Raw genomic sequence first — 57412 nt, 5'->3', positions numbered from 1 at the left:
CAACAAGCACGAATACCCCTGGGACTTCGTGAAAGCCTTCGCCGCGGGCGGCTGGCTCGGCGCGATGATCCCCGAGGAGTACGGCGGCATCGGCCTCGGTCTGAAGGAGACCGCCGTCATGCTCGGTGAGATCTCGGCCTCCGGCGCCGGGATGAGCGGCGGCTCGGCGATCCACTTCTACGCCTTCCCGCCCGCGCCGATCGTGAAGTACGGCTCGGAGGAGATGAAGCGCGAGTACCTGCCCAAGCTCGCCTCCGGCGATCTGCTGATGGCCTTCGGCGTCACCGAACCCACCGCGGGTGTCGACACGTCGCGCATCAAGACCAAGGCGACCAAGGTCGACGGCGGCTGGGTGATCAACGGGCAGAAGGTGTTCATCACCAACGCCCAGAACGCGCACAAGATCCTGCTGCTGGCCCGCACCTCGCCGCGGCGCGAGGACAAGCCGCTGTGGGGCATGTCGCTGTTCCTGGCCGACATGGACCGCTCCAAGGTCACCGTGCGCGAGATCGACAAGCTCGGCCGCGCCGCGATCGACACCAACGAGCTGTTCATCGACAACCTCGAGGTGGCCGACGACCGCCTCGTCGGTGAGGTCGACAAGGGCTTCTACTACCTGCTCGACGGTCTGAACCCCGAGCGCATCGTGGTCGGTATGGAAGGCGTCGGCCTCGGCCGCGCCGCGCTCGAGATCGGCGCCGAGTACGCCAAGAACCGGGTGGTCTTCGACCGTCCGATCGGCCAGAACCAGGCCGTGGCGCATCCGCTGGCCGATTCCTGGATCCGGCTGGAAGCCGCCGAGGGCATGATCATGCGCGCGGCCGAACTGTTCGACGCGGGTCTGCCGTGTGGTCCCGAGGCGGCCGCGGCCAAGTACCTCGGCGCCGAAGCCGGTTTCGAGGCGTGCGATCGCGCCTTCTCCACGCTCGGCGGGTATGCCTACGCGAAGGAGTACCACATCGAGCGACTGTGGCGGGAGGTGCGTCTGCTGCGTAACGCCCCGTTCTCCCAGGAGATGGTGCGCAACTACATCTCCCAGCAGGTGCTCGGCCTACCGCGTTCCTACTAGGAGGGGAAATACCGATGACGGGACCGTTGGCGGGAGTGCGTGTCGTCGTGCTGGCAGGCATGGGGCCGGTGCCCTATGTGTCGATGCTGCTGGCCGACATGGGCGCCGATGTCGTCCGGGTGGTGCGGCCGCCGCACCGCTCGGCGCGTGAGTTGAGCCAGACCGTCAGCCTGACCGAGGAGACCGATGTGGTCAACCGAGGTGTCGGGTCGGTCGCGGTGGATCTGAAGGACCCCGAGGGGCGTGAAGCTGTTCTGCGCCTTGCCGATTCGGCCGATGTGTTCATCGAGGGCTATCGCCCCGGTGTCACCGAGCGGCTGGGGCTCGGACCCGAGGTGGCCACCGCGCGCAACCCCCGCCTGGTCTACGTCCGGCTCACCGGATACGGCCAGACCGGTCCCCGTGCCAAGGACGCCGGACACGACATCAACTATGTCGCCCAGTCCGGCGCCCTGCACGCTCTCGCCTCCGAAGGCGGTGCGCCGCGACCGCCGATCAACCTGCTCGGCGACTACGCCGGTGGCGGGGCGATCGGCGCGTTCGGCATCGCCTGCGCGCTGGTGGAGGCCGCGCGCACCGGCCGAGGCCAGGTCATCGACGCGGCGATGGTCGACGGCGTCGCCGTGCTGACCGCCAAGTTGCAGGGCCTGCGCGCCGCCGGACTGTACTCCGACGAGCCGGGAACCAACTTCCTCGACTCCGGCGCCCCGTTCTACGACACCTACCGGTGCGCCGACGGCCGATACCTGGCGGTCGGCGCGCTCGAACCCGACTTCTACCGCGAGTTCGTGAGCAGGCTCGACGTCGACACCACCGACTGGCCGGGCCAGGACGACCGCGAACAGTGGTCGCGACTGCGTGAACTCATCGCCGAGGCGGTGGCGAAACGAACCCGCGACGAGTGGTGGCAGATCTACCAGGGCACCGATGCCTGCGTCTCCCCGGTTCTCACCTTCGACGAGGCCGCCGAGGACCCCCACAATGTGGAACGCGGAGTGTTCCACCGTGTTTCGGGCGTACTGCACCCCGCGCCCGCGCCGCGCTTCGACCGCACCCCGGCTCGGACCCCGTCGTGCCCGCCCACCGGACTCGGCGATCCCGACGACATTCTGGCGCGGTGGGCGACCGCCGCCGCCCCCACCGGCGCCGACGCGGTGTCGATCAGCGAATGAAAGGACAACAAGTGCCCGGTTACGAGGAGTTCTCGTCGTTGACGATCGACCGCCCCGCCGACGGCGTGCTGCGGATCGTGCTCGACGGGCCGAACCTGAATTCGGTCGGCGCCGAGGCGCACCGGCACCTCGCCGACATCTGGCCCGTGATCGCGCTCGACGAATCGGTGCGTGCCGTCGTCATCCGCGGCGCGGGGGAGCGGGCCTTCTCCGCCGGTGGCAGCTTCGAGCTGGTCGAGGACATGATCGGTGACTACACCTCCCGCACCCGGGTGATGCGCGAGGCGCGCGACCTGGTGCGCAACATCATCGAGGTGCCCCAGCCGATCATCTCCGCGATCAACGGCCCCGCCGCAGGCGCCGGTCTGGTCGCGGCGCTGCTCGCCGACATCTCGGTGGCGGGCCGACGCGCCAAGATCGTCGACGGGCATGTGCGCCTCGGCGTCGCCGCGGGCGATCACGCCGCGATCTGCTGGCCGCTGCTCACCTCGATGGCCAAGGCCAAGTACCACCTGCTCACCAACGAGGTGCTCACCGGCGAGGAAGCCGAGCGCATCGGCATGGTGTCGCTGTGCGTCGACGACGACCAGGTCCAGGACCGCGCGATGGAGATCGCGCGCAAGCTGGCCGCCGGTTCGCGGGCGGGCGTCCAGGGCACCAAGATGGCGCTCAACGGCTGGTACCGCCAGGCGATGCCGATCTTCGACGCCTCGCTCGGCCTCGAGTTCTATCACTTCGGCGGCCCCGATGTCGTCGAGGGCGTCGGCTCCCACCGCGAGAAGCGGGAGCCCAAGTTCTCATGAGCACCGAACCCACGCGTGCTCCGCTGGCCGGGGTGACGGTGATCGGCCTGGAACAGGCCATCGCCGCCCCGCTGTGCACCCGCCACCTCGCCGACCTCGGCGCGCGGGTGATCAAGGTCGAGCAGCCCGGATACGGCGACTCGACCAGGCACTACGACACGGTGGTCGGTGGCCTGTCGGCGCATTTCACCTGGCTCAACCACGGCAAGGAGTCGGCGGCTCTGGACCTGCGCGCCGCCGATGACCTGGCCGTTCTCGAAGGGATGCTGGCCGGGGCCGATGTGCTGGTTAGCAATCTCGGTCCCGGCGCGCTCGATCGCCTCGGCCTCGGCGTCGACGAACTGACGCGCCGGTTTCCCCGGCTGATCATCGTCGACATCTCCGGCTACGGCCGCGGCGGTCCGCTCGACCACAAACGCGCCTACGACCTGCTGATTCAGGCCGAGGCGGGTTCGTGCGCGATCACCGGCGTCCCGGGGCATCCGGCCAAGCCCGGTATCCCCGTGGCCGACATCGGCACCGCGCTGTACTCGTACTCGGCGGTGCTGGCCGCGCTCTACGACCGCGAGCGCACCGGACGTGGCGCGGTCGTTCCGGTCGCCATGCTCGACGTGGTGTCGGAGATGATGGGCTTCGCGCTCAACCAGGTGCTGCACGCGGGCACCGAGCCGGTGCCGGTCGGCATGGGTTCGCCGATGATCGCCCCGTACGGCGCGTATCCGACCTCGGACGGGCAGACGGCGGTGCTCGGCACCACCAGCGACCGGGAGTGGCGGCGGATGACCGAACTCATGGGTTGCCCCGAACTGGCCGACGACGCGCGCTATCTGCACAACGACGACCGCGTCGCCCGCCGCGACGAGGTCGACGCGATCGTCGAGAAGTGGTGCGCCACAAGAACTCTCGCCGAAGTCCAGGAAGCCGCCGACAACGCGGGTATCGGTAACGCGCGGCTCAACGGCGTGCGTGAACTCGCCGAGCATCCCCAGCTGCGCGAACGCGGCCGATGGCGCGAGATCGGCACCCCCTCCGGCCCCGTACCGGCCTTGCTGCCGCCGGGGACGGCACGGGACTGGCCGGTGACCAACGGATCGGTGCCCGCGCTCGGCGCGCACACCGACGCGATCCGGGCCGAGTTCGCGCCGCGGGTCGCCCAGCCGAGCGAGACCTGATGGACCTGCCGCGCGTCGCCCCGCCGACCAGTCTGAAAACCGCTGCCGTACAGGAGATCCGGCGGCGGATCTTCGCGGGTGAGCTGCGGCCCGGCGACAAGATCGACCAGGACGAGATCGCGGATTCGCTCGGCATCAGCAAGCTGCCGGTGCGCGAGGCGCTGATCGCTCTCGAACTGGAGAGCATCGTCGACATGCCGCCTCGGCGTGGGGCTTTCGTCGCCCCGATGACGCGCGACGACGTGCGCGACCACTACTGGCTGCTCGGCGTGGTCTCGGGGCTGGCCGCCGCCCGCGCGGCCACCCGGATTCCCGAGTCCGCGCTCGACGCGCTCGGCCGGATCCTGGACCGGATGGGAACGGCGTCGAGCCGCGACCGCGAGACGCTGAACTTCGAATTCCATCGAATGATCAACCGCGCCAGTGGGTCCCGACGGCTGCTCACCGAGCTCAAAGTGCTGGGCAGCGCGGGCCCGCACGGGTTCTACGAGACTCACGACGACTGGTCCGAGACCGCCGACCGCGATCACCGCGAGATCCTCGCGGCGCTGCGGGCCCGGGACGTGGCCACGGCGCGAGCCGTCACCGAGGAGCACTTCCTGCACGGCGGCGACCGGGCGGTGCACATGCTCGAATCGCGCGGTTTCTGGAAATGATATAATATTTTATGCGTGAACTAGGGAAGGGTAGGCATGAGCCTCACAGCCGATGAGCAGCAGATGGTCGATCTGGTCGCCGACTTCGTCGACCAGCGGGTAAAGAACCGCGTGCGCGAGTTCGAGGAAGACGATGTCTACCCCGAGGAGTTCATCGAGGAGATGAAGAAGCTCGGCTTCTTCGGTCTGCTCGCGCCCGCCGAATTCGGTGGTGTCGACGTGAGCACCGCGTGCTTCGCCGGTGTCACCGAACAACTCGCGCGCGGTTGGATGAGCCTGGCGGGCGCCATCGGCGGCCACTCGGTGATCACCTACCTGATCAAGACCTTCGGCACGCCAGAGCAGAAGTCGAAGTACCTGCCGAAGATGGCCGAGGGCGCGATCCGCGCCACGATGGCGCTGACCGAGCCCGCGGGCGGCAGCGACCTGCAGGCCATGCGCACCGTCGCCGTGCGCGACGGCGACCAGTGGTCGATCACCGGCTCCAAGACGTGGATCTCCAACGCCGCGCACTCGGGGCTGATCGGTCTGCTGTGTATCACCGACCGTGACGCCAAGCCCGCCCACAAGGGCATGAGCGTGATCCTGGTCGAGCCCGGTGACGGGATGGTCATCTCCAAGAAGCTGCCCAAGCTCGGCTACCGCGGTGTGGAGGCCTGCGAGCTGGTGTTCGACGGCCGCAAGGTCGGCGACGACGCCATCCTCGGCGGCGTGCCGAACCTGGGCTGGAGCCACATGATGCGCGGCCTCGAGGTCGGGCGCATCCAGGTCGCCTCACGTGCGCTCGGTGTCGGCCAGGCCGCCCTCGACGCCGCGGTGCGCTACGCGCAGGAACGCGAGTCCTTCGGCAAGCCGATCTGGAAGCACCAGTCCGTCGGCAACCTGCTCGCCGACATGGCGACCAAGCAGCGCGCCGCTCGTCTGCTGACCCTCGACGCGGCCCAGAAGCTGGACGCGGGCGTGCGCGCCGACATGGAAGCGGGCATGGCCAAGCTGTTCGCCTCCGAGACCGCGATGCAGATCGCGCTCGACGCGATCCGCGTGCACGGCGGCTACGGCTACTCCAAGGAGTACGACGTGGAGCGCTACTTCCGCGACGCGCCGCTGATGATCGTCGGTGAGGGCACCAACGAGATCCAGCGCAATGTCATTGCCGCACAGCTCATCGCGCGCAACGCGATCTGATCGGAGACACTGATGTCCACTCTGCGCCGGGCCGCGATCGTCGCGCCCACCCGCACCCCCGTCGGCACCTTCGGCGGTTCCCTGCGTGACGTTCCGGTCGAGGACCTGGGCGCCACCGTGGTGAACGCGGTGATCGAGCGCTCCGGGATCGACCCCGAACGCATCGACGATGTCGTGTTCGCCCAGTCCTACGCCAACTCCGAAGTGCCGTGCGTCGGTCGCTGGCTGGCGCTGCACGCCGGACTGCCGATCACCGTGCCGGGCATGCAGCTCGACCGGCGCTGCGGCGGCGGCCTGCAGGCCCTCGCCACCTCGGCGATGATGGTGCAGACCGGCGCCGCCGATGTGGTGCTCGCCGGTGGGGTCGAGTCGATGAGCCGCATCGAGTACTACTCGACCAGCACCCGCTGGGGCGCCCGCGCGGGCACCGTGCAGCTGTTCGACCGGCTCGACCGCGGCCGCGAACGCTCCCAGCCGGTTGCCCGGTTCGGCAAGATCTCCGGGATGATCGAGACCGCCGAGAACCTGGCGCAGGACTACGGTCTGCTGCGCGAGGAGGCCGACTCCTTCGCCGCGCGCAGCCACCAGAAGGCGGCCGCGGCCTGGGCGGAAGGGCGTTTCGCCGACGAGGTGGTTCCGGTGACCGTGCCGCAGCGCAAGGGCGACCCGGTCGTCTTCGCCGCCGACGAGGGGATCCGCGCGGACTCCACCGCCCAGACCCTGTCGAAGTTGCGCACAATCATGCCCGACGGCACCGTCACCGCGGGCAACTCGAGCCAGCAGAACGACGCCGCCGCGGGACTGCTCGTCGTCGCCGAGGACCAGCTCGACGCGCTCGGCCTCGAACCGATCGGCTACCTGACCGGTTGGGCCGCCGCGGGCTGCGAGCCGTCGCGGATGGGTATCGGCCCGGTCCCCGCGGTCGCCAAACTCGCCGCACGCCAGGGCACCGACACCGTCTCGCTGCTCGATTCGATGGATCTCGTCGAGGTCAACGAGGCGTTCGCAGTCCAGGTCCTCGCGGTCCTGGAGGGTTGGGGCTGGCGCGATCACGACCGGCTCAACGTCAACGGGTCCGGCATCTCGCTTGGCCATCCGATCGGCGCCACGGGCGTGCGCATGGTCACCACCCTGCTGCACGAACTGCGCCGCCGTGGCGGTGGCCGAGGCCTCGCCACCATGTGCATCGGTGGCGGCCAAGGTATGGCCGCCACCTTCGAGACCGCCTGATCACCGTTCAGGCACCGATTGTGCCCCGGCGTACCGAACAGGCCCGCCGGGGCACAGTCATTCCGGAACGACAAGAACCAAGCAAGTCGGTACCTCGATGAAAACTGTCAAGCGATCACCCCGCCCACAAGAACCCGATGTCCGTTTGATGGTCCAATTCGCCACCATCCGAATGGAATTCGTGGCCTGTCTGACCGCCGCGCTGGTCTTCGTCCAGGATGTGGCGGGCCGTCATCTCTGTGACGTCACAGTCGCGGCCGCGCATTACACCGACCTGCCCCGACTGCCGAACGAACGCCTGTACCTGATGCCCTGAACACCGAAAAGCCTGGCCGGACTTGGTGATTACCAAGTCCGGCCAGGCTTTTTCGTCGGGTCAGACGCGCAGCAGCGCGGCGAAGTCGGTGACCGGGGTTGCGGGATCCCCGGCGTTGATCGCCGTCAGCAGGGCCTCGCTGCGATCGGCGCCGAGGTCGGCGACGGTGAGGTCGCGGAACTTGGCGTCCAGGTCGGTCTGCGTCATCGGGTTCTCCGCGGTGCCGCGCGGGTTGTCGACGAAGACGTGCTGGGTGGAGCCGTCGCGGTAGGTGACCGTGATGTCGGCGATCCAGCGACCCGGGTATTCGGCGTCGAGCTCGGGATCGACCTCGATCTTCACCCGACGCGCCATCTCCGCGACCTCGCTGCCCTCGCTGAGGTCCAGGTGCCCGGCCATGTAGTCGTGGTGAGCGCGGAAACCGTTGCCGCGGCCAAGGATCGCCAAGGCGAACTGGAACGGCAGGCTGTACTGCAGGTGCTCGATGATCTGCGGGGCGTAGGCGTTGGCGTTCTGGTTGCCGATGATCACGTCGCCGCCGGACTGGATGCCGAGCCGAACGGACTCGACCTCGCCCGCCCGCGCGGTCAACTGCTGGGCGCCGTCGATGTAGGCGTGGTTGATGCCGCAGCAGCAATACGGCTTGATCCACACTCGGGTGATCTCGAAAGATGCTGTGGGGGAGAACAATTCGACGGCATTCTCGGCGACCGGTCGGCCGACGAAGGTGCGGTAGAAGCCCTTGCCGCCGCTGAGGAACGTGGTCGGGCCGGTGATACCGGCGGCGGCCATCTCCGCGGCGCGAATCCCGTTGCGGGTACCGATGCCCGAGTGCAGCCGCTTCACCGAGCCGCCGGTGGAGGTGTACTCGGTGGTGCCGGAGCTGTGGCTCATCGCGATCGACAGCGCGTGGATGGTCCGCTCGGTGTCGAACCCGCGCATCTTCGCGACCACGGCCGCGGCGCCGAACGCCGACAGCACACCGTGCGGGTGGAACCCGCGCTCGAGCAACTGCGGCGCGGCCAGGATGCCGATCCGGGTGTAGACCTCGTACCCGGCGACGATGCCGGTGATGACCTCCGCCATCGAGGAACCGAGTTCCTCACCGACGGCGACGGCCGCGGAGACCACCGCGCTGCCGGGGTGGCTAGAGCTGGAGCGGTGGGCGTCGTCGTATTCGAAACCGTGCCCGTAGGTCGCGTTGACGAAAGCCGCGTCGGCGGCGCTCATTTCGTCACCCGAGGCGGTGACGTGGGCCGAACCAGGGGCGTGCGAGGCCTTGGTCAGCTCGAGCACCGCCCGGCTCCACGACAGCGACGCGCAGCCGATCTGCACGGCCAGCTGGTCCTGCATGAGCCGACGCGCGCCTGCCAGCGCGTCGGCCGGGATCGAGTCGTACTCGAGGTCGGTGACCAGCCGGGCGACGGCGGCTTCCAACGGGGGTAGGGAAGGCATGGAGAACCTTTCGGAAAGTGGGAGCGTCAGGCCAGCGTGTCGAGCAGGGGCTGCGGCAGGCCGTAGGACTTGCATTCGATGTAGGCGTCGAAACCCTCGAGCCCGGCCTCACGGCCGATGCCACTGTTCTTGAAACCGCCGAGCGGAGCGAAGAAACCGGCGGGGGTGCCGTTGACTTCCACGGTCCCGGTGCGGATGTGGCGAGCCACCGCCAGCGCGTGCGCGGGATCGGCGGCGAAGACCGACCCGTTGAGGCCGTAGTCGGAGTTGTTGGCGATCGCGATCGCCTCGGCTTCGGTGTCGAAGGTGTGCACGGTCAGCACCGGACCGAACACCTCCTCCTGCGCGATCTTGGCATTGGGGTCGACATCGGCGAAGATCGTCGGCTCCACGTACCAGCCGCGGTCCAGACCCTCGGGCCTGCCACCGCCGACGAGCAGCTCGGTGCCCTCGGATCGAGCCTGCGCGATGTAGCCCTCGACGCGTTCGCGCTGTGCCTTGGTGACCAGCGGACCCACCTCGGTCACCGGATCGAGCGGGTCGCCGATCGGCATCGAGCCGACCATGTCACGCAACCGGTCGTAGAGATCGTCGCGCAGCGAACGGGCGACCACGATGCGGGTCTTGTTGCTGCACACCTGACCGGTGTTGCGCAGTGACAGCGCCCGGATCACCGGCACCACGGCGTCGAGGTCGGCGTCGTCGAGCAGCACCGCGGCCGACTTCCCACCCAGCTCGAGGGTGACCCGGCGCAGGTCCTGCCCGCAGATGGCGGCGATCCGGCGGCCCGCCGCCGTCGAGCCGGTGAACGAGACCTTGTCGACACCCGGATGCCGGACCAGGTGCTCACTGACCTCGCGGCCCGCGACGACGATGTTCACCACGCCCTCGGGCAGACCGGCCTGGGCGAAGATCTCGGCGAGCAGATACGCCGACATCGCGGTCTCCGGCGACGGCTTGAGGATCGCGGTGCACCCGGCCAGCAGCGCGGGCGCCAACTTGATGATGGCGATCTGCAGCGGCGCGTTCCACGGCACGATCGCCGCGACGACGCCGACGGGCTCGCGCGTGACGAGCGCGTTGCCGGTGACCGAGCGGCGGATATCGGACCACTGGTACTGCGGGGCGAGCTCGATGAACGCGTCGAGCAACATGCGGGTGCCCATCGACTGCATCCGGGTCGACAGTGTGATCGGGCAACCCATCTCGGCGGTGATCAGGCGGGCGACCTCGTCCCGCCGCTCAACGAGGATCTCACTCACCCGAGTGAGCACGGCGATCCGTTCCGCGAGTTCCATCCGGGGCCACGGGCCACGATCGAACGCGGCGCGGGCGGCGGCCACCGCGGCGTCGATATCGGCCTCGCTGCCCTCGGCGATGCTGGCAAGGGGTTCCTCGGTGGCGGGGGAGACGACCTCGAACGTGCGTTGCGTTGCCGGATTCACCCACTCGCCGCCGATGAACAGCTTGTCGAACTGTCCCTGCCACAACTCTGTCTGAATACTCATGGGGTAGACCTATCGTCCTCGTCGGCGATTGTGTCCGGGTGGGAATTCTCTGGTCAGAGAGGGTTTCGCGCGCAACGCCCTTCGATGCCATGTGACCCGGCTCATGTAAAATATATGATATAACGTAGTCCACAGGCGAGGGTCGCTGCGCTCGCGGTCACTGTGCCTATTCCGTCGGTTGCCTCTCACGCGCCGATCAACCTTCGCCGGATGTGACCCGCGGCACCGCCTTGCGGAGATAATATATATAATATGAGCACACGAATAGAGGGAGACAGGCTATGCAGCACAGGCCGCTCGACGGAATTCGGATCCTGGAGGTCGGGGGTTACATCTCGCTCCCGTTCGCCACCTCGATGTTGTGCGCCCTCGGTGCCGAAGTCGTGAAGGTGGAGCGCCCGATCGTCGGCGAGGACTTCCGTCGCCACCAGAACGACGCCAGCCCGTACTTCCGTCAGTACAACACCGGCAAGCGCAGCCTGGCCGTCGACCTGAAGCAGCCCGAGGGCATCGCCCTGGTGAAGGCGCTGATCCCGCGCTTCGACGTGGTCCTCGAGAACATGCGCCCCGGCAAGGTGGCCGCGATGGGTCTGGGCCCCGAGGTCTGTCGCGAACTGCGGCCCGACATCGTCTACGGCTCGGTGACCGGCTTCGGCGCGGGCGGCCCCCTGGCCGCCCGACCCGCCTACGACACCATCGGACAAGCCTTCGGCGGCCTGTACTCCCTGCTCGGCGACGAGGGTCAGCCCCAGCTCACCGGTGGCCTCAGCGCCGACCTGGTCACCGGACTCAGCACCGCCGCCGGTGTGCTCGCCGCGCTGGTCGGCCGGTACCGCACCGGGGAACCGCAGCACGTGGAGACCTCGATCATGGAGGCCGTCAGCGTGCTGGTCACCGACGGCATCACCCAGGCCTTCGAACTGGGCGCCGACCCGACCCGGCGCAGCAGGCACCCACAGGCGCAGAACTTCTGCGCGCCGACCGCCTCGGGCGAGTACATCGCCGTGCACCTGTCGTCGTCGCAGAAGTTCTGGCAGTCGCTGTGCCGGGCGATGGATCGCGCCGATCTCGCCGTCGACCCGCGCTTCGCCGAATACCGGCCGCGCGAGGCGAACTATTTCGAGCTCGTCGAGATCGTCGAGGCCGAATTCGTACAGCGCTCGTTCGCGGAGTGGGAGAAGCGGCTCACCGCCGAGGACGTGCCCTTCGCGCCGGTGCTGTCGATGACCGGTTACGTCGAGCACGAACAGGTCGACTGGCTGCGCATGATCGAGCCGCAGGACGACGGGCTCGCGCTGGTGCGCCCGCCGTGGCGTTTCGGCGGCGAGCGGCCCGAACGCCCCGGTGTCGCGCCGCGCGTCGGCTCCGACACCCGCGCTGTCGCCGGGGAAGTGTACCCGGCCGAGAAGATCGATGAACTCGTGGCCGCGGGCGTGCTCTCGGCGGACGACTGACCGTGACCGGTTCTCGTGTGACAGAACACACCGCGGCACCGGACAAGTCGGCAGCGTTGGCCGAACTGCTCACCAGCCGGTGGAGCTGCCGGGCGTTCGAATCCCGCGAGGTGCCACGGCCGGTGATCGAGCGGCTGCTCAGCCTCGCGCAGCGGTCCGCGTCGTGGTGCAACACCCAACCGTGGCAGGTGATCGTCACAACCGGCCAGGGCACCGAGCGATTCCGCACCTCGCTGGCGGAGTACGCCGCCAGCGAGGGCGGTGAGCTCGGCGACGAGTTCGATTTCGCACCACCGGCCGAATACCGCGGCGTGTATCGCGAGCGCCGTCGCGAGACGGGCTGGCAGCTGTACGAGGCGGTCGGCGTCGAACGCGGGGATCGCGCGGCGTCGGCCAGGCAGGCCTTCGAGAACTTCCGGCTCTTCGGGGCGCCGCACGTCGCCATCGTCACCACGGCCGCCGATCAGGGGGTGTACGGGGCCGTGGACTGCGGCCTCTACCTCGGCACCTTTCTGCTCGCCGCGACGAGCCTCGGCATCGCCACGGTGCCGCAGGCGGCGCTGGCGGGCCGTTCGGCCTTCGTCCGGGAGTACTTCGACATCCCCGAGGACCGGAAGATCCTGGCGGGTGTCTCTTTCGGCTACCCGGCCGCCGATCACCCCGCCAACAGTTACCGCACCACGCGCGCGCCGCTGGCCGAAGTGGTGACCTGGCGTAGCGACTGATTCTCGCGGCTCGCGCCGGTCGGTGAGGGGCGGCGCGGAGCGCGAGAATTCGGGCCGGTGTGCGAAGACAATGTCGTCTTCGCACACCGGCCCGAATTCATTTGTCTGAAAAAATCAGGGCCACAAAGTTATTCGGCGGTCCCCAGGATTCCCGCCGAGCGCAGTTTTCCGATTTCGTTGTCGCTGAGACCGAGAACTTCGGCGAACACCTGATCGGTATCGGCACCGAGCGCGGCGGCCGGGCGCACCGGTCCGTACTCGCTGTCCTCGCGGATCGGGCTGTGCGCCGAGATGACCGGTCCGATGCCGGGCTGGTCGAGTTCGGTCAGCACCCGGCTGCCCGCACCCGCCTCGAAATCGGCCACCACATCACTCATCTGGCGGTAGCGGCTCCACAGCACGCCCGCCTCGGTGAGCGCCGCGCCGACCGCGTCGATCGGCAGCCCGGCGAACCAGGGACGCATCACCGCCGCGATGGTCTCGCGGTGGACGTACCGGTGTGCCTCGTCGACGAAGTCCACCCCGAGGGTCTGCTCGAGCGAGGCGATCACCTTCGCCGTGCCGGTGGCCGTGCACAACGCCTGCCACTGGCGCGGGGTGAGCGCGACGACCATGACGCGTCCCTCGTCGGCGGTGACGAAGTCGGCGCCGAACGAGCCGTACATGTAGTTGCCGTGGCGCGGTCGATCACCGCGTTCCCGAACCTCGCTGAGCCAGCCCAGATTCGCGACACCCGCCAACGCGACATCGGCGAGCGCGATCTGCAGATGCGCGCCCTCGCCGGACCGTTCGCGGCGATGCAGGGCGGACAGCAACGCGGTGGTCGCGGTCATCCCCGCGATCAGGTCCCACGCGGGCAGCACATGATTCACCGGGGTGCGCGAATCGGCGGGCCCGGTGAGGTCGGTGACGCCGACCTCGGTGTTCACCGTGTAGTCCACCGCGGGACCGCCACCGGCCTGGCCGCCGATGTGCACCTTGATCACATCGGCGCGCCGGGCCGCGAGCGCCTCGTAGGAGAACCACGGCCGCCCGACGGCGTTGTCGACGACGATGCCCGCGTCCTCGCCGGGCGCGGTCGCCAGGGCCAGCACCAGTTCCCGGCCCTGCTCGCTGCGCACGTCCACCGCGATCGACTGCTTGCCGCGGTTGAGCGAGTTCCAGTACAGGCTCTCGCCATTGCTCTGGGCCACCGGCCACCGCCGGTAGTCGGGTCCGCCGCCGAGCGGGTCGACGCGAATGACCTGCGCGCCGAGCTGGGCGAGGGTCATGCCCGCGGACGGTCCCGCCACGAAACTGGCGAACTCGACGACGCGCAGACCCGTCAAGGGCTGCCCGCTCACGCGTGCACCACCGGGGAAAGATCGACCTGGCCTGGCATCTGCATCGCGCTACTCCTTCGTCCGCGGCGGACCGCTCCTCCTGTGTGAAATATAATATATCTCAGCCTGGGTCAGGGCGTGAGCACCATGATCGGGCCGTCGCCGAGCACGGTGCCGGTGTCGACCGAGGCCGACAGTGCCAGGGTCCCGTTGGGCCGCACGTCGTAGGTGTGCACCCGGGTGGTGATTGCGGTGGTCAGCACGTCGGCGGCGTAGACGTGCCGCTCGTCGTGGCTGAGCAGCACCGTGCCGGGGCCGGAGCCGGGCGGGGCAGGAAAGGGCGAACCGGGCAGGGCCGTGAGCGCGCCGTCGGCCCCGAGCGAATACCCGGCCACGCCGCCACCGGCGACCACGGGCACATAGACCCGTTTGCCGTCGGCGGTGCCCTCGGCCCCGTGCGGCATCAACCCGCTGGCATACGGTGAGCCGGGTGTGGGAGTGAGGTGGCCGTCCCGCCCGATCGAGTAGCCGGAGATATTGCCGCCCAGTTCATTGCTCACGTAGACGAATCGGCTGTCCGGGGTGTAGCCCGGATTCACCGGCAGCGCGCCACCGGACACCGGAGCGCCGATCGAGGTGAGTTCACCGCCGGTTCCGATCGCGAAACTGGAGATCTGGCTGTCGAAGGGGCTGACGAAGCGCAGGAATCGACCGTCCGGATCGATCCGGATCATCGGGATGGTGCTGAACCCGGGCACGGTGATCGAGGACGTCTGCGTCAGCGCGCCGGACGCGTCGACCGCGTAGGTCCTGATGTGGCCGGGCACGCCGCCGACGGCGACGAACAGCAGGCTGCCGTCCGCGGACAGGGTCGAGGTGACCGGGACACCGCCGCCGACCTCGACCGTCCCGCCCGGAATCGGGCGCAGCGCTCCCGCGTTGTCGATGCGATCGCCGCTCACCCGCTGTTCGGCGGCCTGGCTGACATAGACATGCCGTCCGTTCGGCGCGAGGGCCAGCGAGAGGATGCCGAGCCCGACCGGTGTCCGGCCCACCTTCGTCAGCCCGCCGCCCGCTTCCACGCGCAGCACCGTCACGTCACCGCTGACCGTGCCGCCCACGAGGAGGAACTGGGGATCGTCGAGGGGTGCAGCCGTTGCCGGGGATAGCGCCCCCGCGATCGACAGGAAAGTCGCGACCGCGACTGCCGTCTTCTTGCTCCGTACGGCAAAACCTGTGGTCCGTGTGGTGGATGTCGTCATCGACGTTCCGTCCGGCGCGCAAGCGCTGTTCCCGACTGGCCGCGTGCCTACGCGGCACCCGGGGTTCGACGCCCCGGGTCGTCTGAATGTAGGAAGGTTCGGTCGCGGTGAGTGTCCAGGAATTCGGACACGGTTCAGGGCGAGCCCGTCATCCTGTGCATGGCGACGGGCGCGCGCCAGCCGCAGGGCAGGCCGCAGGTGGCTACCACCTCGTGCTCGATCGAGCCGTCGGCGAAATGCTGGATCACCCGCGATGCCGAGGCCGGATAGCCGCAGGCGCCGCATCGTCCGAAGTAGTCGAGCAGTTCGTGGATGGTGACACTGACAGGGGCAGGCACGGTGTGCTCCGAGGGCATATCCGGGTGCGGATCGGCACGGCCGTCCTCCGGGGGATGATTACGCATAATATATTTAACCCTCGTCGAGAGTGGGTCGCGCGCCGGAGAACCGAACTCGGCTCGTCCGAATGGGGGTCAGTTCGGGCGTTCGGCCGTCTCGCGGTCGGCGACCGGCGCCGACCAGGACGAGAGGATGCGCAGCTTCTCGTGCGAGGTCGTCCCCGGATCGGCCGACCAGAGCACCAGTTGCTGTTCGGAATCGCCCGACGAGCTGAAAGTGTCCCAATTCAGGGTCATCTCGCCGACCTCGGGGTGGTGGAGCGTCTTCGAACCGAACTCCTGCCTGGCCACATTCCGTGCCGCCCACCACTGCCGGAACTGCTCGTCGGCGATCGACAGCTCGCCCACCAGGGCCGTGAGCTGCGGGTCGGTCGGATTGGCCGCCGCGTCCATGCGGAGGATGGCGACGCAGGTGCGCGCGACACCTTCCCAGTCGTCGTACAGGGTGCGCATCGCCGGATCGGTGAAGACCATCCGCACATAGTTGCGCTGCCGGGGCGTCATCGCGTCGAAGTCGTTGATCAAAGCCGCCGCCAGATGGTTCCAGGCGAGAATGTCGAGGTAGCGGCCGAACACCAGGGCGGGTGTCTCGGTGAGCTGATCGAGCAGGCGCTGCAACTGGGGGCGCACGGTTTTCTGGCCCCGCTTGGCCGGGCGGCGATCGGAGCGGCGCACCAGGTTCTCGGCGTAGTCGCGCTGGGCGTCGTCCAGGCGCAGGACGCGGACCAGCGCCTCCAGGACCGGCTCCGACGGTGCGAGACGGCCCTGCTCGATCCTGGTGTAATAGTCGTGACTGATCGCCGCCAGGTCGGCGACCTCCTCGCGGCGCAGACCGGCGACCCGGCGGGCCACGGCGCTGTGCACGGTCAAGCCGACGTCCTGCGGACTCAACTCGGCGCGGCGCGCTTTGAGGAATCCGCCCAATTCGCGAAGGTGGGGCGCTCTCTCGGTCATTTCTCCACGATATGCCTGACGGCGCCGCTGTGCCTGGGACAATTTCTTCCCACGCCGGGGCGGAAAATGCTCCACATCACGGGGAATCCCCAGGGATCAACAGATATTGTGTATAAAATACAAGTGTGCTCGGTCACAGGACCGGGCGTCGACCGCATGTTCAGGCGGCCGGGACAAGGTGGTGTTGAGTATCCATGACTGTATTGCAGGTTTACCGGGATTCGACTCGACCGGACATCGAGTCGGCGTGGGCCCGATCGCGGCTCAACGGCATCCGTGAAGACACGATGCCGCCGTTCGACCTCGCCAACAGAAACATCGACAGCTTCTTCGCGCGAGCGGCGAGCCCGGTGCTGCGCCGGGTCGCGAGCGAGCTCGAAGGCACCCCGGTGGCCCTCGTACTCGCCGATCAGGCGGGTCGGGTCGTCGACATCCACGGCGCCGCCCGGTCGATCCGTCGTGCGGTCTCCGACATCGGCATCGTGCCCGGCGTCGAACTCGGAGAGGACCGGATCGGCACCAATGCCCTCGGCACCCCGCTGGAAACCCGGCGCAGCCTGCTGGTGCGCTCCGACGAGCACTACCTGACCCTGTTCCGCGGCTTCACCTGCTATGGACACCCGATCTTCCATCCGGTGACCCGCCGTCTCGAGGGCGTGCTGGGAATCGGCGCCAAAACCAGCGCGGATCACCGACTCTCGGCGCTGCTGGCCCGTCGCATGGTCCGCGATATCCAGGAACGGCTCCAGCGGGATTCACCCCGCGCGCACAGCCGGTTGATGAGCGCGTTCCAGGCGGCATCCGGTCGCCGGGGCCGGGCCGTGGTCGTCATCGGCGAGGGGCTCGTCCTCGCCACCCCCGCCGCGGTCGACCTGCTCGAACCGGCCGATCACGCCGCGTTGCGCGCCTGCGCCGAAGCCGTGCCCGTCGGTGGGGAGGACAGTCAGGAACTCGTGCTGACCTCCGGTCGCGCGGTGCGGCTGGTCTGTCAGTCGATCGACGGAGCCGACGGGGTGCTCGTCGACATCACCCAGGAGTCCGGCATCCGGCGGGCCAGAGTGGCTTCGGACCGGATGCCGCTGTGGCCGCTGCTGGTGGTCGGCGAGGCGGGGACCGGCCGAACCACCGAGGCGCTCGGCCTGGTCGGCACCACGGCCCACACCCTCGACGCGACCGACATCGTGCTCGTCGGCGACAACGCGTGGGCCACCCAGCTCGGCGAGACCCTCGCGGGCGACGGGCCCCCGGTGATCATCGAGAACGTCCAGCTGCTCTCCGAACAGCTCACCGCGCTGCTGGCACAGCGATTGCGGGAAACCACCCGCGAAGTCGTGCTCACGTCCACTCCCGGCGAACACCTCGACGCCGTACACGCCCCGCTGCCCGCGCTGTGCAACGACCGCAGGGAACTTGTCCCCTTGCGCAGGCGCAGGCACGAGGTGCCGGGGCTGGCCCAGCAGATGCTGACCGAGGTCACCGGCCACACCAGGACCCGGTTCACCGCCGAGACGATGCGAGTGCTCGCCTCGCAACCGTGGCGGGGCAACCTCGCCGAACTGCGCCGGGTCGTCGAGGTGGTGGCGAGCGCCCGATCGGCGGGCGACATCATCCCCACCGACCTGCCCGCCTCGCACCGTGGCGGTCACGCGCCCGGCTCGCCGATTCGCGAGGCCGAGCGGGAGGTCATCATGGCGGCGCTCGAGGCCGCGGGTGGCAACAAGCTGCAGGCCGCGCGGGCGCTCGGCGTCAGCCGATCGACGCTCTACAACCGGATCAGGGCACTGCGAATCGCGTGAGTGGACGGCCCGGGGCGTGTCCAGTTTGTTGGACATTCCCCGGCCGTTGTCGTGTCTAGAGTCGGCAGCACGGCCAGTAGGCCGGGACGCGAAAAGCCCCGCGCGCGTAGGGGGCGAGCGGGGCTTTTCGGCTACGTGGGTGGAACTGCTCAGGCGGACGGGCTGTTCGGCGCGAGCAGACGCATCACGGTGCTGAAGTCGTCGACCTTGTCCACGCCGAGCACCGTCTCGACCACCTGATCGATCCTGCTCTCGGACAACACTTCCTGTGCGTTGATCCGGAACTTGGCGACCAGTTCGTCGGTGGTCATCCTGGTGGTCGGGTCGGGGGAGGGGCTGCCCTTGGGGTAGGTCCGCTCCGCGACGAAGGTGGTTCCGCGGGCGTCGACCTCGACCTTGGTCGGGCGCGCGGAGGGATGCGCGGACAGTGCCTCGAAGTAGTTCGGGTGCGGCGCGAAGGTGACCTTGTCCATCAGACCGAGCACCGAGTCGCTGAACACGAGTTCCGGTGCGTGCCACGCCCGGCTCGGGGTGACCCGGTGGGCGCCGACCGACAGGCCGTGGGCGATGTCGAACTGCGCGTCGTGGGTCTTCTCGATGACCCGGCTCTGCCACAGCGGGTGCATCACCGCGGCCTCGCCCCAGCAACGGATGGCGTCGATCTCCTCGGGCCGGATGTCGTTGGTCTCGAGGATCTCGGTGAGTGCGTGCAGCGGCGCGTGCAGAATGCGACAGTGCGGGTAGGGCTTGTAGGACTGTTCGCCGAGGAAGCGCCATTCGGTGCCGAGCGCGTCGGTGAGGTTCTGCGGTTCCCACCGGCGGGTGCCGATGTACTTGCGGAAGCCGACCTCGGCGTCGTCGAGGATCTGCAGGTCACCGGTGTGGCCGAGTTCGGCCATGAAGACCGCGGTCAGGCTGGCCTGGGTCAGGGTGCCCGCGAGCAGGTACTTGAGGGTGGAACTCGGCGCGTGCTTGATCCATGGCCGCATCGCGTTCACCGGCGCGGTGGCGGCGGCGATGCCGAGCGCGTTGGCCAGGGTCTCGGTGGACTGACCCGCGAGCTTGCCCGCGGCCGCGGTGCCACCGAAAACGGTGACGCTGTAGCCGATCACCGGCGACAGGTCCATCGAATCGTTCTGCACGTCGCGCAGGTAGTCCATCGACTTGTAGAAGCGGTAGGACATCTCGTGCGAGAGCGCGACGGCGGCGAGCACCTCGCGGCCGGAGCGGCCCCGGCTCTCGGCCATGGCCATCGTGGTCGGCAGCACATAGGGCGAGACGTGGCCGGGCGGCAGCACCGCGTCGAAGTCCAGGGCGTTGATCAGCTCACCGTTGGCGAAGGAGGCGCCGAAGATCGACACCCGGTCGTCGGTGCCGATGATCGTGGCGTCGCCGTCGGTGCCGCCGGTGAGCTTGCCGTACTGGATGCCGATCTTGCCCTTGGGTTCCTCGACGGCGCCGAGCGCGCACCCCATCGCGTCGAGCAGCAGACGCTTGCCTTCGTCGACCGCCTCGGGAGGCAGCGTGTCGTAGTTCGCGCCGGTGGTGAACCGGGCCAGTTGCTCGACGATGGTGTCGGCCATGGACTGTCCTCTCACAGGGGTGCGAGGACAGCAGACCTGCCCGCACCATTAACTACACTATATATTATGTAAGAATTGCGAACGGGTTTCCGGCAACCCCCTGGCTCAGGGCGCGACGCTGCCGCGCAGCCAGTACGCCACAGCTTCCGCGCGGTTCGCCGCCCCCAGTTTGCGCAGGATATGGGTGATGTGGGTCTTGACTGTCGCCTCGGAGATCGCCAGGTCGCGCGCGATCTGGCGATTCGCCCGGCCCGCCGCCAGCAATTCGACGACTTCGAGTTCGCGCGACGAGAGCGCGGCGCCTTCGGGGTGGCCGGGGGAGGCGGTCGCCGAAGCGGTCAGCCGATCCAATCCGCTGCGCAGCGCGGTCACGCCGTCGAGCAGGCTCGCCCCCGCCAGTGCGTGGCCCAGGCCCGCGGCGAAGACCGCGAGCATCGCCCGCGCCGTCGCGTCGGCTTCGCGCCGCTGGAAGTAGTAGTCGCCGTGCACCAGGCCGACGACCGCGCCGTTCATGGTCAGGGGAGCGACGGCGTAGGAACTGCACTGCGTCATCTCCACCAGCGGCCGGACCACGCGCGGATTGTGCTGGACATCGAAGACCAATCCCGGCCGGGCCCGCTGCACGATATCGCTCTCGACCAGGTGGCCGTCCAGGGTCGGTGAGGACTCGCGCCCGGCCGCCAGAATCGCGTCGGCCCAGGGCTTGTCGTCGACGACGAACATGGTGTGCAGGTGCCACCGCTGTCCCTCGGTGGTCGAGACGAGCGCGCGGTCGAAGCCCATCGCGCCCATCGCTTCCGCGGCCCGGCTCAGCAAGTCGTCCACTCCACGTGCACCGTGTAATCGCGCGATCGCCTGCGCGGCCATTCGCAGGTGGGTGGCCGAACTCGCGGCGTCGGCGGCGGCCAGGTCGGCCTCGGCGGCGCGGATGCGGGCCAGCAGCGCGGTGGTTCGCTGGATGTCTGCTCGGTTCGCGGTGTCGGACAGGATCGCGACGGCGTCGTCCCACAGCTGCGCGAGCAGGCGCTTGGCCGCCTCGGGGGAGTCGGCGCCGGGTGACTGGATCCGGCGGCCGAGGACCTCCGACGCCTCGGCGGCGACGGTGACGAGCTCGGCCTCCAGTACGGCGTCGCCGCAGGGTGCCCTCATATCGATCGCCACGTGTCCACTCCTCGTACCACTTCCAGACAGAATATGCAATATATCTCGTGATCGGGTGCGGTGCGTCCGAATCGTGTCCGAAACTCCGCCGCCGCATCAACCGCTGGTCGCAGCGCTGTCACCCCTTCGGCTGATCGCGGGTCGAACTCCTTGTGAGCTACACCACCACATATTTAATATTCCGCACAGTTCGGGAGAGTGATCCGAGTCTCAGAGGAGAAAACCCATGCGGGGAGCATCATGACGACGTCCACCGCGGCGGCAACCAAGCCCGGCCCCAGCCTGCGCGACCAGCTCGGTCGTTCGGAGCAGGCCTATTTCGTTCTCGGCATCACCGCCGTGCTGTGTGTGGTCGGCGCCGCGACGACGCCGGGATTCCTGACCACCGGGAACTTCGCCAGCCTGTTGCGGTTGTCGGCGGCCTTCGGGATTCTGGCCGTCGGCGTCGCCATCGTCATTCTCGGCAAAGGCATCGATCTCTCGATCGCCGGTGTCGCCCTCGGCAGCGCGCAGGCCACGCTCGCCCTGATGTCGAGCGGCATGCCCGAGTGGCAGGCGATCGCGATCGCCGCGGCGGTCGCGCTGATCGTCGGGCTCGTCAACGGCGTGCTCGTGGCCTATGTCGAAGTGCCGTCGCTGTTCGTCACCCTGGCCACCGGTCTGCTCGTCATCGGTGGGGTGGACATGCTGCTGCTCGACAGCAACTACTACGCCCTGCCCGGCGGCTCGTGGATCGCGGAGCTGAGCAATGGTTCGGTCCTCGGCGTGCCGCGGCCGATCGTCATCGCCGCCGTCGTCTTCGTGCTGGCCTGGCTCTTCGTCACCTACACCTCGGCGGGCCGGTTGATCCGGGCGATGGGCGACAACTTCGCCACCGCCCGCGCCACCGGCGCACCCGTTCGGCCGTTGCAGGTCCTGACCTATGTGATCTCCGCGCTGCTCGCCCTGCTCGCCGGATACCTGACGGTGTCGATCCAGGGCAGCGTGCAGACCACCGTCACCTCGTTCGACCCGCTGCTGTTCACCGCGCTCACCGCGACCGTGATCGGTGGCATCTCGCTGGCCGGTGGCCGCGGCTCGATCCTCGGGGTGCTCGCGGGCTCGCTGTTCATCGGCGTGCTCAACAACCTGCTCGTGCTGCACGGCCTCACCTCCGCGGTACAGGACCTGATCCGCGGCGGCGTGCTCATCGCGGCCATCGCACTGGACTCGTGGCTGCATCCGCGCGACGAGGAAACCGCCAAGAGCGGCGAACTTTAATGCCCTCGCCTCGAAACACCTTCGCTCACAAGGAGTCTTCAACGATGAAGAAGAAGATGATCGCCCTCGCGCTCGCCTCGGTCTCGGCCGTCGTACTCGCGGGCTGTTCCACCGGTGCTCGCACCTCGTCCACCGGACCCGCGGGAGGTGAGGGTCAGGCGTTCGGCGAGAACGTGCAGCTGTTCGACGCGACGCAGAAGGTGCACGAGTCGATGCGGGGCAAGCGGGTCGCCTTCGTCCCGATCCTCTACAAGGGCTACAACCTGACGATGAACTGGGGCGCCTCGATGGAGCGTGCCTTCGGCAATCTCGGCGCCGACTTCCAGGTCCACGACCCCAATTTCGACACCGACAAGATGACCAGGATCATCAGCGACCTGATCGCCCGCAAGGCCGTCGATGTGCTGATCCTGCACAACCCCGACGTCGGGGTGCTGTCCAAGCAGATCGAGGACGCCCAGCGCGCGGGCATCTACACCGTGGTGGTCAACATGATCTCGAGCCGCCTCGGTGACGCCTACATCGGTGTGGACAACATCGCCGCCGCCGAGGACATCGCCGAGCGTGCCGTGCAGGACTGCGAAAAGCGCGGCGCGCCCAAACGATTGGCGATCATCGACGGCCCTGGCAACGACGCGGCGTCGCTGCTGTGGTCCAAGGGCGTGCACAACGTGCTCGACCCCGCCGGTTTCGAGGTGGTGACCACCGCGCACACCCAGTGGCAGAACTCGCTCGCCCAGCAGGCCGCGGAGTCGATCATCCAGCAGCAGAAGAACAACTTCTGCGGATTCCTGGTGACCTACGACCTCAACTCCGTCGCCGTCGGTGACGCCGTGCAGAGCGCGGTCTCGCGCGGGGTGATTCCCGCCGACTCCCTCGGCACCTACACGATGGCCGCCGACACCGTGTGGTGCGATGCGCTGCGCGCGGGCAAGGTGACGGCCTCGGCCTCCTACGACGTCCAGGGCGTCGGCACCGCCGCGGTGGTCACCACCCAGCAGTTGATCCAGAGCGGCGCACCGGCGGGCAACAGCCACACCGTCGCGTTCGTCCCGCACACCATCGTGGACCGCGCGAACGTCGACAACACCACCATCGCCTGCTACAAGGGGCAGTGAGCGGCGATGAAACTGCAGTCACGCTCGCGGGGAATCGACGCGTTCCCCCTGACCGGCGGGAAGTGGCGTGATCGGCTCGCGCCCGCCAGAACCCTGTCGGACCTGTTCGAGAAACGCTGGATGGAGGGCGCGGTCCCGCTCGCCCTCGCCCTGCTGCTCAGCCTGCTGTTCGTCTTCTTCACCCCGGTCGGCCCGGCCGACACCCCGATCATCATGGATGAGGTGTCGGAGAAGGGGCTGCTCGCCATCGGGCTCACCGTGGTGTTGGTCTGCGGTGGCATCGACCTGTCGATCGGTTCGATGGTCGGCCTCACCGCGATCGGCGCGATGGTCGCCTCCCGTGCCTGGGACTGGCCGATGGCGGTCGTCGCACCCGGCGCCGTGGTGTTCGGCGCCCTGCTCGGCAGTGTGAACGGCTACTTCATCGCCTACCGCAAGATGCGGCCGTTCATCACGACGCTGGTCACCCTGGTCGCGTTCGGTGGTGCGGCCGCCGCCTTGCAGTCGGCGTTCAGTTTCGAACTGAGCATGCCCAAGCCCGATATCGTCTGGGACTTCCTCGGCGAGGGCAGCATCGCGCTGATCCCGACCGGCTGGTTCTTCTTCGGGTGCGTGCTGATCGTCGTGCACGTCGGTCTCACCCGGTCGCGGTGGGGTTGGTGGGTTGCGGCGGTCGGCAGCGATCGGCGGTCGGCGCGGCGCAACGGCATTCCGGTCGACCGGGTCACCTTCTTCGTCTACGTCCTGTCGGGGGCGCTGGCCGGGTTGGCCGCCCTGCTCACCTCAGCCAGGGTCGGGCGCACCGACCCGGACGTCGGCCAGGGCTGGGAGATCATCGCCCTCACCGCCGTGGTGCTCGGTGGTGTCAGCCTCAAGGGCGGGCGCGGATCGGTGCTGCGGGCCACCGTCGGCATCATCGTCGTGCAGGTGATCCAGCAGGCCACCGTGGCGCTGCGACTCGAAGGTTCCTACTACACGGTCATTCTCGCCATCGCACTGCTCGTGTTCGCGGTGCTCGACCTGCAGTGGGGCAAGTACCGGCAGCGAACCGCCGACAAGCTCAAGATCGATCCGGGCCGGATCACACTCGGCCCGCTCGTCGACGTCACCGAACCGGGCACGGTGTGGACGATCAACAACAGGACCACCGACGCACCCCCGATCGGCCTCGGCAAGATCGAAGGCGCCGAGGACTGCGCGGTCGACCCCGAGGGCAACGTCTACTGCGGTGATCGTCGAGGCTGGGTGTGGCGCTTCCGCGCCGACAACCCCGACGAGGGCGAGATCTTCGCTCGCACAGGCGGTTTCCCACTCGGACACGGCTGGGATCAGAACGGGCAGCTGCTCGTCGCGGTCGGCGGCATGGGCATCTACCGGATCTCCCCGGACGGTGAGTCCGAACCCATCGCGACAAAGGTCAAGCGCAGTCGATTCTCCCTGCTCGACGATTCCGCCTTGCGCGCGGTCGACGACCTGGACGTGGCGCCGGACGGTTCGATCTACGTGTCGGACTTCTCGACGCGAACCAACGCGGCCGAATACCTGGTGGAACTGGTGGAATCGCGAGCCAACGGCCGCGTGGTCCGCATCGATCCCGACGGCGGCACCGAGGTGGTCGTCTCGAACAGTGTGTTCCCCAACGGCATCTGCACCTCCCACGACGGCCAGTCGATCCTCATCGCCAGCACCGGCCTGTGCCGGGTGGACCGGCTCTGGATCGCCGGACCCAAGCAGGGACAGCTGGAACCGGTGCTGGAGAACCTGCCCGGCAACCCCGACAACCTCAACCGCTCCTCCGACGGCAACTACTGGCTGCCGTTCGTGTCGATGCGCACGCCGATGTCGGACCTGCTCAATCGCTACCCGGCGGTGCGCAGGCGAATGACCCAGGAGGTGCCGCTCGACAGCTGGGTGGTGCCGCAGCTCAACGTGTCGTGCGTGATGAAGTTCAACGACCGGGGCGAAGTCCTTCAAGTGCTGTGGGATTCGTCGCTGGCGAACTACCCGATGGTGACCGCGGTGAAGGAACGGGCCGGTCAACTCTATCTGTGCGGTGTCAGCAACAACCGCATCGGCAGGCTCACGCTCGACCCGAGCGAGGTCGGATCGATCGATCCGGCCGCGGTTCCCGGGCTGATCGTGCCCGGCCGATCGAAGGTGGAGGTGCAGCGGTGAATCGCACGATCAGCGCGCTGCGGGAATGGCTGAACCCCGACTGGGCCCGGCACCGCACGGTGCCGCCGTTCGAGGCGGGTCTGCGGCCCAATCGCCGACTCGACGAGGGCGAGACCCTGTTGCCCGCCGCCGAGTTCGAACCCGACGATGTGTTCATCCGCGACAACGGTGAGGTCGTCTTCTCCAGTGGCGACGGCATTTTCACCCTGGCCGACGGTGTCGTCACGCGGGTGGCGACGCTCGGCGGGCAGGTCGGGAGTCTGCTGGTCGCCGAGGATCGGATCGTCGCCGCGGTCGAGGGCGTCGGGCTCGTCACGATCGACGCGAACGGAGTCGCCACCGACCTGTGCAACGATGCCGAACTGGCCGCCTGCGTCACCGATCTGACCCTGCTGCCCGACGGCGTCGTGCTGGCGACCGTCGGCTCGAATGCGGTACCGGATTGGTCGGCGGCCTTGGTCGCCGACGATCGAAGCGGGCGCATCGTGCGCGTCGACGGCTCGCACGCCGAGGTGGTCGCCGACGGTCTCGGCTGGCCGGGTGGCATCGAAAACGCCGCCGACGATGAGGTTCTGGTGTCATTGGGGTTCGACCATCGCGTCGAGCGCCGAGGCGTCAGCGCCCTGGGTAAGGCCGGGGCAGCGGTGGGGTCGAACCTGCCGGTGTATCCCGGCCGGATCGCCGCCTGCACGGACGGCTGGTGGGTCGCGGCGCCGTACGCGCGCAATCGCTTCACCGAATTGCTGCTCGACGAACCGGAATTGCTGCGGGAGATGACCGCAACGATCCGTCAGGACCAGTGGTTCGTCCCGCGCCTGCGGTGTCCCGACCCGTACACCGACACCCTGCAACTGGGCCAACTGCGCGTACACGGCGTGATCAAACCGTGGGCGCCCGCCCGCTCCTACGGTCTGGCGTTCCGGATCGATCAGCGCGGACGGATCGCCGAAGGTGTGCATTCGCGCGCGGACGGCGACCGCCACGGGGTCACCGGCGTGGCGTCACGTGACGGTCGAATCGTGGTGGCGGCGCGCGGTTTCCGCAACCTGCTCGAGCCGCAGACAGACAACGAAAGGTGAGCACCGTGAGCGACACCGCCGTCGCCGCCGAGCCGGTGATCCGGCTCAGCCGGATCAGCAAGCACTACAACGGAACCTACGCGTTGCGCGACGTCGACTTCGAGGTCGCCCCGGGCGAGATCCACGCCCTGCTCGGCGAGAACGGCGCGGGCAAATCCACTCTCGTGAAGGTGATCTCGGGCGCGATCGAACACGACGCGGGCACGTTGCGGGTCACCGGACGGATGCGCAACTTCAGCACCCCCAAGGAATCGGCCGAGGCCGGGGTCGCGATGGTGTACCAGGAAGGCTCGCTCGTCGAGTCGATGACCGTGGCGCAGAACCTGTTCCTCGGCGACGAGAAGGCGTTCAACAATCTCTCCCAGCTCAATGTGGTCGCGCGAGAACTGTTGGAATCACACAACTTCCACATCCGACCCGAGGTGCCCGCGGGTGCGCTCGGCATCGCCCAGAAGCAGATGGTCGAGATCGCCCGCGCCGTGCACCGCGACGCCAAGGTCGTCATCCTCGACGAACCGACCGCCTCGGTGACACCGGAGGAACGACTGCAACTGTTCCTCTCGATGCGCAGGCTCAAGAAGCAGGGCATCGGGGTCGTGTTCATCACGCACATGCTCGACGAGGCGCTGGAAGAGGCCGACCGCATCACCGTGCTGCGCGACGGCGAGGTGCAGGGCACGTTGGACAAACCGGCCTTCGACCGTGCCGAGGTGGTGCGCATGATGGTGGGGCGTAGCGTGGAATACCAACGGGTGCCACCGAATCGGGAGCCCGACCCGGCGCCGGTGCTCGAGGTCGAGGACATCACCCTGCTTCCGGCCGTGCGCAATATGTCGTTCTCCGCGCACGCGGGGGAGATCGTCGGCATCTACGGGCTCGTCGGCGCCGGACGCAGCGAAACGGCGATGATCGTCGCCGGGGTGACCAAACGGCGACGTCTTCGCGGCGGCACCGTGCGGCTCGCGGGCCGTAACGTCCGCTTCCGTACACCGCGCCACGCCCGTCGGGCGGGCCTGGTCTACATCACCGAGGACCGCAAGGCCTCCGGGTTCTTCGGCCACTTCTCGATCGCCGACAACATCTACTTCGGGCATCTGTGCAGCGCGCCGCGCCTGCCGTTGCTGGTGCGGCCGGGGGAGCGCAAGACTGTGGCCCAACGCTTCGTCGAGCGGTTCCACGTACGCACGCTGCGACCCGAGAGGGCCAAACTCGAGGAGCTCAGCGGTGGCAACCAGCAGAAGGTTGTGCTGGCCAAAGGGCTGACCCGTCAGCCGCTGGTGGCGATCATCGACGAGCCGACCCGAGGTGTGGACCTCGGGACGATCACCGAGATCCACGCGATGATCCGCGCCCTGGCCGATGACGGTGTCGCGGTGATCGTGATCTCGTCCTACCTGCCGGAGATCCGGGCGCTCTCGGACCGGATCCTGGTCGCCAAACAGGGCAGCATCGTGGCCGAGTTCGATCCGGCCGAGGCCGACGACGCGAAGCTGATGTTCGCGGCGGTGCACTGAGGGGGAAGGTTCCTTCCCAGGAACAGAGTCGTCCTGCCGGGGTCTTTCCGAATGGCGAAGACTGATGTCATCCGGAAAGACCCCTGACGAGCCGAGGACATCATCGTGCAGCACATCGACTTCCCGAATGCCACGATCACCATGGCGGGCGACCTGTTCCTGCCCGAGAACTTCTCCGCCGACCGGTACTACCCGGCGATCGTGTGCGTCCATCCCGGCGGCGGCGTGAAGGAGCAGACCGCCGGTCTGTACGCGGAGAAGCTCGCCGCCGAGGGTTTCGTCACCCTCGCCTTCGACGCCTCCCACCAGGGGGAGAGCGGTGGGATCCCGCGCCGCCTGGAAGACCCCTTCGCTCGCGTCGAGGACATCCGCGCCGCGGTCGATTACGTGTCGACCCTCGACTTCGTCGACGCCGACCGGGTCGGCGCCTTCGGAGTGTGCGCGGGCGGCGGTTACGCGATCGACGCCACCAAGTCCGACCGTCGGATCAAGGCCGTCGGCACCGTGAGCCCGGTCGACATCGGCGCCACCTTCCGGCGCGGTTGGGACGGCTCGCTGCCGCTCGAAGCCCAGATCGCCACGCTCGACGCCGTCGCGGGCCAGCGCGCGATCGAAGCCGCGGGCGGCGAGATCGCCGAGATCACCTACGTGCCCGAGACCATCGACGACACCACCCACGCCGACATGGTCGAAGCACACGAGTACTACCGCACCTCGCGCGCGCAGCACCCGAACTCCGACAACCGGATGCTGTTCACCGCCAGCGTCACCCGAATCTTCGACTACGACGCCTTCGCGGGCGCCGAGTTCCTGACCCAGCCGGTGCTGCTGGTCGCGGGCTGCGCGGCCGGTTCGCTCTGGCAAGCGGAGGCGCTGAACAAGCGGCTGCCGGAGAACACCGACCTGATGCTGGTCGAGGGCGCGGGCCACGTGGGCCTCTACGATCGCCCGGAGTACGTCGAGCAGGCCATGGCCGCTCTGACCCCCTTCTTCGCGGCCAATCTCTGAAACCGTGACACCGCCACCTTTCGGGGATTTGATATGCAATATATTATCAAGCGAATGTGACGAGCGTCTCGTCACTTCCGACCCGAAGGATGGCACCTATGACCAGTGAGCATCTCGGCAAGACCGCACGACGCGTGATCGCGGGCCTCGACGCCGACGGCAAATCGACCATCGCCGTCGACGAGGACACCGCAACGCGCGTGGCCCTGCCCGCGTTCACGGTGAACGACGTGTGGAGAGTCGACGCGTTGCCCGCGGCCATGGCCGACGGTGACACCCTCGGCGCCGAGGTGGAGCTGGATCCGCCCGCCGCGGGCGTGGTGGTGCGCCTGGCGACCTTCCCGCCGGACAGCGAGATCGACCCGGCGGTGTACGCGGAATCCATCGGCAACCTGCACGGTGAGGACGCCAAGGCTGAGGACGACGCGATCGTCGGCCTGCACGCCACCGAGACCGTCGACATCGCCACCATCATCGACGGCGAGATCTACGCGATCTACGAGACGGGTGAGACCCTGCTGCGCGCGGGCGACACCGTGGTCAACCGTGGCATCAAGCACGCCTGGAGCAATCGGACCGACAAGCCGGTGAGCATGGTCGCGGTCATGCTGCCCGGTAAGCGCTGATGGCTGAATAACGCTGGGCGACAGGGCCTGGAAACCGGCGACGGTTCCAGGCCCTTTGTTGTGTTCGGGTCCAGAATTCGACGCCTGAAACTGTATTACGGATCATATATTGTGCGATATTGTGATCCATGTCGCACGGCGTGTCGCTGTGGCGCAACGTTGAAGGAGTACGAAATGGATGGTCCGGCCCCGCGCACACGAAGCGGCCTCGTCGTGGTCATGCTCTGTTTCCTGACGATCGTGGCCGACGGCTACGACCTCATCGTCTACGGAGCCACCGTGCCCAGCCTCCTGGACGAGCCGGGATGGGAGATGTCGGCGAGTACCGCTGGCTTGATCGGCAGCTGGACCCTGGTCGGCCTGATGGTCGGGTTCCTGCTCGCCGGTCCGCTCGCCGACCGCATCGGACGCCGCAAGGTGATGATGGCCGGTGTCGTCTGGTTCTCCACCGGCTGTGCGATCTGCGCATTCGCCACCTCGCCCGAATTCCTCGGTGCCGCACGGTTCTTCACCGGCATCGGCCTCGGCGGCGTCGTCCCCTCGGCGGTCGCCCTGACGATGGAGTTCGCACCGCGTAACCGCAGGCAGATCTACAACGGCATGATGCTGACCGGGTACTCCTTCGGCGGCATCATCGCCGCCCTGGTCGCGATCGCCCTGCTGCCCGACAACAGCTGGCGCGTGCTCTACGGCGTCGGCGCGCTGTGCGTGCTCGTGGTGCCCGCCATGTACTTCTGGTTGCCGGAATCGGTGAACTCGCTGATCGCCCGCGGCAAGGACGCCGAGGCGGCCGAACTCGCCCGCACCTACGGACTCGACATCGACGCGATTCGCGCCGAACAGCGGATCCAGGTCGACGCCGCCGCGACCAAGGAAAGCGCGAACGGGCTGCGCATGCTCCTCACCCGCCGCTATCTGCCGTCGCTGCTGCTGTTCGTCCTGGTCTGTATCTGCGCGCAGGTGATCACCTACGGTCTGAACACCTGGCTGCCGGTGCTGATGCGCGAGGCGGGTTACCCGCTCGGTTCGTCGCTGCAATTCCTGCTGGTGCTACAGGTCGGCGCCATCGTCGGCATGATCGGCGGATCCATGCTCGCCGATCGCTACGGGTCACGGCGAATCCTGGTGCTGTTCTTCCTCATCGGCGCGGTGTCGCTGCTGGCGCTGAGCCGCAAACTCGATACCGCGGTGCTGATGGTCGCGGTGGCGGGCGCCGGGCTCGGGTCCATCGGCAGCAGTTCGCTGGCCTACGGCTATGTCGCGGCCAAGTACCCCGCCTCGTGCCGAGGGTCGGCCGTCGGCGCCAGCATGGGCCTCGGCCGCGTCGGTTCCATCCTCGGCCCTTCCATCGGCGGCTGGGTCGTCGGCTCCTCGCTCGGCAGCCACTGGAACTTCTACGTCTTCGCGATCCCGGCGCTGATCGCCGCCGTCATCGTGATCCTGATGCCCGCCTCGACAATCGACGACGAGATCGCGCGAGTACACAACCCGGACCCCGAACCGGGCGGTGTCGTCGAACCGGCACGATGAAGGAAACAGGTCGACCAGGCTCTGCGGCCGAGGCGATCGGCCTCGGCCGCGAGGCTCCATCGCTTCGATCGAATGTCGCACTGCAGAACGCGATACACGACATTGTTCACGCGCTGACGCCTCGTCTGGATGACCTCAGTGCCGCGGCGGCCGATGAGATCACCCGCCGTATCCCCGATATCAGTCGGACGGGCGTCTACGACATCGTGGTCACCACCTGTCGAGCCAATACGGCAACCATGTTCGACGCACTCGCCCGCGGAGTGCCGATGGAGTCGGCTGCTCCGACCGGAGAAGTTCTGCGATTGACGCGCCAGTTGGCGCAGTGTGGGTTCCCCTTGTCCGCGGTAATACGTGGGTACCAGGTCGGCAACCAACTCAGCGCCGAATTGTGGGCCGACGCGGTGGTCGCGCACGCACCTGAGCGAAGCGACGCGGTCGAGCTGGTGAAAGTCGGAATCTCTTATCTCCTCGGCGCGGTGGAGATCATCACTTCGGCCCTCGCCGTCGAGTATGTCGAGGAGGCCGAGCGGCTCGCGCGGGAACGCTCCCTGGAGCGAGTCGAGGCAGTTCGGCGGGTGCTGAACGATCAGTCCATCGAGATCGACTCGGCGAGTGCGCTATTGGGCTACCGGCTCGATGGGCGGCATGTCGCTGTGGTTCTGCGCGAGGGGACCGAGAGGTCCGATACGGGGGCGGCCCTGGATGTCGCGCGGCGAAAGCTGCTTCGGGCGTTCGGTCTCGGAACCTGCCTGACCGTACGGGTGGACATGCGAACGGTCTGGGTCTGGCTCGCGGCTCCCGCGTGCTCTCGGACACCGATCGCGACGTTGACATCATCGGTCTCGGCGGCGGTCGGTCGACCAGCATTCGGCCTCGAGGGCTTTCGGCGCAGTCACCGGGAGGCGATCGACGCGATGCGCGTCGCCGAACTCGCGGACCCAGTTTCGGCGACGGTCACCTACTTCGGAGATGTCGACATCGCCGCGTTGTGTTCGATGGACACTGCCCGATGCCGCGAGTTCATCCACTCCGAACTCGGCGCCCTCGCGGCGACCGGCAAAGCCGCCGCGCTCCAGCGTGCGACGCTCGCGGCCTTCTTCGCGGCCAACAGCAACTACCGTGCTACCGGCGTCGACCTCGGAATTCACCACAACACGGTGCGATATCGGCTGGAACAAGTCGAGCGGTTACTCGGGCGCGACCTCGGCGAGCGTCGTCTGGCCCTCGAACTCGCACTGCACCTGTACGACGTGCTCGGCCTTTCGACGTGCTGACGCGACCGTGCCGCGTCAGCACGCACGATCACACCTGGCGAACCGTGTTCGATGTCGGCTCACGATCGGTGATCGCGGCCAGGTGCGCGGCCATGGCTTCGGTCACTTCGCGCGCGCGGGGGATCGCTCCCGACAGGGCGAAACTGCCGTGCACCAAGCCGATCAGTCGTCGTACCGTCACCGATATTCCGGCCGACCGGAGTAGGGCGCCGTACTCTTCTCCCTCGTCCCGCAGCGGATCACACTCCGCGGTCACGACAAGAGTCGGGGGGAGCCCCTCGAATGAGGCCGCTCGGCTGGGAACCAGGTACTGCGAGGAGCGATCCGCGGCATCGCCGAGGTAGTAGGACCACATCGTTTCGATCGCGTCGGCGGTCAGAATCGGTCCGTCGGCGAACTCGACGCGCGATCCGGTTGTCGCCTCGCCGTCTATGACCGGCATGATCAGAACCTGCCCGGCGAGATCGGGCCCGTTTTCGTCGCGCGCTCGCAAGGTGGTCACCGCCGCGAGATTCCCGCCCGCGCTCTCGCCGGAGACAACGATGCGCGTCGCGTCGCCACCGAAGCTGTCGATATTGTCTTCCACCCAGATCAGTGCCGCGAACGCGTCGTCGGTGGCCGCGGGGAACGGGTGCTCCGGTGCGAGCCGATAGCTCGGCGCGGCCACGATCACACCGAGCTCGTCGGCCAGTGCGCGCAGCGTGCTGTCCATGCTCTCGACACTGCCGACCACGAACCCGCCGCCGAAGTAGTAGACCAACACGGGTAGCGGTGCTTCACGCTCTGGAATGTAGAGCCGGATCAATTGCTCGCCGCCGGGACCCGGATACTGCTCATCGAGCACTTTCATTCCCGGAAGGTCGCGTGGGGGCGTCGCGAGCATCGACGTCAGTGCGGCTACTTCGGCGCGGTACTGCTCGATATCGCGTTCCCTCAACGGCTTCCGCTCCTCGCCCGCCAGCAACATGGCATCGAGCAAGCGGGCGCAACTGCTGTCCAATTTCAACAACGGTGGGACAGCGCGGGCTTTTCCGTCGACCGCGAATCCCCCGTAGTCGTGCGACACGATGTCGGCGACCAGCGTCCAGAACAGAACGCCGGAGGCCACCCACACGAATGTCGCCCGCGTCTTGCCCGGCACATTGGCACCCAGATACCAGGAGTCCGCCTTCGGCAACAAGGAACTCGCCAGGAGGCCGTCGGCGATCCCCTGCCATTTCCCGGCCGCCTCGGCGGTGGCCTCGATGGTTGTCGCTCCGCTCTCGAGCACATACCGAATCAAGCCAGCGGCCAAACCCACATGGTCTTCGGCGGCGACCGCGTTGTTGTACAGGGCCAGGGGAGTGGTCGGCCCGGTGAGAGTGAAGAGATTGGGGAAGCCGTTGACCGCGATACCGGCCAATGCCGCCGGTCCGTCCTGCCACTGCTCGGACAACTTGACACCGTTCCTGCCTTCGATGCCGAGGCCGAACAGTGGCGCGGTGAACGCGTCGAATCCCGTAGCCATGATGATGACATCGAGCGGGTAGGCATTCTCGGTGGTCCGCACGCCCGATTCGGTGATTCGAACGATGGGTTCGGCGCGCACGTCGACGAGTTCGACATTGTCGCGATTGTAGACTTCGAAATAGCTGTCTTCCATGCAAATTCGTTTCGACCCCAGCGGATGGTCTGTCGGGCACAGCAAGTCGGCGGTCTTCGGGTCTGTCACCCGCTCTCGAATTTTCTCCCGCAGGTAGTCCGAAATCAATTCGTTGGCCGCTTCGTCGGTCAAGATGTCAGCGAAAGTCGACCCGAGGAAGTTGATACCACCCTTGGCGTACATCTTGTCGTAGCGTTCGCGACGCTCCTGCGCACTGACCGCGTGGCTGGAGGGCAAAGGCGGCTCGTCGATTCGCAGACCGAAGAATGTCGCCCGGTCGCCTTCTCGAACCTGCCGGTAGTTGTCGGCCAGCCAGCGCTGTCGATCCGGCGCGATCGATTCGTTCCGACTCGGTGCCGCGAAGTTCGCTGTTCGCTGAAACACCGTCAGGTGTCCGACGGTCTTCGATATCTCGGTGATGACCTGGATGCCGGTAGATCCCGTCCCGATGACGCCGACCCGCTTTCCGGCGAGATCGACAGGGGTCTCGGGCCATCTGCTGGTGAAGTGCACCTCGCCCGCGAAGCTGTCCATTCCGGGGAACTCTTCCGACCCCTTCGGTACCGACAGGTTTCCACTGGCGGAGGCGACGAAGCGGGCGGTGTGACTCTCGCCCGTATCGGTGGTCACTGTCCACAGTTGGGCATCGTCGTCCCAGATGGTCGAGACCACGCGGGTATTGAACGTGAAAGACTTACGGATATCCAGGGTATCGGCCACGTAGTCGAGATACCGCAGAATCTCGGGCTGGGAGGCGAAGGCTTCACTCCATTGCCAGCCTCGTGCGAGTTCGTCGGAGAACGAGTACGAGTAGAAAACCGACGGCGCGTCACATCGCGCGCCGGGATATCGGTTCCACCACCAGACTCCGCCGACGCTCTCCGCCGCTTCGAAAGCCTGGACCGACAGGCCGAGGTCGTCTCGAAACTTGTGGACCGCGTACAAACCGGAGAACCCGGCACCGATAACAATGACGTCGTGGTGGTTCGGCAAAAGCGCGCCTTTCTCAATCATGAGCTATCTCACGAGAGTACGAACGCCTGGTACCGCGCACCACGGTCAAACGTTCGAATCAGCGCCCACCGATCGACCATTCGGCGCAAGGAAGTATTTCCGGCCCTGCTCAGGCGTCGACAACCTCACGATCCGCACAACGTCTAGGTCGTAGTCGCGTCGGCGGGCAGGCGGGTCAGGCCGAGGCGGGCGCATTGTCGTACCAACGGTGTGAGTACGCGTTCGGCCTCGTCGCGGCACTCGGCCCGCCGCAGCGCGTTACCGAGCAGCAGACCGGCGCGCAGGGCGGCCAGCGGCCGTCGCTCGGTGTCGACGCCCGCGACGAGTTCTTCGGCTCGTGCTACGGCGCGTTCGTAGTCGCCCGCGGTCAGCAGTAATCGGACGGCGGAGTCCTCATCGAATTCGTCTATGGCGGTGACGATTCCGTTGTCGCGGCGGATCGTGCGCGGCGCCGTCAGCGCGTCGGCGACTCCCTGGCCGAGGTCGAAGCCCGCGCGCACCTGTTCGTTGCGCAGACGAGCGGCGAGCCGGGGCAGATCGAGGCGCTCGGCGACCGACAAGCCTTCGGCGAGCAGTTCGCGCGCGCCGTCGCGGTCGCCACGCAGCGCTCGCACCCGAGCGCCCGTCGCGTAGGTCGCCAGCATGAAGTCCACGCCGCCGCCACCCTCGGTGGAGAGCTCTCTGCTTTTCGTGAGCAGATCGGCAGCCGAATCGAGATCGCCTGTCTCGTAATGTAATTCGCCGAGCAAGGCCCCGGCCAAACGGGTCGCGTGCGCCGCCGGGCCCATCGTCGCCCGCGCGGTGTCGAGGGCGGTGGTGAACAGCTCCTCCGCGCCCGCGATGTCGAGTTGTTCGCGGGCCGCGAGCCCGGCGAAGCAGCGCCCGTACACGGACAGGAACGGGCCGGTCGCCTCGTGATACGGCGCCGCCCACACCTGCCGCCGCCGCGCCTCGTCGAAATCGAAGCGCTGGATCGCGGCGAACGTGGCGACATTGGCGGCCACGCCGGGGATTCGGGGGGAGAAGTCGTCGGGACGGGTCAACGCCTGACCGATCAGACCGTCCAGGTCGGCCACGCGGTCGGCGAACATCTCGCGGACGCTGATCGCGACATCGGCCTCGGCCCGCAGATCGGTGCGTTCGGGTTCGTCGACCCCGGACAGCGCCGCCTCGAAACGGGCCAGGCACGCCTCGGCCGCCGCGGGCCTGCGCAGCACCAGGTTCACCCACACCCCGAAGAGCTGGATGCGCGGTCTCCCGCGGCCCACACCAGCGGGGAGTTTGGCCAGAATCCCTTGCAGCAGAACGATTCTCGATCGCTCCAGCAGGTAGCCCGCACCCTCTTCGACGAAATCGGCCGCGCGTTCGGGGTCTTCGGCGGCGAGGGCGTGTTCGACGGCGTCGTTGAGCAGCTGATGGCGGGCGAACCACTGGGCGGCACGCAAGCGCAACTCGGCGAGCTGTCCCGGCCGATCCTTGGCCAGCCTGCGACACAGGTAACCGGCGAACAACTGGTGGTAGCGGTACCAGTCCCGGCCGGGGCCGGTCGGCAGCAGGAACAGGCCGCGGTCGGCGAGGTCGGCGAGTAGTTCGGCGGCATCGGTCCGGCTGGTCAAGGCGGTGGCGAGACCGCCGCAGACCCGCTCGCAGATCGAGGTCGTCATGAGGAAGTCGAGCGTGTCCGGCTCGAGGGCGTCGAGCACGTTCTCGGCGAGGAACGCGCCGATGTCGGGATGGGCGACGATGCTGTCGAGCAGACGATCGGTGGCCTCGCCCGAGCGCAGCGACAACACCGCCAGTTGCAGCGCGGCGATCCACCCGTCGGTGGCCTGGGTCAGCGCGCGGACTTCCTCGGCGTCGAGATGCACACCACCGGCGTCGTCGAGGAACGTGCGGACTTCGTCGGCGTCGAAACGTAGTGTGGCGGCGTCGATCTCGGTGAGCTCGCCGTGCATGCGCAGCTTGCTGACCGGCAGGTCCAGCCGCGCGGTTGTCGTGACGACGAGCGGCAGATGGTGGCAGCCGTGCTCGAGCAGGAACCGGATCGCCGCCACCGTGGCGGCGCCGCTGGCGCGCTGCCAGTCGTCGAGCACCAGGGTCACCCGTCGGTCGCGAGTGTGCAGGCCGTCGACGAGCCCGGTGAGCACAGCGCGGGCCGGATCGTCGGCGTCGGCCTCGAGTAGACGGTCCAGGTCGTCGGCCAGGTCGGGGACGGAGGGCCGAACGGCCTCGACGAGGTGGGTGAGGAACCAGGCGACGTTGTCGTCGTCCTCGTCGACGGTCAGCCAGGCGACGGCGGCGCCGTGGGCGAGGAGTTCGTCGTGCCATTGCGCGGCCAGCGTGGTCTTGCCGAAACCGCTGGGGGCGTGGATGGTGGTGAGCCTGGTGCGTTCGCTCGTGCGCAACCGTTCGAGCAGCCGCTGTCGGGCCAGCGCCGTGCGCGCCGGGGTCGGCGGCCGGTATTTGGTCGCCGGTGTCGGTGGGGCGGTGGTCCGTTCCTTCGAGCGCGGTACGGGAGCGGTCGGGGCCACCTGCGGTGTCGGGTCCGGGACCCGGAGCACATCGACCGGTGCGCCCGTGGCACGTTGCGCCGCACACAGTTCCGCGCCGAGCGCGGCGGCATCGGCGGGTCGGTCGGCGGGGTCGGTGGCCATCGCGTGCTCGATCACCGCCCGGACCTGCGGGGGCACGTCCTGGTCGGTGAGATCGGGCCCGGGTCGTTGGGACACGCGCAGGAACTGCGACAGCACCCGCTCGCCCACGCGCCGCTCGTAGGCGACATGCCCGGTGAGCGCGCAGAACAGCGTGGCGCCGAGGCCGTACACATCCGCGGCGGCGGTAGCCGGGGCACCGCGCAGCACCTCGGGGGCGGCGAACGCGGGGGAGGCGCTCACGACGCCGGTGGTCGTGTGGAACCCGCCCTTGATCCTGGCGATGCCGAAATCGGTGAGTTCGGGTTCGCTGTAGTCGCTGAGCAGGATATTGGCTGGCTTCACATCGCGGTGCAGGATGCCCGCCCGATGCGCCGACTCCAGCGCGCCCGCCATCTTCACACCGAGCCGCAGCGTCGCCGCCCAGTCGAGCGGGCCGACGGCGTGAATGCGCTGCTCGAGCGACCCACGCGCGTGGTACGGCATCACCAGGTAGGGATGGCCGCCGTGGGTGGTGCCCGCGTGGAAGATCGCGACGATGTTGGGATGCCCCGACAGTCGGCCCATCGCCTGCTGCTCACGCACGAAGCGCTGTAATCCGTCGGGGTCGAGCTCGGCGGTGAGCACCTTCACCGCCACCACCCGGTCCAGATCCGGCTGGGCGCACCGGTACACGACGCCGAAACCGCCGCGGCCGATCTCCTCGGCGTCTTCGAAGCCCGCCGCGGCCAGCTCCGCCGGGATGCCCGAAGCGGAATTGCGCTGTGTCGACTGGATGTCGGCCATCTCGGCTCGATTCGGGACTGCCTCGGTAGCGGTGCGCGGGTGCGCTCGCCTCTACCGAGGATAACTCCGTCGATGCCGGTATCGGCTCGACCTCACCCCCGGTAGTGCACCCAGCGGTACCTGGCCCGTTCGCGCGGGGTCATGCCGCCCCAGATGCCGTGCGGTTCGTTGGCGGCCACCGCGTGGTCGCGGCAGTGGGTCAACACCGGGCAACCGGCGCAGATCTTCTTGGCGGCCAACATCTTCCGCGATTCCTGGCCGGTGTCGTAGAAGTCGTTGACATCGTGGGCGCGGCAGGTGGCGTGCATCTGCCAGGCCCACGCCTCCGCGCGCGGCGCGGGCAGTCGCAATGCCTTCTCACCCATCGGTCTCATACCGGTTCACCCGAGGTGACGCTGAGCGCGCGCCGGTGGGCCGCCGCGGCCAGCTCGCGTTCGCGCCCGCTGTCGGGTCCGCCGAGACCGGCCAGATGGTCGTGCAACCGTGCCTTCGCGGCGTACCAGGCGGCGAGCGCTTGCGCGTCCGCCCCTGGGGCCGGGCGGGTCAGGCACAATGCGGTCATTTCGATCAGCACGTTCATGATCGGTCCTTCGACTTGCCGGGATCAGTCGTAGACGACGACGCCCCGCAGGTTTCGACCGGCGTTCATGTCGGCGAAGCCCTGCGTGATGTCGTCGAGGGAGTAGCGGGTGGTGACGAGTTCGTCGAGTTTCAGCGAGCCCTGCTGATACATCGCCAGCTGCGCCGGGATGTCGGCGGTGGGGGAGCTCGCGCCGAACAGTGAGCCTTGCAGGCGCTTCTGGTAGAGCGTGAGCTCGTGCAGGTTGATGTCGCCCGCGCCGACGGTGGCATCGCCGAGCCCGACGGCGACACAGGTGCCCGCCTTGCGCACGGCGCTCAGCGCCTGGCCGACGTGGCGTCCGGTGGTGATGCCGACGGTCACGATCGAGGAGTCGGCGCCCTGGCCGTTGGTCAGCGAGCGGGCCAGTTCGGCCGCTTCCTCGATGTCGGCGACGGCGTGGGTGGCGCCCAGCTTCAGCGCGGAGTCCCGCTTGAAGGCCACGGGATCGACGGCGATCACCGCGGCGGCGCCCGCGTGCGCGGCGCCCTGGACCGCGTTGATCCCGATGCCGCCGATGCCCATGACGATGACGACGTGCCCGGGCTTCACCTCGGCCGAGTTCACCGCCGCACCCCAACCGGTGCCCACACCGCAGCCGGTGAGGCAGGCGATGTCGAGCGGGATCGACGGATCGATCTTGATCGCCGAGACCGCGGAGACGGTGGTGTATTCGCAGAAGGTGCCGAGCCCGGCGAGCTGACCGACCGGTGCGCCGTCGAGCGAGAGCCGGTACGAAGTGGGGTCGTCGAAGCGGGCACCGGTCGACAGGAACGCGCCGAGGTCGCACAGGTTCTGGTGGCCGTGCGCGCACCACCGGCAGCGGCCGCACACCGGAAGGAAGGAGAACACGACGTGGTCGCCCTCGGCGAAGCCCTTGGTGCCCGGGCCGACCGCCTCGACGACTCCGGCGCCCTCGTGTCCGCCCGCGAGCGGCAGGATGCCGGGGGTCTGGGTGCCGACGGCGAAGTGGTCGTCGGAGTGGCACAGGCCCGCGGCGGCCATCTTGACCCGGATCTCACCGGGGCGCGGGTCCTCGATGTCGAGTTCGACGATCTCGTAGGCGCCGGGTGTCTGCCGCAGCACCGCGCCGCGGGTCAGCACGAGGTGGCCTTGTCGTAGATCTTCGCCCAGCGGGTCATCGGTTCGCTCCTTCGTGGTCTTTGATTCAGTATAATATATTTTGAGAGCTCGGTCACCCGTTCGGACGGAAACTCTGCACGTCGACGGCGCGGTGCGCGTCGCCGAGCGCGCACAGGGTCGCGGTGCCGAAGACGCCGAGGCGGTCGAAGGCGACCGCGGTGCCGACCGAGATGCCCGCCTGTTCGATCCGCTCGGTGGTGGCGAAACCGACGGCCTCGCCTTCCGGGAGTCGGCCGAGGGCGAGCGACACGTCGGCATTGATGAACTCGAGTCCGTTGCTGCCGAGGTTGACCGCCACGTTCACCACGTCGGCGATGCCAGCGGCCAGTTGGAACGGTGTCGTCGGCTCACCCTCGACGACGGGAATGCCCTCGTGCCAGATCATTTTGCGGGCGTCGTTGCTCGACTGTGCCGCGTCGCCCCAGCCGGTCTGCTCGGTGAAGTAGAGCCGGTGCTGGGATTCGATCAGGGCGGCGTCGACCGGCGGCGGCTCCGGCTGGGTGCCGCCCGACCAGGCCGCGCCCGGCGGGCTCTGGCTCGGCGCGAGCCACAGGGCCGACGCGCGGGCGACCGGTCGACCGTCCTGTTCGAGCACGCTGTCGATCAGGCACAGCCGCTTGCCTTCCCGGACAACGGTCGTCGAGGTGGTGCAGGGGCGCAGTCGGGCGGGCCGGAAGAGGTCGAGGGTCCACCGCACCGGCGTCAGGTCGGTGCGTCCCATGGTGTGGATCTGCTGCTCGGTGGCGCGCGCCAGTGCCGAACTCACCGCGAGTCCGCGCATGTGCTCTTCGCCCCACCCGCTCGCCGCCTCGGCCTGGGGGATCAGTTCGATCCCGTCCCGGCCTCGTTGCGTGCGGAAGAACGCTGCGGTCATCGGTGTGCCTCCCTGATCGGTATAGGCCATGATATTAAATATATGATACTGTCGGGTCTGAACAGTAGACCTCCCGAGGCCCTTCTGATCCCTGCGGGGGCCTCGGGCCACGGCGTCGGTCACCGACGCGCATGTCACATCCATGCGCCACAACCCTCCGGTGACCGACGTCGTTTCCATGGGCCGGTGCTGCGCGATGACGCCTCCGGGCCGCATAATGCGTAAGTGCCGAACGACAAAGAACCACTGGACGCCGATTCCCTGCCGCGGGAGTTACCTCGCCGGGCGAATGCGCAGCGTCAGCAGTTGTCCGAAGACGTCGCGAGCTACGTGCGGGAATTGATCATCTCGGGCCGGGTGCGCTCAGGCGAGTTCCTGCGCGCCGAACCGATCGCCGAGGCGGTCGGCGTGAGCAACACACCGGTGCGCGAAGGCCTTTTGCTGCTCAGCGGTGAGGGTTTCGTCGAACTGGTGCCGCGGCGCGGGTTCATGGTTTCGGCGTTCAGCAGGCAGGACGTGCGCGATCTGTTCTGGGCACAGGCCACCCTCGCGGGCGAATTGGCCGCGCGCGCAGCGAAATCCATCTCCCCCCGCCAGCTCGCCCACCTGGCCGACGTGGTCGCCCAGCACGAACAGGCGGTCGCCGACGGCGCCGACCTGGACCGCATCGTCGCCCTCGGCCACGATTTCCATCGGACCGTCAACCTGGCCGCCGATTCCCGCCGCCTCGCGCTGCTTTTGCGTTCGATCGTCAAGCAGTTGCCCAACCGCTTCTACGGAAATATCGAGGGCCACGCCAACGAATCCCTCGATTTCCACCCCGCCATTCTCGAGGCACTGCAGAAACGCCGCGCCAAGACCGCGAGCAGCCTGATGCGCGACCACATCATGTCCGGCGCCGACGAACTCATCGCCATGCTCGAAAAGCAAGGCATGTGGTCCACCCCGGAGAAGTCCACCGCCTAGCCGTCGAGGCTCTCGCCGCGCCGATGGGCGGCGATGCTCGGCTGATGCGCGACCGCCCACGCCGCGAGGGCCGAGATCGGCTCCAGGAGCGACCTGCCGAGCGGCGTGAGGCTGTATTCCACACTGGGCGGGTTGGTCGGGAACACCTCCCGGCGAACCAGCCCGTCTTCCGCCAGCCCGCGCAGCGTGCGGGTGAGCATGCGCTGACTGATGGCCTCGATACCTCGACGAAGTTCGTTGAACCGGTGCGGTCGTTGTCCGAGCAGTACCAGCACCAGCACAGTCCACTTGTCCCCGACCCTCCGCAGGACATCGGTCACGGGGCACAGGTCGTGCTCCTCGCCTGGTACCGGGCTCGGCAGCGCCGTGTCGAGGAGGGCGGGCACACCGGTGTTCGCTGCTGACATCGAACTGCCTTCTTCCGGGTTCTCCACTGGTTACCGATGATGGGGATGGTAACCATCAGTAACCAGGGGAGGGCCCGTGCGCAACCGTCAACAGCCCAGTATCGATAGCGTGCGAGCGAGGGTCGTTGTCGTCGCGGGTGGGACCGACGGCATGGGTCGAGCGATCGTCCTCGGTCGGGCCGAACGGGGAGACACGGTCCTCGCTGTCGGGAGCAATTCAGCCAAGGGCGACCGATTGCTCGCCGCGGCTGAGGCGGCTGGTCTCGGCGACCGGGTCAGGTTTCTCGCGGCCGATCTCGGCACGATCGCGGGAAACGAGAAGGTGATCGAGTACGTGGCGGCTGAATATGAAGCCATCGACGCGCTGGTGTCGGCGGCCAATCGTCAGTTCCCGCAGAGAGCCGAAACCCGCGACGGTTTCGAGGCGACATTCGCGCTCTCTACCTCAGTCGCTACCTCCTCGGTCATGGGCTCGCGCCCGCACTCGTCGCCGGGACGCGACGCTCGGTCATCGTCAACATCGCTGGAGTCGGGCTCACCTCGGGGCGGATCCATTGGGGCGACCTCCAGTTGCGAGAGCGCTATCGCACCGTCACGGCACAGCTGCAGGCCGGTCGCGCCAATGACCTGCTCGGGGTCGAGATGGCGGCGCGGTACGGCCAGCGGGTGGCGTATGTCCTCTACCACCCGGGTTTCACCAGAAGTGGCGACTCCGCGATGGAGCAGATCAATCCCTTTGCGCGAGTGGTTGTCAAGACCGTTGCACGGGTGGCCGCCCGAGCTGTCGAGAAGGCCGTCGCGCCGGTCCACGACGTCATCGACGCGCCGCCTGCGCGGGCGCTCACCGCGATCGACGGCGGTAGGCCGGTGCCGCTGGACCTGCCGACTCTCGATCCCGCGGCGGCTCGGCGGCTGGCCGACGTCACGGCGGGTCTCGTCGACGACGGCCGTGCCCGCGATTCGGTGAGGCGAGGGTCGTGACCCGGATAGTCGCCTCACCGGGGAGGGCCTGAGTGTGCAGAAAGTTGGACACTCGGTGTTTCGGTTCGCGCGCAGCATGGGTGGAGCAGGACCCCTGCGGAGAACCGAACAGGAAGGCACCGTTCAACGATGAGCGTCACCCCCGATCAGGCCACCAAAGACCTCGCGGACAACTGGGTCAAGGCCCTCACGAACATTGATCTCTTCAAGGAGATCAGCCATGACGATTGCCTCGTGTGGCACAGTTCCGACGACAAGTGGGTCCCCGTGGCCGACGCTGTCGCGGCCGTGTACGAGCGATCCGCGGGCGGTGCCGTTCCGACCTTCGTTTCCCTCGGGGTCACCTACACCGAGCACGGGTTCTTTCACGAGTGCACCACCGAGATCTCGATCGGCGGTCAGGAGATGAAGCTGCATCTGCTGCAGAACGTCGAGGCACGTGACGGCAAGGCCGCGCGGGTCCGCGAGTACATCGGCCCGGAGATGGGCGTCCAGCCCTGATCCCTGACCCGGGATCTTCGTGCAAGGGCCGGTGCCGTGACCGAAATGGCCACGGCACCGGCCCTTTTCGGTGGTCTAGGGGGTCATGGCGACCACGGGCCCGTCGGACATGATCACGCCGGTGTCGACCGACGGCCGTCCGGACGGCACGAGGCTGCCGTCGTCACGGATCGTGTAGGTGTGCACCCGGGTCGTCACCTGGGCGGTGAGCACGTCGATGAGATACAGCGTCTTGCCGTCGGGATGCAGGGCGACCTGGCCGGGCAGGGTGGCCGCGGGCCCCGCGTACGGTGAGCCGGGCAGTTCGACCAGGCGCCCGTCCGGGTGCAGATCGAATCCGGCGATCGACGTCCCCATGGCATTGGGGACATACAGGCGGGTGCCGTCGGCGGTCACCACCGTGCCGTGCGGAACGCCGTGGGTCGGGTAGGGCGAGCCGGGCGTGGGCGTCAGCTGCCCGTCGTCACCGATCTCGAACCCGGACAGATCGAAGCCGAACTCGTTGCTCACGTACAGGTATCGCCCGTCCCGGCTGAACCCGGGCGCGACGGGACCGAGCTTCACCTCGATGGCGCCGAGCGGGGTCATCGTGCCGTCCGGTGAGATCGCGTAGTTGGACATGGTGTTTCCGAGGTAGGTGACCACCCGCAGGAACCGCCCGCTCGGGTCGACGGCCGCCATCCCGACGGCACTGAACCCGTCGACCGGAACCGTCGGCGCGCCCGTGGGAACGAGCGCGCCCGAGGGTGTCACCGCGAACGACTCGACGTGGCCCGGCGCTCCGCCGACCACGACGAACAGCTGTTTGCCGTCGGGGCTCAGTGTCGCGGCGGTCGGCGGGCCGCCGACGGTGATGTCGGCGCCGGGAACCGGATGCAGGGTCCCGTTGTCGTCGAGGCGGTACCCGGAGACGCCGAAGTCACCGGCGTGCGGAACGTAGACGGTGCGGCCGTCCGGGGCGAGCACCAGTGAGAGGACGCCGAAACCGGTGGGGAACGGGCTGTTCGGGACGCTCGACAACGTTCCGTCGTCGGCTACGCGCAGCACGCTGATGCCCATCGACGCGGTGCCCGCGACCACCAGGAAACGGGAATTGGCGGCCGACGCCGGACCGGGCGCGGCGTTCCAGCTGACGACGCTGAGCAGCAGGGCAATGAAAGCCATTGCGGCGCAACGCATTATACGGTTCCCGGGCCGCGATCGACAGGGTAGGGAAAGGGAAGTCATCGGTGATCTCCTCGATGAGATGCGGAGTCCGCGATCGGCAGGAGGCGGATCGCGCGACAACACGGAACGATCACATTTTGTATATGATCTGGCAACCTTTGTTGTGCATCGTGACAATCGGAGTCGCGTCTCGTTGCCGTATCTCAAATGGACTTCCGGAGTGAGATTGCACACTATATTGTGCATAATTCGGGGCAGGCGACGTGGCCCGCCCGATACACGGAGGTACCGGATCCTGATGCTCAGGAACGCATCCACACCGCGACGTGTCGCCGCGGGCGTGGCCGCCGCGCTCGCGCTGTCGTTGTCCCCGGTTCCGGCCCCGGCCCACTCGGCCCCCGGCGACGCACCGCGCTATCTGCTGGTGACCGGCAGCGGTTCCGCGAGCATCGGCGTCCTGAGTGTCGCCGACAACGGCGCGCTCACCCCGGTGCCCGGTTCGCCCTTCGCCGAAGACACCGGCTCGATCACCCTCGAGATCACCCCGGACGGCCGACGGGCCTACGCCGGGCACGTGGTCTCGGGCTCGATCGTTGGCTTCGACCTCGGCGCCGACGGGTCGATGCACCAGATCGCCGGTAGCCGAATCGATTTCGGCGCCCCCGTGATCGGTGTGACGATCACGCCCGACGGCTCCCGGCTGTTCGCGACCGTGGGCACACTCAGCACCGAGGTCCGCTCCTTCGACATCACCGCATCCGGCGTGCTCGTGCCGACCGGCGCGCCAGCTACCCCGGTGCCCGGGATGAGCGGATTGAGCCTGCCGCAGGTGACCCCCGACGGCCGCCATTTGATCGTGACCACCTTCACCGGCGGAACCGTCACCAGCTACGCCATCAACGCCGACGCCTCGCTCACCCAGGCCGGTCCGACCATGGCGACGGGTGAACTTCCCGCATTGCCCGAAATCACCCCGGACGGCCGCTACCTTTACGTCAGCAACGAGGGCAGCGCCACTGTGTCGGGCTATGTGATCGCACCGGACGGCAGTCTGTCGGACGCGCCGGGCTCGCCGTATCCCACTGGTGAGACCCCGCACGGTGCGGCGATCACCTCCGACGGCAAGCACATGTACGTGCCCGCGGCGCGCAGCGGACAGATCGAGGGATTCCGCATCGGCGCGGACGGCGCGCTCTCGCCCCTGCCCGGCACGCCCTACCCCACCCCGGAGGGTACGGTCCCCGGCCGCGTGGTGCTCAGCCCCGACGAGGACGAACTCTTCGTGCTCGACTCGCTCACCGTGAACGGCACGGCGCGGGTGCACACCTACAACGTCGCCGCCGACGGCAGCGTCGCCCCGTCGGGCCTGCCCTCCGCCGACACCGGCGTGGTCTTCCACGACGGCCCGTCGGCCCACCTGACCCCCGCGCGATGACGCACCGCGGTGGGCCACCCGGCCCACCGCGACGTCCACGCCTGTCCACCCCGAGGAGAACCGCTGTGCCGTCGGCCGAAGCAGAGTCGAGCGTCGAGGACGCGCGTTCCGGCAGTTCGCATCGCCCGCTGCGCGCCCGGTTCGGCACGAGCGTGCGGACCCGCGTGCTCGCGATCGCCCTGATCCCGAGCTTGGTGCTGCTGGCAACGGGCACCGTGGCGGTGACGTTGGTCGGGCTCCGGGCGCAATCGGTGAAGGAGTGGGCGGACTACCGGGGCACGGTGATCGACCCGTTGCTGCGGTTCGTGACCTCGATCCAGGCGGAACGACTGGCCAGCGTCACCGCGCAGGGCCGCGCACCCGGCGCGGACGCCGAACTGCGCACCAGTCGAGACGACACCGATCGCGCGATCGCCGAGACCGGCCGGATCGCCGCGGCGGCACAGGACATGGATCAAGACACCGGCGCCGAATCCATTCAGGCGCTGTCGGATCTCATCGGACGGATGCAGGTGATCCGGGAATCGGTCGACAGCCGGAAGGCGACCACCGGCGACGTCGACCAGTATTTCAGCGATCTGATCGCCGCCATGCTCGGCGCGGGTCAGGACTCGGCGCGGTTGAAGTCGTCGGACACCACGACGATGGACGCGGAAATGACCGCGATCGAGCTGCTGCGCGCGGCCGAAAGTCATTCGCGGGTAGTGAGTCTCGTGGCCGGGGGAACGGCCGCGGATGGCGGTTTGACGCCGCGGGAGCGCCGCGTGCTTGCCCAACATATCGGCGTCTACCGCAAACAGTTCGACCTCGTCGACACCCGTTTGTCGACCGAGGTGCGCACCAGTGTCCGCTCACTGGTCGGCGGCGCCGACTGGCGTGTCGGCACCACGGGCGAGGACGGGATGGCCGAGCGCGGCGAACTGTCGATGCCGGTGCAGCAGTGGCTGGCCGCCGAACGCGCGGTCGACACCCGTCTGATCGCGGTGATCCGGGATCAGTTCCGGGTGACGGTCGACGCGACGAGCGCGGCGGCCGACCGCATGATCGAGCAGCTGATCCTCGTCTCGGCCATCATGCTCGTGGTCACCATTCTCGCGGTGTCGGGCTCGCTGATCCTGGCCAACCGGCTGCTGCGTCGACTGCGCACCCTGCGCTCGGCCAGCCTCGAGCTGGCCAACGACCGGCTGCCCGCTCTCATCCGCCGCATCCACAACGGCGAACAGGTCGACGCGCAGGCCGAGACCGCCCCGGTCGACACTGGTCGCGACGAGATCGGCCAGGTGGCCGAGGCCTTCGCCGTCGCCCAGCGCACCGCGCTCGAGACCGCGGTCGGCGAGGCGAGCACCCGCAACGGTTTCAACAAGGTGTTCCTCGACATCGCCTTCCGTAGTCAGGCCCTGGTACGCAGGCAGCTCGACGTGCTCGATGTCGCCGAGGCCCGCCAGGACGACCCGGAAGACCTCGAGTTGCTGTTCCAGCTCGACCACCTGGCGACCCGCGCGCGCCGCAACTCCGAGAACCTGCTCATCCTCGGCGGTCGCGCACCGGGACGACGGTGGCGAAACCCGGTGGCGCTCGAGGAGATCGTGCGCAGCGCGGTGTCGGAGACCGAGGGGTACGCACGGGTGAGCGCGATTCGGCTGCCCGCGGTCAGTGTGCTCGGCGCGGCGGTGGCCGACCTCATCCACCTGCTGGCCGAGCTGATCGACAACGCCACCGCGTTCTCCCCACCGGACGCGCCGGTTGCCGTGCACGGCAACTCGGTCGGCAGGGGAGTGGTCGTCGAGGTCGACGACCAGGGCCTCGGCATCTCCTTCGAGGAACGGGAACGGCTGAACGCGCTGCTGGCCGAGCCACCGCAGTTCCACGAGATGGCGTTGGCGGGCCATCGCCATCTGGGGTTGTTCGTAGTGAGCAGACTCGCCTCGCGCCACGGCATTTCGGTGACGCTGCAGGAGTCGCCGTACGGCGGGGTGCGCGCGATCGTCTTGGTGCCGTGGGCTGTGCTCGAGGCAGGTGACGACAACCCGACGGCGGCGGTCGAACCCGTGCGCCCCCGCGACACCGTGCACCGGGTGCCTGGCGCCACCGCGCTGCCGGGCGCGCCTCGGCCCGAGCCGGTGCCATCACCCGCCCTGCCCGGTCGGGCCGCTCCGGTCCGGCGCAACGGTTACCACGGGGTGAGTCCGGAACCGTCGGCCGAGCTCAATGGGCACCAGGTCGCCGAGGTGGACCGCAGGCCCGCCCTTCCCAAGCGTGAACGGCTCACGCATCTGTCGCCCCAACTCAGCACCGAAGTGGGAGAGGAGGATTCGCACCCGCCCGTCTCGACCGCCCGCGTGCGGGCGCCCGAGACGGTGCGCACGGCGATGAGTTCGTTGCAGAGCGGCACGCGTCGGGCCCGCGTCCGACCACCCCATTCCCATCCGTAGAACGGCCAGACATGAACGAGGACATGATGATTCGTCAAGCTCCGGCAGGCACGCTCGACTGGTTGCTCACCAACCTGGTGACCATGACATCGGGCGCCGAACACGCGGTGGTGTTGTCCGCGGACGGTCTGGCGCTGGCCGGGTCCGACGGTTTCGAGCGGGAGGATCTCGAACATCTGGCCGCCATGTCATCGGCGCTGCACAGCCTGGCTCGCGGGGTCGGCACGCGCTTCGCCAAGGGGCCGCTGCACCAGACCGTCGTCGAGCTCGAGCACGGCTATCTGTTGGTCACCGAGGCCGGGCACGGTGCGTGCCTGGCCTTGTTGACCGACGCCGACGCGGATCTGGGCCTGATCGCCTACGAGATGAACGTGATCGTCGGCCAGGTGCGTGAGCATCTGTCGGCGGCGCCGAGAAACTCGATGTCGACGCGAGTGCAGTGACTGAGGGGCCGAACGAGGTGTGGGGCTACGAGGACGACGACCCGGGGCCCCTGGTTCGGCCGTTCGCGCTGACCCGCGGCCGAGCGGGCCGGGATCTGCCGGAGCTGGACATCCTCACGCTGGTGATCTCGGTCGGCTACGACTCCGATGTGAACAACCTCGACCGCGAATACGCCCAGATCTTCCAGCTCTGCCGCCACCAGCCGCTGTCGATCGTCGAAATCGCCGCCCACCTGAAACTGCTGCTGGTCACCGTGAAGGTGCTGGTCAGTGACCTCATCGCGGCTGGCTATGTGATATTCCGATCCCCACCGAGGGCCGACGCGGGCCCCGACCCCGAACTATTGCAGGCGGTACTGGATGGCATACGTAACCTCTGACGGACGCGGTTCGGCGGTCATGTCCACCGAACTGGCGGTGAAGATCCTGGTGGCCGGGGGATTCGGCGTCGGGAAGACGACGATGGTCGGCGCGATCAGCGAGATCACCCCGCTGCGCACCGAGGAACAGCTCACCGAACTGAGTACCTCCGTGGACGACCTGCGTGGAATCGAAGCCAAGCGAACCACCACGGTCGCACTGGATTTCGGCCGCATCACCATCAATCCTCGGGTGATCCTGTACCTGTTCGGCACGCCGGGACAGGACCGGTTCTGGTTCCTGTGGCCGGAGCTCTCGCGTGGTGCGCTCGGCGCGGTGGTGCTGGTCGACACCCGGCGTCTGGCCGACAGTTTCGCCGCGGTGGACTATTTCGAGTCCAGGCGGATCCCGTTCGTGGTCGCGGTGAACTGCTTCGACGGCGCGGACCGGTACGCCCCCGAGGAGATCGGCGCCGCCCTCGGCGTGCCGACCCATGTGCCGATCATGCTGTGCGATGCGCGCGACCGGACCTCGTGCAAGGAGGTGCTGGTCTGTCTGTTCGAGTACATCATGGCGAATACCGCCGCGGTGCGACCGCGCTCGGTATGAATTGTGAAGGCGCGATCGCCGAGATCGTCTTCACCGGCGTCCAGACCGGCCCGCTGCCGACCGCCGAAGGCGAGGTTCCGCCGTCCGGCCGCACAGTGACCTTCCCGCTCATCGACACCTTCACCCTGCGTGACGGCAAGGTCGCCGAGCACCGCGTGTACTGGGACAACGTCAGCTTCCTGACCCAGCTCGGCCTGATGCCCCAGGGCTGAGCACCTTTCCCGCGCGCGACCCCTTCGGCTCCGGCCGGAGGGGTCTCTTGCTGTCTGTACCGGTACAGATGTGCAATTTTCTGGACACTTCGAGTGTGGTTCGCGTCATAACCTCCCGATATGACCTCTGATTCAACGTCGACAGGTGGTTCGGGGACACGGCGCGCGCGAGCGGGCTGGGTGCTCGCTCTCGCGGCGACCGTCCTGCCCGGCTTCACGGCGACCGTGACACCCGCAGTGGCCGACCCGGGCGGCTATCACATCTACGCGCACGGATTCCTCAGTGACGGCGTCGCCGGTTACAACGTCACCGACACCGGTCGACCGACCCCGATCCCGGGCCGGGTGCCGACCGGGCTGCCGAACTGGCCGCAGGCCGCCTCGCCGGACGGCCGCTATCTCTTCGTCGCGCCGGGGCCGCAGCCCGAGCTGATCCCCTACACCATCGGCGCCGATGGTGGATTGACCGGCGGGACACCGCTCGCGCTGCCCGACTTCCCGGTCGACATCGCTTTCGCTCCCAACAGCCGCGACGCCTATGTCGTCGTCGGCCTCCAGAACGCTCTCGTGGTACCGGTACGGATCGGCGAGGACGGCGGCGTCACTCGCAACGGCCCGGTGACGCCTTTCGCCGAGGCGGGTGACGGCGTCGCCACCGCCACGGTCTCGCCGGACGGCAAGCGGCTGTACGCGACCAGCTTGTTGCGCTCGGAGCTCCTCGTCTTCGACATCAACGCCGATGCCACGGTGTCGCCGGTGAAACAGCGCGTTGCCACCGGTATGAACCCGATCTTTCCTCGGCTCACCCCTGACGGCCGTCACCTCTACGTCGTCAACGAGCTCAGTGCGTCGGTCTCGGGTTACGCGGTCGCCGCCGACGGCACGCTGTCCGAGTTCGCGAGTTCGCCGTATCCGTCCGGTCTGCTTCCGCACGTCACGAGCATGACCCCCGATGGCCGGTTCCTGTATGTCCCGAACATGGGCTCCGGTCACATCAGCTCCTACGCGATCGGTCAGGACGGCGCACTCACGCCGCTGCCGGACGTCGCGTTCGCCCCGGAGAAGCCGGGAACCTTCGCGGAGGCGTCGGTGATGTCACCCAGCGGCCAGGTCTTGTGGGCACTGGGTACCGACCCGTTGCGTGGCGGCGAGGAGATCCTCCGCCGTTTCAGCATCGGCCCCGACGGTGTGCTCGACCTGGATGAATCGGTCGCGGTCTACACCGGCACCTATGTCGCGGACGGCCGCACGCTGTCGTTGGCGCCCGGCCGCTGAGCCTGACCGAAACCACCCGCGAAACCCCTCCGGTTCGGCCGGAGGGGTTTCGCTGTTCCACGCCTGGTCGGTGTGCAGCTTTCTGGACATTTCGATTGTGGTTCGCGTCATAACCTCCAGGCATGACCTCTGATTCAACGTCGACAGGTGGTTCGGGACGCGGCGCGCGCGAGCGGGCTGGGCGCTCGCTCTCGCGGCGACCGTTCTGCCCGGTTTCACAGCGACAGCCACGCCCGCGGCGGCCGATTCGGTCGGCTACCACATCTACGCGCACGGATTCCTGAGCAACGGCATCGCCGGTTTCAACGCGTCCGACACCGGCCAGCCGACACCGGTCGCTGGCAAGCCCATGCCCGGCGCGCTGAACTGGCCACAGACGCCGACACCGGACGGGCGGTTCCTGTTCGTCGCCCCTGGTTCGAACCCTCAGCTGATCCCCCACGCCATCGGCCCCGGCGGCGAACTCACCGCCGGGACGCCGCTGGCGATGCCCGATGTCCCGGTTGACATCATCATCTCGCCGAACAACCGCGATGCCTTCGTCGTCGTCGGTCTGCAGAACGCGCAGGTCGTGCCGGTGCGTATCGGTGCGGACGGCACGCCGACCCTCAACGGTTCGGCGGTGCCGTTCGGGGAGTCGCTCGACGGGATCGCCTCGGGCACCATCTCGCCGGACGGCAAGCAGTTGTACGTGGCCACCCTGCTGCCCCAGCAGCTGCTGGTGTTCGACGTCAATGCCGACGGTTCGGTTGCCCCGGCCAAGCAGCGGGCGTCGACGGGGGTGAATCCGATCTATCCGCGGGTCACCCCCGATGGCAGGCATGTGTACGTCATCGACGAGCTCATGGGTTCGGTCACCGGCTTCCTGCGCGCCGCCGACGGCACGCTCACCGAGATCGAGGGGTCGCCGTGGCCGACCGGTTTTCTGCCACACGTCCCGAGTTTCACCCCCGACGGCAGCTTCCTGTATGTCCCGAACATGGGCTCGGGTCACCTCAGGTCCTTCGCGGTGCAGCCGAACGGTGTGCTGACCCCGCTGCCCGACGTCGCGTTCGCGCCGGAGAAGCCGGGCACTTTCGCCGAATCGACGGTGATGTCACCGAGCGGTGAGGTGTTGTGGGCCCTGGGCACCGACCCGGCGCGTGGCGGTGAGGAGATCCTGCGGAGGTTCACGATCGGCGCCGACGGCGTCCTCGATCTCGACGAATCGGTCGCGGCCTACACCGGGACCTACTTCGCCAACGGCCGCACGATGTCGCTGGTTCCACGACGCTGACCCACCTACCAAGGCCCCTCCGGTTGCGACCGGAGGGGCCTTTCGCGTGTCGGTGGTATGCGCAGCATCACGGCAGCTATGCAACTAAGTTGCGCAATTTAGTTGTATGGTTGGCTAATGACTTCCGCACCCTCCACTGCCCGCGAGCTGGGTGAGGTCCTGCACCCGATCGCCCGACGGCTGTTCACCGGCCGGACGATCTCCGGCGGAAAACTCGGCGTGCTCGCGTACCTGTCCACCCACGGCCGCGCCACTGCGGCCACGCTGGCTACGGTCCAGACCGTCAGCCCGCAGGCCATCGCCACCGCCGTGCGCGAACTCGAAGCACTCGGGCTGGTCCTACGCACCCCCGACAGCGAGGACCGCCGCCGCGTCTGGGTCGAACTCACCGACGTGGGGCGCGCCCGGCTCGTCGAGGAGCGCGCGGTGGGACTGGACTGGCTCGACCAGGCCATCGGCGAGCGACTCACCGACGAGGAGCGCGCGGCTCTCGACGCCGCGCTGCCCGCGTTACGGAAACTGGCTGCCACAGGTCCGGTCGAATGATCGCCGCGCGCCGATTGACACCCGCCCTCGTCTACACGGCCCTGACCTCGGCGATCGTCAGCTCGCTCGGCATGCTGCTGGTGCCCGCGATCTCGCGGGACATGAACGTCGACGTGAGCGCGGCGCAGTGGATGCTCACCGTCAACCTGCTGGTCGGCGCGGTGACGACCCCGGTCATGGGCAGGCTCAGCGACGGCCCGCACAAGAAGCGGCTGCTGCTGTGGTCGCTGATCATCATCCTGATCGGGTCGGTCGTCGCGGCCGTGGCGACCAATTTCGCGGTGTTCCTGCTCGGGCGCGCGTTGCAGGGGCTCAGTTACGGCATCGTGCCGGTGACCATCGCCCTCGCCCGCCGCTACCTGCCACCCGACGAAGTGCGCAACGGTATCTCGACGCTGTCGGTCACCGTGACCACCGGCCTCGGGCTCGGTTACCCGCTCACCGGCATCTTCGCCGATCTGTTCAGCTATCGGTTCGCGTTCTGGGCGGCAGCCCTGTTCCTGCTCACCACCGTGCTCGTGGTGTGGAAGGTCGTCCCCGACGGCCCGGACGAGCGGGCCCCGCGCACGCCGTTCGACCTGCGCGGCGCCGTGCTGCTCGGGTCCGGTCTCGCGGCTCTGCTGCTCGTCGCCGGTGAGGGTTCGCGGTGGGGTTGGGGTTCGCCGTGGACGCTGGGCCTGCTGCTCGTGTCGCTGGTGATCCTGACCGGGTGGGCGCTGGTGGAGCTGCGCACCGAACACGCGTTGGTCGACCTGCGGGTGCTGCGCGCCGGTGACGCGCTCGTCGCCAACGGCACGGCCATCGGTCTCGGCGCCGCGATGTACGCCTGCCTGTCGATCGCCAGTCTGATCGCGCAGGCGCCTTCCACCACCGGCTACGGCATCGCGATGCCGTTGTTCTGGGCTGGTTTCGTCATGCTGCCGTTGTCGGTCGGTAGTTTCGCGGCCAACCGGGTCGTGCGGGTGGTTTCGGCCCGTATCCCCATGCGCGCCTTGCTGATTCCCGGTGCCGCGCTGGTCACCGCGTCCAGCCTGCTGCTGTGGCTGGCCCACGACGAGCTGTGGGAGATTCTGCTCGGCATGTTCGGCTTCGGCGCGGGCATCGGCACCACCTACGCGGCGATGCCCGCCCTGATCGCGCGCAGTGTGGCCGACCGTGAGCTCGGCAGCGCGGTGAGCTTCAACCAGGTGCTGCGCACCGTCGGCGGTTCGTTCGGTAGTGCGATGTCCGGCGCGGTCCTCGCCGCCCACCTCGCCTCCGACGGTTACCCGAGCGGCACCGGCATCGGCATCGCCCTGGCCGTCGGCGCCGTGGGCTGCACCGCGGTGCTCACCGTTCTCTTGGTCGCCCACCTGATGACGCGCCGCGAACGACAAACCTGACCGGCAACGAGATCGGCCGCGGTCGCCACCTGGCGGCCGCGGCCGATGCCGGGCCTACTCACGAACCGGCGTTGAACTCCGTGGCGAATTCGGTGATGAGTGAGACCGTGGCGTCCTTGGTGACCGCGGTCGCGCCGCCGTCCACCGGCAGCGCCACGCCGGTGATCCACGCCGACAGATCGCTGGCGAGGAACAGCGCGGCGTCGGCGATATCGCGGGCTTGGCCCGCGCGCCCGATCAGCGTCTCGCCGCCGATGCGGTCACCGATCCCGGTGAGGAACTCCTCCTCGCGCTCGCGGCTCACCCCGAACATGTCGGTGATGATCGAGGTGAGCACCGCACCAGGCAGGATGGCGTTCGAGCGGATGCCGGTGCCCTGGTTCTCCATGGCCGTCTGCCGGACCAAGGCCAGCACCGCGGCCTTCGCCATCGAGTACGCGCCGCCGTTCCACCCGGCCTGCAGCGCGGCGACGCTGCCGGTGGTGATGATCGAGCCGGGGACGCCCTGCGCCCGGAACTGCCTGGCCGCGTACTTGTGCGCGGCGACATGGGCTTGCAGGTTCAGCGCCAGCGTGCGGTCGAGTCCCTCCGGAGTGAGGTCATCGATCGGCGAAAGATCCACGGCGGCACCGGCATTGCTGAACATGACATCGAGGCGACCGAAGGTGTCGACCGCGGCGCCGACCACCGACTCGATCTGCGCCGCGGCGGTGACATCCGTGCGAACGAACAGCGCCGAATCACCCAGGCGGGCGGCGGCCGCCGCACCGCGTTCCTCCTGGATGTCGGCCAGTACCACCTTCGCCCCGTGTTCGACGAAGGTTTCCGCGGTGGCCAGACCCATTCCGCTCGCGGCGCCGGTGATGACGGCGACCTTGCCGTCCAACAGCCTCACAGCGGCCACTGCAGGTGCTTGACTTCGAAGAATTCGCGGAAGCCCTCTTCGCCGCCCTCCCGGCCGATGCCACTGTGACCGGGCCCGCCCCACGGGGCGTCGGGGCGCATACCGCCGCCGCCGTTGATCGTGACGGTGCCCGAGCGCAGACGTCGGGCGAACTCGATGGCCTGCGGGGTGGGCCCCCAGACATTGGCGTTGAGGGCGTATTTGACGTCGTTGGCCATGCGGACCGCGTCGTCGAGGTCGGTGTAGGGCATGACCACGCCGACGGGAGCGAACAGTTCCTCCTGGGCGATCTCGGCTTCATTGGGGACACCGGTGACCAGGGTCGCTTCGAGGAAGAATCCGTCGTCGAGGCCTGCCGGTCGGCCACCACCGACGGGGATATCGGCGCCCGCGTCACGGGCTCGGGCGAGGAACCCTTCGACGTTGGCGCGGTGTTCGCCGGTGATGAGCGGGCCGAGGACGGTGTCGGCCGCGAGCGGGTCACCGACGGTGAGGGTGCGCAGGAAAGCACCGGAACGCTCGACGTATTCGTCGAAGTCGGCCTGCGGCACCAGGGTTCGGGTGGTCGCTCCGCAGGCCTGGCCGCTGTTGCGGGTGAAGCGCAACGCCGAGGCGGGGACCGCGCGTTCCAGGTCGGTACCGGGGAGCACGATGTTGGGTGACTTGCCGCCGAGCTCGAGCACCACCTTCTTCAGCGTCGGGGCGGCCAGGGTGAGGATCTTGCTGCCGACGGCGGGGGAGCCGGTGAAGGTGACCATGTCCACTTCGGCGGCGGTGACGACCTGTTCGGTGACCGCCGGTGGTCCGAACACCAGATTGACCGCGCCCGCCGGGAACCCGGCTTCCTCGACCAACCTGACGAACGCGGCGGTGAGCAGCACGGATCTGGGCGAGGTAACCAAGATCGTGGAACATCCGGCGGCGAGGGCGGCGCCGAGTTTGTAGGCGCTCATCATGATCGGCACGTTGTAGGCGACGA

At 68.2% G+C, this 57412-nt stretch carries 51 protein-coding genes and 1 pseudogene (1 of these 52 cut by a window edge); 34 read left to right on the top strand and 18 right to left on the bottom strand.

Going from position 1 to position 57412, the window contains the following annotated elements; genetic code table 11:
• The 8 genes from ACSVDM_RS26460 to ACSVDM_RS26425 all read left to right on the top strand — a co-directional run.
• Window positions 1-1069, top strand: the 3' portion of a protein-coding gene (locus ACSVDM_RS26460) for an acyl-CoA dehydrogenase family protein (RefSeq protein ID WP_439268540.1). The gene continues 101 nt to the left of window position 1, outside the view; 1069 of the gene's 1170 nt are visible here — the last part of the coding sequence; its start codon lies off the left edge, out of view; it ends in the stop codon at window positions 1067-1069.
• A gap of 14 nt (window positions 1070-1083) precedes the next feature.
• The gene (locus ACSVDM_RS26455; protein WP_439268539.1) at window positions 1084-2241 is read left to right on the top strand and encodes a CaiB/BaiF CoA transferase family protein; all 1158 of its coding nucleotides are present in this window, start codon (window positions 1084-1086) and stop codon (window positions 2239-2241) included.
• Between the two features lie 11 nt (window positions 2242-2252).
• Complete coding sequence (locus tag ACSVDM_RS26450; RefSeq protein ID WP_439268554.1) at window positions 2253-3044, top strand: enoyl-CoA hydratase/isomerase family protein; 792 nt, start codon at window positions 2253-2255, stop codon at window positions 3042-3044.
• Window positions 3041-4216, top strand: coding sequence for a CaiB/BaiF CoA transferase family protein (locus ACSVDM_RS26445; protein ID WP_439268538.1), 1176 nt, complete (start codon window positions 3041-3043; stop codon window positions 4214-4216). Before ACSVDM_RS26450 ends, ACSVDM_RS26445 begins: the two co-directional genes overlap by 4 nt.
• Window positions 4216-4872, top strand: a complete 657-nt coding sequence (locus ACSVDM_RS26440) for a GntR family transcriptional regulator (RefSeq protein WP_439268537.1) — start codon at window positions 4216-4218, stop codon at window positions 4870-4872. The genes ACSVDM_RS26445 and ACSVDM_RS26440 overlap by 1 nt, the downstream gene beginning before the upstream one ends.
• A gap of 36 nt (window positions 4873-4908) precedes the next feature.
• A complete protein-coding gene (locus tag ACSVDM_RS26435; protein ID WP_439268536.1) occupies window positions 4909-6057 on the top strand; it encodes an acyl-CoA dehydrogenase family protein in 1149 nt (382 codons plus the stop codon).
• A gap of 12 nt (window positions 6058-6069) precedes the next feature.
• On the top strand, window positions 6070-7287 hold the full coding sequence (locus ACSVDM_RS26430; protein ID WP_439268535.1) for an acetyl-CoA C-acetyltransferase: 1218 nt from the start codon (window positions 6070-6072) through the stop codon (window positions 7285-7287).
• Between the two features lie 97 nt (window positions 7288-7384).
• Window positions 7385-7603 carry a hypothetical protein gene (locus tag ACSVDM_RS26425; RefSeq protein WP_439268534.1) on the top strand — a complete coding sequence of 73 codons (219 nt, stop codon included), beginning with the start codon at window positions 7385-7387 and terminating at the stop codon, window positions 7601-7603.
• 60 nt (window positions 7604-7663) lie between these two features.
• On the opposite strand, the gene ACSVDM_RS26420 is transcribed toward ACSVDM_RS26425, so the two are convergent.
• Window positions 7664-9058, bottom strand: coding sequence for an MmgE/PrpD family protein (locus tag ACSVDM_RS26420; RefSeq protein ID WP_439268533.1), 1395 nt, complete (start codon window positions 9056-9058; stop codon window positions 7664-7666).
• A gap of 26 nt (window positions 9059-9084) precedes the next feature.
• Entirely contained in the window at window positions 9085-10566 is a 1482-nt protein-coding gene (locus tag ACSVDM_RS26415; protein WP_439268532.1) for an aldehyde dehydrogenase, read from the bottom strand.
• 281 nt (window positions 10567-10847) lie between these two features.
• Here ACSVDM_RS26415 and ACSVDM_RS26410 point away from each other — a divergent pair, with 281 nt between their 5' ends.
• Window positions 10848-12020, top strand: coding sequence for a CaiB/BaiF CoA transferase family protein (locus ACSVDM_RS26410; protein WP_439268531.1), 1173 nt, complete (start codon window positions 10848-10850; stop codon window positions 12018-12020).
• 17 nt (window positions 12021-12037) lie between these two features.
• On the top strand, window positions 12038-12745 hold the full coding sequence (locus ACSVDM_RS26405) for a nitroreductase (protein WP_439268530.1): 708 nt from the start codon (window positions 12038-12040) through the stop codon (window positions 12743-12745).
• Between the two features lie 128 nt (window positions 12746-12873).
• Here the strand turns inward: ACSVDM_RS26405 and ACSVDM_RS26400 are convergent, their stop codons facing one another.
• The 4 genes from ACSVDM_RS26400 to ACSVDM_RS26385 all read right to left on the bottom strand — a co-directional run bounded on the left by ACSVDM_RS26400 (window position 12874) and on the right by ACSVDM_RS26385 (window position 16681).
• Entirely contained in the window at window positions 12874-14088 is a 1215-nt protein-coding gene (locus tag ACSVDM_RS26400; RefSeq protein ID WP_439268529.1) for a CoA transferase, read from the bottom strand.
• Window positions 14089-14198: 110 nt separating this feature from the next.
• Window positions 14199-15329, bottom strand: a complete 1131-nt coding sequence (locus ACSVDM_RS26395; protein WP_439268528.1) for a lactonase family protein — start codon at window positions 15327-15329, stop codon at window positions 14199-14201.
• Window positions 15330-15463: 134 nt separating this feature from the next.
• A complete protein-coding gene (locus ACSVDM_RS26390) occupies window positions 15464-15733 on the bottom strand; it encodes a hypothetical protein (RefSeq protein ID WP_439268527.1) in 270 nt (89 codons plus the stop codon).
• 69 nt (window positions 15734-15802) lie between these two features.
• A complete protein-coding gene (locus ACSVDM_RS26385; protein ID WP_439268526.1) occupies window positions 15803-16681 on the bottom strand; it encodes a helix-turn-helix transcriptional regulator in 879 nt (292 codons plus the stop codon).
• A gap of 194 nt (window positions 16682-16875) precedes the next feature.
• Here ACSVDM_RS26385 and ACSVDM_RS26380 point away from each other — a divergent pair, with 194 nt between their 5' ends.
• Window positions 16876-18477: a sigma-54-dependent Fis family transcriptional regulator gene (locus ACSVDM_RS26380; RefSeq protein ID WP_439268525.1), complete on the top strand. Its 1602-nt coding sequence runs from the start codon at window positions 16876-16878 to the stop codon at window positions 18475-18477.
• 149 nt (window positions 18478-18626) lie between these two features.
• On the opposite strand, the gene ACSVDM_RS26375 is transcribed toward ACSVDM_RS26380, so the two are convergent.
• Window positions 18627-20060, bottom strand: a complete 1434-nt coding sequence (locus tag ACSVDM_RS26375) for an MmgE/PrpD family protein (RefSeq protein ID WP_439268524.1) — start codon at window positions 20058-20060, stop codon at window positions 18627-18629.
• 105 nt (window positions 20061-20165) lie between these two features.
• Window positions 20166-21221 carry a helix-turn-helix domain-containing protein gene (locus ACSVDM_RS26370; protein WP_439268523.1) on the bottom strand — a complete coding sequence of 352 codons (1056 nt, stop codon included), beginning with the start codon at window positions 21219-21221 and terminating at the stop codon, window positions 20166-20168.
• 240 nt (window positions 21222-21461) lie between these two features.
• On the opposite strand from ACSVDM_RS26370, the gene ACSVDM_RS26365 reads away from it, so the two are divergent.
• From ACSVDM_RS26365 to ACSVDM_RS26325, 9 genes are all read left to right on the top strand, one after another.
• Window positions 21462-22481 carry an ABC transporter permease gene (locus ACSVDM_RS26365; protein WP_439268522.1) on the top strand — a complete coding sequence of 340 codons (1020 nt, stop codon included), beginning with the start codon at window positions 21462-21464 and terminating at the stop codon, window positions 22479-22481.
• A gap of 44 nt (window positions 22482-22525) precedes the next feature.
• Window positions 22526-23599 carry a sugar ABC transporter substrate-binding protein gene (locus ACSVDM_RS26360; protein WP_439268521.1) on the top strand — a complete coding sequence of 358 codons (1074 nt, stop codon included), beginning with the start codon at window positions 22526-22528 and terminating at the stop codon, window positions 23597-23599.
• 6 nt (window positions 23600-23605) lie between these two features.
• Window positions 23606-25774 carry an ABC transporter permease gene (locus ACSVDM_RS26355; protein ID WP_439268520.1) on the top strand — a complete coding sequence of 723 codons (2169 nt, stop codon included), beginning with the start codon at window positions 23606-23608 and terminating at the stop codon, window positions 25772-25774.
• Complete coding sequence (locus tag ACSVDM_RS26350) at window positions 25771-26853, top strand: hypothetical protein (protein WP_439268519.1); 1083 nt, start codon at window positions 25771-25773, stop codon at window positions 26851-26853. The genes ACSVDM_RS26355 and ACSVDM_RS26350 overlap by 4 nt, the downstream gene beginning before the upstream one ends.
• A gap of 5 nt (window positions 26854-26858) precedes the next feature.
• On the top strand, window positions 26859-28367 hold the full coding sequence (locus ACSVDM_RS26345; RefSeq protein WP_439268518.1) for a sugar ABC transporter ATP-binding protein: 1509 nt from the start codon (window positions 26859-26861) through the stop codon (window positions 28365-28367).
• Between the two features lie 105 nt (window positions 28368-28472).
• Entirely contained in the window at window positions 28473-29375 is a 903-nt protein-coding gene (locus ACSVDM_RS26340; RefSeq protein WP_439268517.1) for an alpha/beta hydrolase, read from the top strand.
• 98 nt (window positions 29376-29473) lie between these two features.
• Entirely contained in the window at window positions 29474-30001 is a 528-nt protein-coding gene (locus tag ACSVDM_RS26335; RefSeq protein ID WP_439268516.1) for a cupin domain-containing protein, read from the top strand.
• 174 nt (window positions 30002-30175) lie between these two features.
• Window positions 30176-31531 (top strand): MFS transporter, encoded by a 1356-nt coding sequence (locus ACSVDM_RS26330; RefSeq protein ID WP_439268515.1) that lies wholly within the window; start codon window positions 30176-30178, stop codon window positions 31529-31531.
• Window positions 31532-31869: 338 nt separating this feature from the next.
• On the top strand, window positions 31870-32808 hold the full coding sequence (locus ACSVDM_RS26325) for a PucR family transcriptional regulator (RefSeq protein ID WP_439268514.1): 939 nt from the start codon (window positions 31870-31872) through the stop codon (window positions 32806-32808).
• A gap of 28 nt (window positions 32809-32836) precedes the next feature.
• On the opposite strand, the gene ACSVDM_RS26320 is transcribed toward ACSVDM_RS26325, so the two are convergent.
• The 6 genes from ACSVDM_RS26320 to ACSVDM_RS26295 form a co-directional block, all read right to left on the bottom strand.
• Complete coding sequence (locus ACSVDM_RS26320) at window positions 32837-35464, bottom strand: flavin-containing monooxygenase (protein WP_439268513.1); 2628 nt, start codon at window positions 35462-35464, stop codon at window positions 32837-32839.
• A 143-nt stretch (window positions 35465-35607) separates the two neighbouring features.
• Window positions 35608-38901, bottom strand: a complete 3294-nt coding sequence (locus tag ACSVDM_RS26315; RefSeq protein WP_439268512.1) for a protein kinase domain-containing protein — start codon at window positions 38899-38901, stop codon at window positions 35608-35610.
• Between the two features lie 92 nt (window positions 38902-38993).
• Window positions 38994-39266, bottom strand: coding sequence for a WhiB family transcriptional regulator (locus ACSVDM_RS26310; RefSeq protein WP_439268511.1), 273 nt, complete (start codon window positions 39264-39266; stop codon window positions 38994-38996).
• Between the two features lie 5 nt (window positions 39267-39271).
• Entirely contained in the window at window positions 39272-39481 is a 210-nt protein-coding gene (locus tag ACSVDM_RS26305; protein WP_439268510.1) for a hypothetical protein, read from the bottom strand.
• Between the two features lie 24 nt (window positions 39482-39505).
• Window positions 39506-40624: an NDMA-dependent alcohol dehydrogenase gene (locus ACSVDM_RS26300; RefSeq protein WP_439268509.1), complete on the bottom strand. Its 1119-nt coding sequence runs from the start codon at window positions 40622-40624 to the stop codon at window positions 39506-39508.
• Between the two features lie 91 nt (window positions 40625-40715).
• Window positions 40716-41537 (bottom strand): acyl-CoA thioesterase domain-containing protein, encoded by an 822-nt coding sequence (locus ACSVDM_RS26295; protein ID WP_439268508.1) that lies wholly within the window; start codon window positions 41535-41537, stop codon window positions 40716-40718.
• A 225-nt stretch (window positions 41538-41762) separates the two neighbouring features.
• On the opposite strand from ACSVDM_RS26295, the gene ACSVDM_RS26290 reads away from it, so the two are divergent.
• Window positions 41763-42503 carry a GntR family transcriptional regulator gene (locus ACSVDM_RS26290; RefSeq protein ID WP_439268507.1) on the top strand — a complete coding sequence of 247 codons (741 nt, stop codon included), beginning with the start codon at window positions 41763-41765 and terminating at the stop codon, window positions 42501-42503.
• Here ACSVDM_RS26290 and ACSVDM_RS26285 read toward each other — a convergent pair.
• Complete coding sequence (locus tag ACSVDM_RS26285) at window positions 42500-42910, bottom strand: winged helix-turn-helix transcriptional regulator (RefSeq protein ID WP_439268506.1); 411 nt, start codon at window positions 42908-42910, stop codon at window positions 42500-42502. The genes ACSVDM_RS26290 and ACSVDM_RS26285 overlap by 4 nt on opposite strands.
• Before the next feature lie 151 nt (window positions 42911-43061).
• Between ACSVDM_RS26285 and ACSVDM_RS26280 the strand changes: the two are divergent.
• From ACSVDM_RS26280 to ACSVDM_RS26270, 3 genes and pseudogenes are all read left to right on the top strand, one after another.
• A pseudogene (locus tag ACSVDM_RS26280) lies at window positions 43062-43286 on the top strand (SDR family NAD(P)-dependent oxidoreductase); the annotation flags it as partial.
• A 194-nt stretch (window positions 43287-43480) separates the two neighbouring features.
• Window positions 43481-43891, top strand: coding sequence for a hypothetical protein (locus ACSVDM_RS26275; RefSeq protein WP_439268555.1), 411 nt, complete (start codon window positions 43481-43483; stop codon window positions 43889-43891).
• Window positions 43892-44020: 129 nt separating this feature from the next.
• A complete protein-coding gene (locus ACSVDM_RS26270) occupies window positions 44021-44392 on the top strand; it encodes a hypothetical protein (protein ID WP_439268505.1) in 372 nt (123 codons plus the stop codon).
• A gap of 75 nt (window positions 44393-44467) precedes the next feature.
• On the opposite strand, the gene ACSVDM_RS26265 is transcribed toward ACSVDM_RS26270, so the two are convergent.
• Complete coding sequence (locus ACSVDM_RS26265; protein WP_439268504.1) at window positions 44468-45556, bottom strand: lactonase family protein; 1089 nt, start codon at window positions 45554-45556, stop codon at window positions 44468-44470.
• A 301-nt stretch (window positions 45557-45857) separates the two neighbouring features.
• Between ACSVDM_RS26265 and ACSVDM_RS26260 the strand changes: the two genes are divergently transcribed.
• The 10 genes from ACSVDM_RS26260 (at window position 45858) to ACSVDM_RS26215 (ending at window position 55529) form a co-directional block, all read left to right on the top strand.
• Complete coding sequence (locus ACSVDM_RS26260; RefSeq protein ID WP_439268503.1) at window positions 45858-46994, top strand: lactonase family protein; 1137 nt, start codon at window positions 45858-45860, stop codon at window positions 46992-46994.
• A 65-nt stretch (window positions 46995-47059) separates the two neighbouring features.
• Window positions 47060-49426 carry a sensor histidine kinase gene (locus tag ACSVDM_RS26255; protein WP_439268502.1) on the top strand — a complete coding sequence of 789 codons (2367 nt, stop codon included), beginning with the start codon at window positions 47060-47062 and terminating at the stop codon, window positions 49424-49426.
• 26 nt (window positions 49427-49452) lie between these two features.
• The gene (locus ACSVDM_RS26250) at window positions 49453-49869 is read left to right on the top strand and encodes a roadblock/LC7 domain-containing protein (protein ID WP_439268501.1); all 417 of its coding nucleotides are present in this window, start codon (window positions 49453-49455) and stop codon (window positions 49867-49869) included.
• Window positions 49866-50249, top strand: coding sequence for a DUF742 domain-containing protein (locus ACSVDM_RS26245; protein WP_439268500.1), 384 nt, complete (start codon window positions 49866-49868; stop codon window positions 50247-50249). The genes ACSVDM_RS26250 and ACSVDM_RS26245 overlap by 4 nt, the downstream gene beginning before the upstream one ends.
• A complete protein-coding gene (locus ACSVDM_RS26240; protein ID WP_439268499.1) occupies window positions 50230-50838 on the top strand; it encodes a GTP-binding protein in 609 nt (202 codons plus the stop codon). The genes ACSVDM_RS26245 and ACSVDM_RS26240 overlap by 20 nt, the downstream gene beginning before the upstream one ends.
• The gene (locus tag ACSVDM_RS26235) at window positions 50835-51050 is read left to right on the top strand and encodes an ester cyclase (RefSeq protein ID WP_439268498.1); all 216 of its coding nucleotides are present in this window, start codon (window positions 50835-50837) and stop codon (window positions 51048-51050) included. The genes ACSVDM_RS26240 and ACSVDM_RS26235 overlap by 4 nt, the downstream gene beginning before the upstream one ends.
• A 120-nt stretch (window positions 51051-51170) precedes the next feature.
• Window positions 51171-52325, top strand: a complete 1155-nt coding sequence (locus ACSVDM_RS26230) for a lactonase family protein (protein WP_439268497.1) — start codon at window positions 51171-51173, stop codon at window positions 52323-52325.
• 349 nt (window positions 52326-52674) lie between these two features.
• Window positions 52675-53601, top strand: coding sequence for a lactonase family protein (locus ACSVDM_RS26225; RefSeq protein ID WP_439268496.1), 927 nt, complete (start codon window positions 52675-52677; stop codon window positions 53599-53601).
• A 117-nt stretch (window positions 53602-53718) separates the two neighbouring features.
• Window positions 53719-54147 carry a MarR family winged helix-turn-helix transcriptional regulator gene (locus tag ACSVDM_RS26220; protein WP_439268495.1) on the top strand — a complete coding sequence of 143 codons (429 nt, stop codon included), beginning with the start codon at window positions 53719-53721 and terminating at the stop codon, window positions 54145-54147.
• Window positions 54144-55529 carry an MFS transporter gene (locus ACSVDM_RS26215; RefSeq protein WP_439268494.1) on the top strand — a complete coding sequence of 462 codons (1386 nt, stop codon included), beginning with the start codon at window positions 54144-54146 and terminating at the stop codon, window positions 55527-55529. Before ACSVDM_RS26220 ends, ACSVDM_RS26215 begins: the two co-directional genes overlap by 4 nt.
• Window positions 55530-55587: 58 nt before the next feature.
• Here ACSVDM_RS26215 and ACSVDM_RS26210 read toward each other — a convergent pair whose 3' ends face one another.
• A complete protein-coding gene (locus ACSVDM_RS26210; RefSeq protein WP_439268493.1) occupies window positions 55588-56424 on the bottom strand; it encodes an SDR family NAD(P)-dependent oxidoreductase in 837 nt (278 codons plus the stop codon).
• On the bottom strand, window positions 56421-57412 hold a 992-nt coding region (locus ACSVDM_RS26205), incomplete at its 5' end, for an aldehyde dehydrogenase family protein (protein WP_439268492.1). The genes ACSVDM_RS26205 and ACSVDM_RS26210, both read right to left, overlap by 4 nt.

Source organism: Nocardia sp. JW2, from assembly GCF_051843015.1.
Taxonomy (GTDB): domain Bacteria; phylum Actinomycetota; class Actinomycetes; order Mycobacteriales; family Mycobacteriaceae; genus Nocardia; species Nocardia coubleae.
This window is presented reverse-complemented; position numbering and strand designations above follow the sequence as displayed.

Excerpts from the sequence above, each read along its gene's own strand:
- ACSVDM_RS26455 (WP_439268539.1), top strand. The coding sequence starts at position 1,084 with ATGACGGGACCGTTGGCGGGAGTGCGTGTCGTCGTGCTGGCAGGCATG.
- ACSVDM_RS26445 (WP_439268538.1), top strand. The coding sequence starts at position 3,041 with ATGAGCACCGAACCCACGCGTGCTCCGCTGGCCGGGGTGACGGTGATC.
- ACSVDM_RS26440 (WP_439268537.1), top strand. The coding sequence starts at position 4,216 with ATGGACCTGCCGCGCGTCGCCCCGCCGACCAGTCTGAAAACCGCTGCC.
- ACSVDM_RS26435 (WP_439268536.1), top strand. The coding sequence starts at position 4,909 with ATGAGCCTCACAGCCGATGAGCAGCAGATGGTCGATCTGGTCGCCGAC.
- ACSVDM_RS26430 (WP_439268535.1), top strand. The coding sequence starts at position 6,070 with ATGTCCACTCTGCGCCGGGCCGCGATCGTCGCGCCCACCCGCACCCCC.
- ACSVDM_RS26425 (WP_439268534.1), top strand. The coding sequence starts at position 7,385 with ATGAAAACTGTCAAGCGATCACCCCGCCCACAAGAACCCGATGTCCGT.
- ACSVDM_RS26420 (WP_439268533.1), bottom strand. The coding sequence starts at position 9,058 with ATGCCTTCCCTACCCCCGTTGGAAGCCGCCGTCGCCCGGCTGGTCACC.
- ACSVDM_RS26415 (WP_439268532.1), bottom strand. The coding sequence starts at position 10,566 with ATGAGTATTCAGACAGAGTTGTGGCAGGGACAGTTCGACAAGCTGTTC.
- ACSVDM_RS26410 (WP_439268531.1), top strand. The coding sequence starts at position 10,848 with ATGCAGCACAGGCCGCTCGACGGAATTCGGATCCTGGAGGTCGGGGGT.
- ACSVDM_RS26395 (WP_439268528.1), bottom strand. The coding sequence starts at position 15,329 with ATGACGACATCCACCACACGGACCACAGGTTTTGCCGTACGGAGCAAG.
- ACSVDM_RS26390 (WP_439268527.1), bottom strand. The coding sequence starts at position 15,733 with ATGCGTAATCATCCCCCGGAGGACGGCCGTGCCGATCCGCACCCGGAT.
- ACSVDM_RS26385 (WP_439268526.1), bottom strand. The coding sequence starts at position 16,681 with ATGACCGAGAGAGCGCCCCACCTTCGCGAATTGGGCGGATTCCTCAAA.
- ACSVDM_RS26380 (WP_439268525.1), top strand. The coding sequence starts at position 16,876 with ATGACTGTATTGCAGGTTTACCGGGATTCGACTCGACCGGACATCGAG.
- ACSVDM_RS26375 (WP_439268524.1), bottom strand. The coding sequence starts at position 20,060 with ATGGCCGACACCATCGTCGAGCAACTGGCCCGGTTCACCACCGGCGCG.
- ACSVDM_RS26365 (WP_439268522.1), top strand. The coding sequence starts at position 21,462 with ATGACGACGTCCACCGCGGCGGCAACCAAGCCCGGCCCCAGCCTGCGC.
- ACSVDM_RS26360 (WP_439268521.1), top strand. The coding sequence starts at position 22,526 with ATGAAGAAGAAGATGATCGCCCTCGCGCTCGCCTCGGTCTCGGCCGTC.
- ACSVDM_RS26355 (WP_439268520.1), top strand. The coding sequence starts at position 23,606 with ATGAAACTGCAGTCACGCTCGCGGGGAATCGACGCGTTCCCCCTGACC.
- ACSVDM_RS26335 (WP_439268516.1), top strand. The coding sequence starts at position 29,474 with ATGACCAGTGAGCATCTCGGCAAGACCGCACGACGCGTGATCGCGGGC.
- ACSVDM_RS26330 (WP_439268515.1), top strand. The coding sequence starts at position 30,176 with ATGGATGGTCCGGCCCCGCGCACACGAAGCGGCCTCGTCGTGGTCATG.
- ACSVDM_RS26320 (WP_439268513.1), bottom strand. The coding sequence starts at position 35,464 with ATGATTGAGAAAGGCGCGCTTTTGCCGAACCACCACGACGTCATTGTT.
- ACSVDM_RS26315 (WP_439268512.1), bottom strand. The coding sequence starts at position 38,901 with ATGGCCGACATCCAGTCGACACAGCGCAATTCCGCTTCGGGCATCCCG.
- ACSVDM_RS26310 (WP_439268511.1), bottom strand. The coding sequence starts at position 39,266 with ATGGGTGAGAAGGCATTGCGACTGCCCGCGCCGCGCGCGGAGGCGTGG.
- ACSVDM_RS26305 (WP_439268510.1), bottom strand. The coding sequence starts at position 39,481 with ATGAACGTGCTGATCGAAATGACCGCATTGTGCCTGACCCGCCCGGCC.
- ACSVDM_RS26295 (WP_439268508.1), bottom strand. The coding sequence starts at position 41,537 with ATGACCGCAGCGTTCTTCCGCACGCAACGAGGCCGGGACGGGATCGAA.
- ACSVDM_RS26285 (WP_439268506.1), bottom strand. The coding sequence starts at position 42,910 with ATGTCAGCAGCGAACACCGGTGTGCCCGCCCTCCTCGACACGGCGCTG.
- ACSVDM_RS26270 (WP_439268505.1), top strand. The coding sequence starts at position 44,021 with ATGAGCGTCACCCCCGATCAGGCCACCAAAGACCTCGCGGACAACTGG.
- ACSVDM_RS26265 (WP_439268504.1), bottom strand. The coding sequence starts at position 45,556 with ATGGCTTTCATTGCCCTGCTGCTCAGCGTCGTCAGCTGGAACGCCGCG.
- ACSVDM_RS26260 (WP_439268503.1), top strand. The coding sequence starts at position 45,858 with ATGCTCAGGAACGCATCCACACCGCGACGTGTCGCCGCGGGCGTGGCC.
- ACSVDM_RS26250 (WP_439268501.1), top strand. The coding sequence starts at position 49,453 with ATGATTCGTCAAGCTCCGGCAGGCACGCTCGACTGGTTGCTCACCAAC.
- ACSVDM_RS26240 (WP_439268499.1), top strand. The coding sequence starts at position 50,230 with ATGGCATACGTAACCTCTGACGGACGCGGTTCGGCGGTCATGTCCACC.
- ACSVDM_RS26235 (WP_439268498.1), top strand. The coding sequence starts at position 50,835 with ATGAATTGTGAAGGCGCGATCGCCGAGATCGTCTTCACCGGCGTCCAG.
- ACSVDM_RS26230 (WP_439268497.1), top strand. The coding sequence starts at position 51,171 with ATGACCTCTGATTCAACGTCGACAGGTGGTTCGGGGACACGGCGCGCG.
- ACSVDM_RS26225 (WP_439268496.1), top strand. The coding sequence starts at position 52,675 with ATGCCCGGCGCGCTGAACTGGCCACAGACGCCGACACCGGACGGGCGG.
- ACSVDM_RS26220 (WP_439268495.1), top strand. The coding sequence starts at position 53,719 with ATGACTTCCGCACCCTCCACTGCCCGCGAGCTGGGTGAGGTCCTGCAC.
- ACSVDM_RS26215 (WP_439268494.1), top strand. The coding sequence starts at position 54,144 with ATGATCGCCGCGCGCCGATTGACACCCGCCCTCGTCTACACGGCCCTG.